The 57671-nt window shown below is 71.3% G+C and carries 43 protein-coding genes and 1 pseudogene (2 of these 44 running past the window's edge); 19 read left to right on the forward strand and 25 right to left on the reverse strand.

Going from position 1 to position 57671, the window contains the following annotated elements; genetic code table 11:
* From AS857_RS00950 to AS857_RS00960, 3 genes are all read right to left on the reverse strand, one after another.
* On the reverse strand, positions 1 to 443 hold the 5' end (the start) of the coding sequence (locus tag AS857_RS00950) for a M14 family metallopeptidase (protein WP_107105476.1). It extends 940 nt beyond the left edge of the window; the window shows 443 of its 1383 coding nt (coding positions 1-443); it begins with the start codon at positions 441 to 443; the stop codon falls past the left edge of the window.
* A 140-nt stretch (positions 444 to 583) separates the two neighbouring features.
* Positions 584 to 2740 carry an RNA polymerase recycling motor ATPase HelR gene (gene helR / locus AS857_RS00955; protein WP_058041151.1) on the reverse strand — a complete coding sequence of 719 codons (2157 nt, stop codon included), beginning with the start codon at positions 2738 to 2740 and terminating at the stop codon, positions 584 to 586.
* Between the two features lie 328 nt (positions 2741 to 3068).
* On the reverse strand, positions 3069 to 3773 hold the full coding sequence (locus AS857_RS00960) for a maleylpyruvate isomerase family mycothiol-dependent enzyme (RefSeq protein ID WP_058041152.1): 705 nt from the start codon (positions 3771 to 3773) through the stop codon (positions 3069 to 3071).
* A gap of 71 nt (positions 3774 to 3844) precedes the next feature.
* Between AS857_RS00960 and AS857_RS00965 the strand changes: the two genes are divergently transcribed.
* Positions 3845 to 4762, forward strand: a complete 918-nt coding sequence (locus tag AS857_RS00965) for a LysR family transcriptional regulator (protein ID WP_058041153.1) — start codon at positions 3845 to 3847, stop codon at positions 4760 to 4762.
* A 24-nt stretch (positions 4763 to 4786) separates the two neighbouring features.
* Here the strand turns inward: AS857_RS00965 and AS857_RS00970 are convergent, their stop codons facing one another.
* A complete protein-coding gene (locus tag AS857_RS00970) occupies positions 4787 to 5842 on the reverse strand; it encodes a ligand-gated ion channel (protein WP_058041154.1) in 1056 nt (351 codons plus the stop codon).
* A 283-nt stretch (positions 5843 to 6125) separates the two neighbouring features.
* Between AS857_RS00970 and AS857_RS00975 the strand changes: the two genes are divergently transcribed.
* Positions 6126 to 6599: a carboxymuconolactone decarboxylase family protein gene (locus AS857_RS00975; RefSeq protein ID WP_058041155.1), complete on the forward strand. Its 474-nt coding sequence runs from the start codon at positions 6126 to 6128 to the stop codon at positions 6597 to 6599.
* Positions 6600 to 6757: 158 nt separating this feature from the next.
* The gene (locus tag AS857_RS00980) at positions 6758 to 7681 is read left to right on the forward strand and encodes an RNA polymerase sigma-70 factor (protein ID WP_058041156.1); all 924 of its coding nucleotides are present in this window, start codon (positions 6758 to 6760) and stop codon (positions 7679 to 7681) included.
* Between the two features lie 184 nt (positions 7682 to 7865).
* Here the strand turns inward: AS857_RS00980 and katG are convergent, their stop codons facing one another.
* From katG to AS857_RS01035, 11 genes are all read right to left on the reverse strand, one after another.
* Positions 7866 to 10055 carry a catalase/peroxidase HPI gene (gene katG / locus AS857_RS00985; protein WP_058041157.1) on the reverse strand — a complete coding sequence of 730 codons (2190 nt, stop codon included), beginning with the start codon at positions 10053 to 10055 and terminating at the stop codon, positions 7866 to 7868.
* Between the two features lie 201 nt (positions 10056 to 10256).
* Entirely contained in the window at positions 10257 to 13952 is a 3696-nt protein-coding gene (locus tag AS857_RS00990) for a hypothetical protein (RefSeq protein WP_058041158.1), read from the reverse strand.
* A gap of 6 nt (positions 13953 to 13958) precedes the next feature.
* On the reverse strand, positions 13959 to 15710 hold the full coding sequence (locus AS857_RS00995; protein ID WP_245699524.1) for a hypothetical protein: 1752 nt from the start codon (positions 15708 to 15710) through the stop codon (positions 13959 to 13961).
* 64 nt (positions 15711 to 15774) lie between these two features.
* Positions 15775 to 16803, reverse strand: coding sequence for a polyprenyl synthetase family protein (locus tag AS857_RS01000; protein WP_058041159.1), 1029 nt, complete (start codon positions 16801 to 16803; stop codon positions 15775 to 15777).
* A gap of 3 nt (positions 16804 to 16806) precedes the next feature.
* Positions 16807 to 18237, reverse strand: a complete 1431-nt coding sequence (locus AS857_RS01005) for a hypothetical protein (RefSeq protein ID WP_058041160.1) — start codon at positions 18235 to 18237, stop codon at positions 16807 to 16809.
* A gap of 79 nt (positions 18238 to 18316) precedes the next feature.
* Positions 18317 to 18688 carry a hypothetical protein gene (locus AS857_RS01010; RefSeq protein WP_058041161.1) on the reverse strand — a complete coding sequence of 124 codons (372 nt, stop codon included), beginning with the start codon at positions 18686 to 18688 and terminating at the stop codon, positions 18317 to 18319.
* Between the two features lie 47 nt (positions 18689 to 18735).
* Complete coding sequence (locus AS857_RS40825) at positions 18736 to 19674, reverse strand: hypothetical protein (RefSeq protein ID WP_245699525.1); 939 nt, start codon at positions 19672 to 19674, stop codon at positions 18736 to 18738.
* 326 nt (positions 19675 to 20000) lie between these two features.
* Positions 20001 to 21293, reverse strand: coding sequence for a hypothetical protein (locus tag AS857_RS01020; RefSeq protein WP_144440676.1), 1293 nt, complete (start codon positions 21291 to 21293; stop codon positions 20001 to 20003).
* A gap of 309 nt (positions 21294 to 21602) precedes the next feature.
* Positions 21603 to 23162, reverse strand: coding sequence for a mucoidy inhibitor MuiA family protein (locus tag AS857_RS01025; RefSeq protein WP_058041163.1), 1560 nt, complete (start codon positions 23160 to 23162; stop codon positions 21603 to 21605).
* An 8-nt stretch (positions 23163 to 23170) separates the two neighbouring features.
* Positions 23171 to 25264, reverse strand: a complete 2094-nt coding sequence (locus AS857_RS01030) for a DUF4139 domain-containing protein (protein ID WP_058041164.1) — start codon at positions 25262 to 25264, stop codon at positions 23171 to 23173.
* Positions 25265 to 25416: 152 nt separating this feature from the next.
* Positions 25417 to 25944 carry a nucleoside-triphosphatase gene (locus tag AS857_RS01035; protein ID WP_063804128.1) on the reverse strand — a complete coding sequence of 176 codons (528 nt, stop codon included), beginning with the start codon at positions 25942 to 25944 and terminating at the stop codon, positions 25417 to 25419.
* Positions 25945 to 26120: 176 nt separating this feature from the next.
* Between AS857_RS01035 and tsaD the strand changes: the two genes are divergently transcribed.
* The 11 genes from tsaD (at position 26121) to AS857_RS01090 (ending at position 42441) form a co-directional block, all read left to right on the forward strand.
* Entirely contained in the window at positions 26121 to 27191 is a 1071-nt protein-coding gene (gene tsaD / locus AS857_RS01040) for a tRNA (adenosine(37)-N6)-threonylcarbamoyltransferase complex transferase subunit TsaD (protein ID WP_173864714.1), read from the forward strand.
* Entirely contained in the window at positions 27191 to 27589 is a 399-nt protein-coding gene (locus AS857_RS01045; protein WP_058041165.1) for a hypothetical protein, read from the forward strand. Before tsaD ends, AS857_RS01045 begins: the two co-directional genes overlap by 1 nt.
* 47 nt (positions 27590 to 27636) lie before the next feature.
* Positions 27637 to 30282: an alanine--tRNA ligase gene (gene alaS, locus AS857_RS01050; RefSeq protein ID WP_058041166.1), complete on the forward strand. Its 2646-nt coding sequence runs from the start codon at positions 27637 to 27639 to the stop codon at positions 30280 to 30282.
* Between the two features lie 166 nt (positions 30283 to 30448).
* Positions 30449 to 31294, forward strand: a complete 846-nt coding sequence (locus tag AS857_RS01055; RefSeq protein ID WP_058041167.1) for a dienelactone hydrolase family protein — start codon at positions 30449 to 30451, stop codon at positions 31292 to 31294.
* 84 nt (positions 31295 to 31378) lie between these two features.
* Positions 31379 to 32035, forward strand: coding sequence for a hypothetical protein (locus AS857_RS01060; protein ID WP_058041168.1), 657 nt, complete (start codon positions 31379 to 31381; stop codon positions 32033 to 32035).
* A gap of 313 nt (positions 32036 to 32348) precedes the next feature.
* Complete coding sequence (gene aceE / locus AS857_RS01065) at positions 32349 to 35039, forward strand: pyruvate dehydrogenase (acetyl-transferring), homodimeric type (protein WP_058041169.1); 2691 nt, start codon at positions 32349 to 32351, stop codon at positions 35037 to 35039.
* A 427-nt stretch (positions 35040 to 35466) separates the two neighbouring features.
* Positions 35467 to 37017 carry an FAD/NAD(P)-binding protein gene (locus AS857_RS01070; protein WP_160330162.1) on the forward strand — a complete coding sequence of 517 codons (1551 nt, stop codon included), beginning with the start codon at positions 35467 to 35469 and terminating at the stop codon, positions 37015 to 37017.
* Entirely contained in the window at positions 37014 to 38291 is a 1278-nt protein-coding gene (locus AS857_RS01075; protein ID WP_058041171.1) for an MFS transporter, read from the forward strand. Before AS857_RS01070 ends, AS857_RS01075 begins: the two co-directional genes overlap by 4 nt.
* 235 nt (positions 38292 to 38526) lie before the next feature.
* Positions 38527 to 39387: an ABC transporter ATP-binding protein gene (locus AS857_RS01080; RefSeq protein WP_058041172.1), complete on the forward strand. Its 861-nt coding sequence runs from the start codon at positions 38527 to 38529 to the stop codon at positions 39385 to 39387.
* Positions 39384 to 40370 (forward strand): ABC transporter substrate-binding protein, encoded by a 987-nt coding sequence (locus AS857_RS01085; RefSeq protein ID WP_058041173.1) that lies wholly within the window; start codon positions 39384 to 39386, stop codon positions 40368 to 40370. Before AS857_RS01080 ends, AS857_RS01085 begins: the two co-directional genes overlap by 4 nt.
* Positions 40371 to 40374: 4 nt before the next feature.
* Positions 40375 to 42441, forward strand: coding sequence for an iron ABC transporter permease (locus tag AS857_RS01090; RefSeq protein ID WP_058041174.1), 2067 nt, complete (start codon positions 40375 to 40377; stop codon positions 42439 to 42441).
* Positions 42442 to 42533: 92 nt separating this feature from the next.
* Here the strand turns inward: AS857_RS01090 and AS857_RS01095 are convergent, their stop codons facing one another.
* The 4 genes from AS857_RS01095 to AS857_RS01110 form a co-directional block, all read right to left on the reverse strand.
* The gene (locus tag AS857_RS01095) at positions 42534 to 43220 is read right to left on the reverse strand and encodes a class I SAM-dependent methyltransferase (protein ID WP_058041175.1); all 687 of its coding nucleotides are present in this window, start codon (positions 43218 to 43220) and stop codon (positions 42534 to 42536) included.
* Positions 43221 to 43320: 100 nt separating this feature from the next.
* Complete coding sequence (locus AS857_RS01100; protein WP_058041176.1) at positions 43321 to 43926, reverse strand: HdeD family acid-resistance protein; 606 nt, start codon at positions 43924 to 43926, stop codon at positions 43321 to 43323.
* A 192-nt stretch (positions 43927 to 44118) separates the two neighbouring features.
* Positions 44119 to 44682, reverse strand: coding sequence for a YbaK/EbsC family protein (locus AS857_RS01105; RefSeq protein ID WP_058041323.1), 564 nt, complete (start codon positions 44680 to 44682; stop codon positions 44119 to 44121).
* 29 nt (positions 44683 to 44711) lie between these two features.
* On the reverse strand, positions 44712 to 45062 hold the full coding sequence (locus AS857_RS01110) for an ArsR/SmtB family transcription factor (RefSeq protein ID WP_058041177.1): 351 nt from the start codon (positions 45060 to 45062) through the stop codon (positions 44712 to 44714).
* 188 nt (positions 45063 to 45250) lie between these two features.
* Between AS857_RS01110 and AS857_RS01115 the strand changes: the two genes are divergently transcribed.
* The gene (locus AS857_RS01115) at positions 45251 to 46249 is read left to right on the forward strand and encodes a zinc-dependent alcohol dehydrogenase family protein (RefSeq protein WP_058041178.1); all 999 of its coding nucleotides are present in this window, start codon (positions 45251 to 45253) and stop codon (positions 46247 to 46249) included.
* A gap of 56 nt (positions 46250 to 46305) precedes the next feature.
* Here the strand turns inward: AS857_RS01115 and AS857_RS01120 are convergent, their stop codons facing one another.
* Both AS857_RS01120 and AS857_RS40830 read right to left on the reverse strand, forming a co-directional pair.
* The gene (locus AS857_RS01120; protein WP_058041179.1) at positions 46306 to 46869 is read right to left on the reverse strand and encodes a PadR family transcriptional regulator; all 564 of its coding nucleotides are present in this window, start codon (positions 46867 to 46869) and stop codon (positions 46306 to 46308) included.
* A 110-nt stretch (positions 46870 to 46979) separates the two neighbouring features.
* Positions 46980 to 47129: pseudogene (locus tag AS857_RS40830) on the reverse strand (LysR family transcriptional regulator); the annotation flags it as partial.
* 145 nt (positions 47130 to 47274) lie between these two features.
* Here AS857_RS40830 and AS857_RS01125 point away from each other — a divergent pair.
* Positions 47275 to 47970, forward strand: coding sequence for a type 1 glutamine amidotransferase domain-containing protein (locus tag AS857_RS01125; protein ID WP_058041180.1), 696 nt, complete (start codon positions 47275 to 47277; stop codon positions 47968 to 47970).
* Between the two features lie 171 nt (positions 47971 to 48141).
* Here the strand turns inward: AS857_RS01125 and AS857_RS01130 are convergent, their stop codons facing one another.
* Entirely contained in the window at positions 48142 to 48915 is a 774-nt protein-coding gene (locus AS857_RS01130; protein WP_058041181.1) for a hypothetical protein, read from the reverse strand.
* 269 nt (positions 48916 to 49184) lie between these two features.
* Entirely contained in the window at positions 49185 to 49586 is a 402-nt protein-coding gene (locus AS857_RS01135) for a hypothetical protein (protein ID WP_058041182.1), read from the reverse strand.
* Positions 49587 to 50083: 497 nt separating this feature from the next.
* Here AS857_RS01135 and AS857_RS01140 point away from each other — a divergent pair, with 497 nt between their 5' ends.
* The 3 genes from AS857_RS01140 to AS857_RS01150 all read left to right on the forward strand — a co-directional run bounded on the left by AS857_RS01140 (position 50084) and on the right by AS857_RS01150 (position 55039).
* Entirely contained in the window at positions 50084 to 51199 is a 1116-nt protein-coding gene (locus AS857_RS01140) for a sensor histidine kinase (RefSeq protein ID WP_216823927.1), read from the forward strand.
* On the forward strand, positions 51187 to 51915 hold the full coding sequence (locus tag AS857_RS01145; RefSeq protein WP_058041184.1) for a transcriptional regulator: 729 nt from the start codon (positions 51187 to 51189) through the stop codon (positions 51913 to 51915). Before AS857_RS01140 ends, AS857_RS01145 begins: the two co-directional genes overlap by 13 nt.
* Positions 51916 to 52033: 118 nt before the next feature.
* Positions 52034 to 55039: a LuxR family transcriptional regulator gene (locus AS857_RS01150; RefSeq protein WP_275477337.1), complete on the forward strand. Its 3006-nt coding sequence runs from the start codon at positions 52034 to 52036 to the stop codon at positions 55037 to 55039.
* 48 nt (positions 55040 to 55087) lie between these two features.
* Here AS857_RS01150 and AS857_RS01155 read toward each other — a convergent pair whose 3' ends face one another.
* A complete protein-coding gene (locus AS857_RS01155; protein WP_216823928.1) occupies positions 55088 to 56608 on the reverse strand; it encodes an ATP-binding cassette domain-containing protein in 1521 nt (506 codons plus the stop codon).
* Positions 56605 to 57671 carry the 3' end of a class III lanthionine synthetase LanKC gene (gene lanKC / locus AS857_RS01160; RefSeq protein ID WP_058041186.1) on the reverse strand. The gene runs 1657 nt beyond the window's last position, so 1067 of the gene's 2724 nt are visible here — the last part of the coding sequence; the start codon falls outside the window, past its right edge; its stop codon occupies positions 56605 to 56607. The genes AS857_RS01155 and lanKC overlap by 4 nt, the downstream gene beginning before the upstream one ends.

The raw sequence follows: 57671 nt of genomic DNA on the forward strand, positions 1-57671 counted from the left end.
CGGATGCGGGTGAGGCAGGCTTCCCGGCCGGCGGGTTCGTCGCCGTGCTGGCTGCAGACGAGCAGGAGGGTTTCGGCCGTGTGGTGGGCCGGACCGATGCGGACCAGCTGGAGCGGTCGGCCCTGGCGGGTGGTGCCGATGCGGCGGACGGCGACGCGGTCGCTCGACCGGTCGAGGGCGGCCAGGAGGCGCTGTTCCTCGGCCTGGCCGGTCCAGTGAGCTCCGTTGCTGCGTTCGAAGCCGGTTTCGAGGCCGGTACGCGGCGGGGTGCGAGCGGCTTGCGCGGGCGTCTGGACGAGAGTCAGGGCGAGCGCGGCGGTGGCGAAGCCGATGGCGAGGGTGCGGATACGGGCCGTCCTCGGTGGGCGCCTTCGGGGCCGGGAACGGCTTGCCGGCCGAAGGGGGCGGCGTACGGCCGCCGTCACGAGCGATCTGTACGTCATGCGGGTGCTCCGCGCGCGTCTCCCCATGGGGCGCAAAGTACTCCGGTCCACTCCTGCGCAACAGAGCGCCGAGCCTGTCGTCCCGCCCCCGTGAGCTCCTGTGCCCTGGCCGCAGGGGCGGCCAGGGCACAGGGCCGACGTCAGGAGCTCGTGAGGATGACGAGCTGCTGGGTCGCGCGGGTCATCGCGACGTAGCGGTCGACGGCTCCTTCGATGCCCTCGCCGAACGTCTCCGGGTCGATGAGGACGACCAGGTCGAACTCGAGCCCCTTCGACAGCGACGGCGTCAGCGACCGGACGCGGGAGGTCGCCCGGAACGTGGGGTCGCCGATGACGCAGGCGATTCCGTCGGCATGCGCAGCGAGCCAGGCATCGAGGACCTCGTCCAGATCCGTAACGGATCCGTGGACGACGGGGATGCCGCTGCTGCGGATGGAGGTCGGCACGTTGGCGTCCGGGAGCGCAGCGCGGATGGCCGGCTCGGCCTCCGTCATGACCTCTTCCGGCGTGCGGTAGTTGATGCTCAGGGAGGTCACGTTGATCCGGTCGAGCCCGACCCGCTCGAGCCGCTCCTGCCACGACTCCGTGAACCCGTGCCTTGCCTGGGCGCGGTCACCGACGATGGTGAAGCTCCGGGACGGGCAGCGGAGCAGCAGCATCTGCCACTCGGCGTCGGTCAGTTCCTGGGCCTCGTCCACGACGATGTGCGCGAACGGGCCGGCGAGCAGGTCCGGTGTGGTGCCGGGCAGCGCGCTCTCGTCGATCAGGGTGTCCTGCAGGTCCTGTCCGTGCAGCATCCCCATCGCGCCTTCGCTCTCGTCGATGACGACGTTCTGCAGCAGGCTGTCGATGGCGGCGGACCTGCGCGCACGTTCGGCGGCGACAGAGGCGTCGTGCCGGCGCTTGCGTACGGACGCCCTCGGGTCGCCGAGCCGCTGCCGTGCCGCATCCAGGAGGGGCAGGTCGGACACCGTCCAGGCCTGGGCGTCCTCGCGCTGCAGTTGGCGAACGTCGTCGGGGCCGAGCCAGGGAGCGCACTTGCGCAGGTAGGCGGGCACCGACCACAGATCTCCGACGAGGTCGCTCGCCTCGATCATCGGCCACGCACGGTCGAGGGTCCCGGTCAGCTCGCGGTCCTGCAGCAGCGACCTCCGGAGCAGCTCGGGCGGGGCGTCGCTGTCGTCCTCGTCCATCAGTATGGTGATCAGCTCCTCCCGTATCTGCTCGCGCGCCTCGTTGTGCGGAGTGCCGGGTTCCACCGCTTCGAACGCCGCCGCCCAGTCGGCGGCGCTCAGCCGGAGGTCGGACCCCCAGGGGGTGGTGATCGTCATTCCCTTGGTGGGCGGCTCCTCGTAGAACCTGACGGCCGCCTCGATCGCCTTCACCATGTCCGCGGACGACTTGAGAAGGGCCACGCCCGGGTCGGTCTCGACCGCTGCTCCGGCTCCTTCGGTGACGAGGTCGCGCAGGGTGCAGGTCTGCACGCCCTCCTCGCCGAGGCTGGGCAGGACATCGGCGACGTAGGCCAGGTAGGGCTGGTGCGGACCGACGAACAGCACGCCACCCCGGCGGTGACCGAGGCGGGGGTCGGAGTAGAGGAGGTGGGCGGCGCGGTGCAGGGCGACGACGGTCTTGCCCGTACCCGGACCGCCGTCGACGACCAGAGCGCCGCGGGATCCCGCCCGGATGATGGCGTCCTGGTCGGCCTGGATGGTGGAGAGCACGTCGCGCATCCGGGCCGAGCGGTTGCTGCCCAGGCTGGCGATGAACGCGGACTGGTCGTCGAGCGCGGCGTGCCCCTCGAGCCCGTCGGCGGTGAACACCTCGTCCCAGTAGTCGCCGATCCGGCCGCGGGTCCAGCGGTACCTGCGGCGGCTCGCCAGACCCATCGGGTTGGCGTGGGTCGCCGCGAAGAACGGCTCGGCCGCGGGGGAACGCCAGTCGAGCAGCAGCCGGCGCCCCGTGCTGTCGGTGAGGCCGAGGCGTCCGATGTACACGGGCTCGGGGCTGTCCGCGGGGACGATGTGTCCCAGGCACAGGTCCAGGCCGAAGCGGCGCAGGGTGCGCAGGCGACTGGTCAGGCGGTGGATCTCCGCGTCCCGGTCCATCGCCTCCCGGCCGATGCCGCCGGGCGCCTTGCGCGCGACTTCGAGGCGGTCGGTCAGCTCGGCGATCGCCTGCTCGAGGCTCGCGGAGATGGCCGCGAAGTGCTGCTCGTCGCCTGCGATCAGAGCCGGGTCGGCCTTGGGGGAGAGGTGGTCGGGAAGGGCGAACGCGCTGGTGGTCAGCGAGTTCATGTCATCAGCCACACGCACTTAGTGGATCTCCGATTTCGGCAGGTTCTGAGCTGGGTCCGTGATTGTGCCCCACTGCCGGGGCCTTGCCGCAAGGCCCCCTGTGCGCTATAAGTTAAGAGTGGCAAGGAGTGGGTACACCTCCTTGCCTTCGTCGTCCGCTCCGGACGGCCAATCCCTCCGCGCATCGGCGGCGATGCCGGGGTCGGTTTCCGAGACTGACTCGGTGTCGGCATCCACCGAGTCCGGGTGCACGGACAAGTAATCGCACGCCGTCATGGCGTCATGGCGTCCCAGCTCCGGCCGATGGCACTGTCGAGGTTTCCGAATATCAGGCGCCAGCTGTCGCGCCTTCTCGCCCGCACCCTTGGCGCAGCGCCTCCTTCACGGGTCGGGTGAAACGGCTGCTCGGCTCGCCTCGGAGCCGGCCTTCCGGAAGCCTGCGGCCGTAGGCCAGCAGCAGGAGGTCCTGGGCGATGCCGTACACGGGCGAGCCGGAGCCGTACGACCAGTCGAGATCCTCGGCGCACAGCCGCACTCCGTCGAGGTCGGCGCCGAAGAACTTCAGGCTGCTGGGCCGGATCTCGTCGAGCAGGATGTGCAGCCGGTCCTCGGGGATGCGCCGGTCGAGGCCGAGGGCGACGGTGATGTCCAGCCCGTGAACCACGTCGTGGCCGAGCGCCGCCGCGAACCCGCCGACCGGGGGCGTCCAGGGATGGTCGGCGTTGTCCCGTAGGAAGGCGGCGAGCGCGGTGGTGGAATGGGCGGCCGCATCCCTGCGCGCGACCCGGTCGGTCATACGGTGAAGGTTCCCGCGCGCCTTGACCAACTCGCCGAGTGTCACGGGCAGGGAGAGCCGGAACCCCATCGACATGTGCGCCGCGACCTCGCGAACGCGCCACCCTGCGCACAGGCTCTGCTCGTTCCACTGGTCGGTTCGCAGAGTGTCGAGCAGGCCGGCCAGTTCTCGGCGTTCCGCCGCGATCGCGGCCCTGACCTCGGTGCTCTTCCTTTTGCGGGCTGTCGCGTTCTCCATGTGATCAAGCCTGCGGCCGTCGGATCGATAGCGCCAGTAGATAGTTCTGCTGCCACCTAGAATCATTGCTTATGGAGCTTCGCCAGCTGCGCTACTTCGTCTGCGTCGTCGAGGAGGGCGGTTTCACCCGAGCCGCCGCCCGGCTGCACCTGGCCCAGCCGGGCCTGAGCGCACAGATCCGCCAGCTGGAGAAGGAGCTGGGGCAGCCCCTGCTCGACCGCTCCGGCCGGTCGGTGACTCTGACCGAGGTGGGCCGGGCGGTCCTGCCGTACGCCCGCGCCGCACTGGCCGCTGCGGAGTCGGTGCAGCAGACGGTGGATGCGTACACGGGGCTGCTGCGCGGCCGGGTCACGCTCGGGCTGGTCTCCGGAGCCACCGGCCATGTCTTCGATATCGCCGCTTTACTCGCGGACTTCCACGACGTGCACCCCTCGGTGGAGGTGGCACTCACCGAGGACACCACGGAGCGGATGCAGGCCGCGCTCCTGGCCGGCGAGCTCGACATCGCCGTTCTCGGGACGGCAGAGGAGGTGCCTCCGCCCGGAGCGGTCTTCCAGACGGTGATCGACGTCCCGCTGGTTGCCGCTGTTGCGCCCGGCGATCCGCTTCTCGACGGCTTCGACGGCGCGAGTGTCCCGCTTGCCGGTCTCCGCGACCGGCCGCTGATCTGCCTGCCGCGCGGCACCGGGGTGCGCGCGGCGCTCGAACGCGGTTGTGTGCAGGCGGGATTCCGGCCCCGGGTCACCTTCGAGGCGGCAGCGCCCCATGTGCTTGCACAGCTCGCCGCGCGGGGCTTGGGCATCGCCGTGCTCCCTGCCGGCGAGGACGAATCCTCCCTCAACGGACAGCTCCGCACCCTGCGGATCGTCCGGCCCGAGATGCGTGCCCGCATCGCGCTCGCCTGGCAGGCCAACGGTCCTTCGAGCCCCGCGGCCCGGGTACTCCTCGACCGCCTGCGCGAAGCCGTCCCCAAGCCACCCGAGACCTAGACGGCGAGTTTGTCGGTTGAGCGCTCATCTGCAGGCGGCGAGGAGTACCAGCGTCCCGCAGGTGAGTGCGTAGGTGGCGAGCCCGGCCCAGGCGCCATGGTGGCTCGCTCGCTCCGCCTGGGCGACGCTGCCTCCCCGGCTGGTCCAGCGCCAGGCGAGGACGGTGCCCGCCACGGCGAGGAGGAGGCAGGCGAGGGTGATGAGGTGGAGCCAGTCGATGAGGGTCAGCCCGTTGAAGCTGGTGATCACGTCGTCGGCCTGCTGCATGTTGAGCACCACGACGAACAGCCCGCCGCCCAGGACGCCGAGCCGGCTGTGGACGCCTTCCAGCCTCTCCGAGGTCGCCGGTTCTTCGTGGCGGGAGGAGACGAGGAAAGTGGAGACGGCGATGAGCAGGGCGAGGTAGAGGGGAGTGGTGAGCTTCCAGAAGGTAGTGAGGCTGGAGCGTTCCAGGTCGATCTGGATGCGTACACGGTTGTAGGTGCTGCCGTGCTTGAGGCTGCGGTCGCCGTAGGTGGTGGTGTAGTGCTTGTCGGCGGTGACCAGCCGGAACCCGGAGATCCGCCAGCCCCGCGGGCGGATCTCCGGATTGAGCTGTGAATCGGCGTTGTTCACGGTGAAGCGGAAATGGCCGGTGTCCTGCGGTGCGGTGAGGAGCACCTCGATGCGGTGGCGGTCGAAGGGGAAGTCGCGGACGTCCCAGTCCTGCCGGAAACTGGACTGCACCCGCACCTGGTCCAGCACTTGGCCGTCCTGGTCGATCAGGTTGGGCTCGGAGGTGTCGGGGTCGTCGGCATTGGAGAAGGACACCTGCGGCAGGGGATCGGCACGGCGGTCGGGGCAGATGGTCCACAGCCACAGCCGCGCGGAGAACCTTCCTTTGGCCGGGTCGATGTCGTACAGGTCGCTGATGTAGGTGCTCAGTTCACACCGGACGACGCCGGCTCGGTTGGGTATACCGGTGGCCGCAGCCGGGGTGGTGGGCAGCCAGAACGCACAGGCGGCGAAGACTGTGAGCAGCAGGACCGATGCGGGGGACGGCCGGACAAGGTGCTTTCGGGCGAGGGTCATCGCAGCCATATGGCCCTATTGTTGCCCGGCCCGGGATCGCTGGGGTGACCTCACCGGGCGAAGGCGCCGGTGTGAGGGACACACCTTCTGAACTGTTCGACGAACGCACGGAAGGAGTCGGCCCAGAGGGTGGCCGCGGGGCCGGGGGCGCGTGAGGCGTTCGCACAGGGTGGCGGCGAGTTCCTCGGCCCCGGCCGGGTGGGGAGACCCAGGTCACATCAGCCCATGTCACAGGGGGCCGAGCTACCTCGTCTCAGGGGTGTAACCACGAACGACCACCGAGGAGCACACCATGGACGCGCGACTGAACTTCCTCACCGACCCGGCCACCGGCAAGGCCATCAAGCACTTCATGGCGGTGGGCAAGATCCTCAAGGACTCGCCGCTGCCGACCGCAACGCAGGAACTGGTGTCGCTGCGCGTGAGCCAGATCAACGGCTGCGCCGTCTGCATCGACATGCACACCAAGGAGGCCGCCGCTGCCAGCGAGTCCTCGGTGCGGCTGAACCTGGTGGCGGCGTGGCGGGAGGCGACGGTCTTCACCGAGGCCGAGCGTGCCGCGCTGGAGCTGGCGGAGGAGGGGACCCGGGTCGCGGACGCGGCCGGCGGGGTGAGTGACGAGGTGTGGGCGCACGCCGCCAAGCACTACGACGAGGAGCAGCTCAACGCCCTGGTCATCCTGATCTCCTTCATGAACATGGCGAACCGGTTCAATGTCATCACCCGGCAGCCGGCCGGCGACTACAAGGCCGGGCAGTTCCACTGAGAGCGGCATCAGCAACCGGCTCGGGGCCCGGCTGCGGGCTCCGGGCCCTCGGGCCAGGGGCGTTACTCTGGCCCGCCGGTGGTCCGGATGATCATCAGAGGACGCCTGCGCCGAAGCACACGGCCAGGTGAGAGGGCTTCAGGGGGAGAGGATTCGGCGTGAGCAAGGTTGAGGAGTTCGAGGAGCTGCGGCCGCTGCTGTTTTCGATCGCCTATCGGATTCTGGGCAGCGTGAGCGAGGCCGAGGACGCGGTGCAGGAGACATGGCTGCGCTTCGACGGCTCGTCGACCCGGCCCACGTCGACCAAGGCGTTTCTGTCGGCGGCGGTGACACGGATCTCGATCGATGTGCTGCGTTCCGCGCGGGTGCGGCGGGAGGAGTACGTCGGGCCGTGGTTTCCCGAGCCGCTGCTGAGCGATCCGTATCAGGATCCGGCGCGGTCGGTGGAGTTGGCCGACTCGGTGTCGATGGCGGCGCTGCTGTTGCTGGAGCGGCTCAGCCCGCTGGAGCGGGCGGTCTTCCTGCTGCGGGAGGTGTTCGCCTTCGGGTTCGACGAGGTCGCCGTGGCGGTGGGCCGTTCGGAGGCGGCATGCCGGCAGCTGCTGGTGCGGGCGCGGCGGCACATGGAGGACGGGCGGCCGCGCTTCGCAGCGGACCGTGAGGAGCGCCAGGAGCTGGCGACGCGGTTCTTCGACGCGCTGAAGAACGGTGATGTGGGCGGGCTGCAGAATCTGCTGGCCGCCGACGTGCAGATGGTCGGGGACGGCGGCGGCAAGGCCCCGCAGCTGGCCAGGGCCATCGTGGGTGCGGAGAACGTGGCCCGGTTGCTGGGCACGGTCTACCCCTGGCTGGTCCGGATCGACGTGTCGTTGGAGCCGCACGAGGTCAACGGCCAGCCCGGCGCGATCTTCCGGGACCGGGACGGCAAGGTGCTCCACACCATGGTCCTCGACGTGCTCGACGGGCAGATCCAGACGATCCGCTCGGTGATCAACCCCGACAAGCTCGGCCACATCGGGCCGGTCGCCGACGCCTGGGCCGTCGACCGCGAGGTGAAGCAGGTCCGCCGGCAGTCGAACTGACCCCGGGAGTGGCGGCGGGCGTCCGGGTGAACGGCGTGAAGGCGATGCCGTGGGCGCTGAAGGGGTGCGTACGACCAAAGGTCTTGCATGCGGCCGGGCCCCGCACCGATACGTGCGGGGCCCGGCGGTGGCAGCCAAGGCGCCAGTCAAGGCGGCTGACGGGACGGCTGACGGGGCATCGCGCTCAGGCGAGGTCGAACCGGTCGAGGTTCATCACCTTGTCCCACGCCGCCACGAAATCACGCGCGAACTTCTCTCCCGCGTCCTCGGACGCGTAGACCTCCGAGACGGCCCGGAGCTGGGAATGCGAACCGAAGATGAGGTCGACGGCGGTGGCCGTCCACTTGACCTCGCCCGTGGCACGATCCCGGCCCTCGAATACGTTCTCGGCCGAGGTCGACGCCTTCCACTCCGTGCCCATGTCGAGCAGGTTGACGAAGAAGTCATTGGTCAACGTCTCCGGCCGGTGGGTGAAGGCGCCGTGCGGAGACTGCTTGTAGCCGGTGTTCAGGGCCCGCATGCCGCCGATCAGAACCGTCATCTCGGGGGCGGTCAGGTTCAGCAGGTTTGCGCGGTCCAGCAGGAGGGTTTCCGGCGACAGTTTCTCTCCCGCCCGGAGGTAGTTGCGGAACCCGTCCGCCTTGGGTTCGAGCACGGAGAACGACTCCACGTCGGTCTGCTCCTGCGAGGCGTCCGTGCGCCCCGGTGCGAACGGGACCGTGAGGTCGTGCCCGGCGTTCTTCACGGCCCGCTCGACGGCCGCGCACCCGCCCAGGACGATGAGGTCGGCGAGGGAAACCTTCTTCCCGCCGGCCTGTGAGCGGTTGAAGTCCTGGCGGAGCTGCTCGAGGGTCTGCAGCGCCTCGGTCACCTCGGGCAGGTCGTTGAGCTCCCAGTCCTTTTGCGGCGCGAGTCGGATGCGTGCCCCGTTGGCCCCGCCGCGCTTGTCGGTGCCGCGGAAGCTCGCCGCCGACGCCCAGGCGGTGGTGACCAGCTGGGGGACGGACAGGCCCGAGGCGAGGATCCTGCGCTTGAGGTCCGCGATGTCCTCGTCCGCGACCAGCTCGTGATCGACGTCGGGGACGGGGTCCTGCCACAGCTGCGGCTCGGGAATCCACGGGCCGAGGTAGCGCGGGAGGGGCCCCATGTCGCGGTGCAGCAGTTTGTACCACGCCTTGGCGAACGCATCCGCCAGCTTGTCCGGGTTCTCGTGGAAGCTCTTCGCGATCGGCGCGTAGACCGGATCCAGCTTCAGCGCGAGGTCCGTCGTCAGCATCATGGGAGCGTGCCTCTTCGACGGGTCGTGAGCGTCGGGCACGGTGTCCTTGGCCGAGGGATCCGTGGGGGTCCACTGGTTCGCGCCGGCCGGGCTCGTCGTCAGCTCCCAGTCGTACCTGAAGAGGTTGTCCAGGTACCCGTTGTCCCACGTCGTCGGCTCGGAGGTCCATGCGCCCTCGAGCCCGCTGGTGAGTGCGTCGGCGCCCTTGCCGCTGCCGCAGGTGTTCCTCCAGCCGAGGCCCTGCTGCTCGATGGGGCCGGCCTCGGGTTCCGGGCCGATGTACGAGGGATCGACGGCACCGTGGCACTTGCCGAACGTGTGGCCGCCGACGATGAGCGCAACCGTCTCCTCGTCGTTCATCGCCATGCGCCCGAACGTCTCGCGGATGTCCCGGGCGGCGGCGATCGGATCGGGGTTTCCGTTGGGCCCCTCCGGATTGACGTAGATCAGTCCCATCTGCACGGCACCGAAAGGACCGGTCAGTTCCCTGTCGCCGCGGTAGCGCTCGTCTCCGAGCCAGGTGTCCTCGGGTCCCCAGAAGATTTCCTCGGGTTCCCAGATGTCCTCCCGCCCGAAGCCGAATCCGAATGTCTTGAGGCCCATCGATTCGATGGCGCAGTTACCGGCGAAGATCAGAAGATCGGCCCAGGAGATTTTCCGGCCGTACTTCTGCTTGACCGGCCAGAGCAGGCGGCGCGCCTTGTCGAGGCTCGCATTGTCCGGCCAGCTGTTGAGCGGGGCGAAGCGCTGAGCGCCGGAGCCGCCGCCGCCCCGGCCGTCGGCGATGCGGTACGTTCCCGCGGCGTGCCAGCTCATCCGGATGAAGAGCGGCCCGTAGTGGCCGTAGTCGGCAGGCCACCAGTCCTGTGACGTCGTCATCACCTCGAAGACGTCCTGCTTCAGCTCGTCCACGTTCAGAGTTGCGAACTCTTCCGCGTAGCTGAATTCCGCACCCAGCGGATTGGACCGAGGTGAGTGCTGGTGGAGAACCTGAAGGTCCAGCTGGTTCGGCCACCAGTCCCGGTTCGTCCGGGGATGGGACGGCGTTGGGGTGGGGGAGGGGATTACCGGGTTCTCGCTCTCGCTGCCGGACACGTCCGTCCTTCTTCCTGTCTCGGTGTTTCCGCCGGAATCCGATGGTCGCGCACCGCAGGCCGCACCGCTGCGAGAACACGCGAGCACCCCCGAGTGACAAGAGTGGCAAGCAGGGCGGCCGTCCGCTCCGCCCGGCACAGGCTCGTGCCGGGCGGGCAGGACGCGGCGCGCTCCGCAGGACGTGTCAGGTGACAGGACGTGTCAGGTGAGCTGCGCGGCGGACGTCGTGGCGCAGTTCTTGAGTGCGTCCCAGATGCCCTCGCCGAGAGACTCGAAGAGCTTCTCCGGGTTGTCCTTGAGCCAGGAGACGATGCCGTCCCACTTGTCGATCGTGAACTGCTGGTCGAAGTGGAACTGGACCAGGTGCACGTCGAGCAGATAGGCGTCGCAGCTCGCCGTCAAGTGCAGATTGACACCGTTTCCGTCGACAGTGAGGTCGAAGCCGCCCTCAGCGTGGATGCCGACCAGGTTTCCGGCCGGGATCGGGATGCCACCGAGCACCACACCCCGGGGAATCTTGACATCGAAGCCCAGCTTGACGTTGGCCGAGGCGTGCAGCCCCGTGCTGCTGAGGCTGCAGCTCATGTCGCCGTGGAGGATGTCGAGCAGGTCCGCGGCGATCGTGAAGGCGAAGCCCTCGTTGCCGAGCTGCGCCTCGATCGAGGCCGACAGGCCGAGGAGGTCGAGGTTGCCGGAGAGGGAGAAGATCACCGGCGGAAGCTTGCCGGTCCGGATGCCCCGGGTGTCGAGGAGGTACTGGGGGCCCTTGTTTTTGCTCGCGTCCGAGAAGGTGAGGACGTTGCCCAACTTCATCGGCTGGGCGATGGCGCTGTACGCGTAGAGGCCCTCGTCGCTGACGTTGACTTCGAAGCGCCAGTTGTTGCCGAAGAAGTCGATGTCGCCCTTGGCGTAGAAGCCCTGCTTCCACTCCTCGCCGGTCTCCCGGTTGGTCCAGCCGTTGGGATCGATGACCACGCAGATCGCCAGCTTGTGGAGCACGATCTGCTGCAGGAAGGAGAGCCAGTCCGGTGGGGCGACGAGGACGGCGAGCATCTCCCAGACCGAGATGCCGGTGTCCTTGTGGACGGTCCCCAGATCGAAGTGGAAGACGGTGACGAAGGGCTCCGGATTGAACCCGCCTTCGATGTCCAGGTCGAGGGTGGCCTCTCCGATGATCACCGACCCGCCCGCGCCCAGGGTGAGCCCGGTTTCCGCCCCGTAGCCGATCTGCATGTAGAAGTAGTGGACGTCGAACCCTTCGACGCCGAAAGCGTTCTTCCACGTGGGGCGATCGTCACCGGAGGGCGGCGCGGAGAGCCCGGCGAGGCGGCTCGCGGTGTCGCGCACGAGGCTGTACGCGGTCCCGCCCGTCCGGTGGGGCGTGGCGTCATGGACGAGGCGGCCGTCGGCTCCAAGGATCGGATCCGCGGTGAGCAGGGTGTGCCCGGGTTCCCGGAGCGCGTAGGCCAACTGGTGCGGGGCGGGCCGTCCGGCGGCTTCCTCAGCCCCGGAGCCGGCGGCGGGCTTGAGCACCAGGAAGAGGTGGAACTCCGTGCCCTTGAGGGACCCTCCGGCCACGAACTGCAGCAGGGTCGCGGGCGCGGAGCCGACGGCCGGGACGGTGAAGTTCCACGAGGTCTGGAGGGACACTTCCCGCTGTGCCGGGCGGAACGCGAGGGTCAGGCCGCCGAAGCCGTCCCGGGTCTTCTGCTCCGCGATGGACGCAGTGAACTCGGACTCCTGGACCGGCGTGGTGAGCCGGGCCGTCAGGTGTATGCCACTGGCGTCCTGGAACAGCTCTTTCAGGGGCGCCAGCGGGCCCGTCAGGCCCAGTTCGGTGAAGAACGTGAGGCCCTTGCCGAGTGTGGACGGCAGGGTTTCGGGCGGGCTGGCGCCGGCATCGACGGTGACACCGTCGGCGGAGCTGACGGCGAGCCCGGATTTGGCGAAGGTGATGCCGTCGAGGAAGCCGAGCACCGGGGCCCAGTCCGACACCTTTCCCGGGGACCAGACCCAGTCCTTCTGCCAGAACGCGGCGGCGAACAGCGTGCCGCCCTCCGCCTTCTTGGCCGCCTTGCCGAAGAACGTCAGCTGCGCCTCGGCGAACGTCGCCGTGGTGCTGACCGTCAGCTCGTAGCTCTTGCCCGAGGCCGGCTGCCCCGACAGCGCGTTCCCCAGGCGTACGGTCACGGCCGGCTGGAGCAGGGAGACCCGAGGCAGGCCGTCGGGCAGCGCCACGTCGGCCTGGCAGGCCAGGGACTTCAGGAGTGCGGTCAGGTCGACGTCGGGGAAGTTCCCGTCGAGCTCGAAGGCACCGGGGATGGTCCATGCGGCGGAGAACTTCACGGAGTCGTCGCCGTTGCCGCCCTGGGCGGGGCCGAGCTCGGCATTGGCCGACAAGGTGCCGGTGGTCCGCGAGCCGCCGTTCGGGGCGTCGGCTGTCCCCTCCAGTTGCTGCACCGTGCTGCCGCCGGCGCCCTCACCGCCCTCGCGCGCCAGCTTCAGCCCGGCCTCGGTGAGGCTGATGCGGGCGGCGCCGATGTCGATGTGCCAGTCGGAGGAGACGGACGCTTCGACCTCGTACGTGCCTTTCTTGGGTGTCGCCGTGCCGGAGAATTTTTTCAGCGTCAGCTCGGGCACGCCGGTGAGGTCGGCGCGCGGCAGGAAGTGATGGAGCACGCCCCGCAGTTCGGCGGGTGTGCTCTCGTCGAGAGCGAGCTCGAACGTGCCGGGCGGTATCTTCGCTGTGGTGTGGAGGCTGAAGTCGCCCGCGACGGTGAAGTCGCCGCGCCCGGTGACCTCCGCCGTGCGGGATGGCTGGAGCGGATTCGTGACGGTCAGGGTGGCGCCGACGCCGGTCAGGGCCAGGTCGTCGCCCATGATCGGCCATGTGGTGCCGGGCGTGGTCTCGACGGTGGCCTTGACCTGGGTCAGGGCCGCTGCCAGCCCGCCCTTGCCGAACGCTGCGGGGTCGATGGTGGCGGTGATCTCGGTGAGGCGGACGGAGTCGCCGAGTGCGAAGCCCTCCTGGTCGACGAGCTGGTGGACCGCCGCGCCAGTGCCGTTCCAGGCGGCGAGGTCGACCGGGGTGAGCCGCTCGGGGAACCGGTCGGCGGTGAGGGCGAGGACGCCGCCGCCGGACGGAAGCGGAGCACTGATCGTCGCCCCGACCGCCTTGCCCATGACCAGGTCCGCGGCCAGCCGTAAGCCGTAGGTGACCGGTGAGCCGTTCCCGCCGTCACTACGCGACCCGGCCCAAAGGTAGAAGGACGCGGAGAACGCCCCGTCCGGCTGCGGCGTCGAGCGCAGTGCGATGTCGGTGCGGACCTCGCCGCCCTGCTCATTGACGGGGCGGCGCACGACCGGCCCGGTCAGCGACAGGGTCCCGGGCCTGGGCCTGAGCAGCGCGGCGAGTGCGCCGAGCTGCTCCGGGTCGGTCACTTGAGGGGCATGGAAGGTGAGGCCGGGGTCCAGCGCGGGGTACCCGTCGCGGGGAGGCCGTCCCACCGACGTGAGCAGCAGGGCGGGTGGTGCGGGGAAGGCGAGGGCGGCCAGGTCGCTGCCGGCGGTGGCGGGGAAGGAGGTGGCGAAGGTCCAGTCCGTGAGCAGGGCGAGCGGGACGTAGAGGGTGGGGTCCTGGTCGACGGGGTCGAGGCCGAAGGTGATGCCGCGGACCAGCATGCCGGTGAGGCCCAGACCGTCCACGGTGAGCGTGCCGTGCACGACCACGGAGTCGTTGTCGTCCTCGCGGTGCAGGTCGGTGATGGCGAGCGTGCCGTCGAGCCAGGTGCCTATCAGTCCGGCGGCGGGACCGGTGCCGAGGTCGGCGGCCGGGAGCGTGAGGGTGGTGCCCTGGGTGTGCCGGCCGATCAGGGCCCGGAGTTCTTCGATCGTCATGAAAGGTCAGCCTTCGAGCTTGGAGTGGATGACCGCGCGGGCGTTGTCGGTGAGCTCCTTGGCGATGTCGGCACGGTGCGCGTCGACCGCGTCCTGCACCCCCTTGATGATCTTCTGCTTGACCTCGTCCTTGTTCAGCACCTGCTGGATGATCTTCTCCAGGGGGCTGGGTTCCTTGAGATGGATCGTGACCTGCAGGTTCTGCGTGGGGACGGCGAGGGCGAGCGCGTCCAGGCCGATGGTCAGCTCGTCGGCGTCGCGGCCGGTGAAGGACAGGGCGGCCGTCGCCGAGGGCTGGTCGATGGTGACGGTGATGTCGCCCTGGATCGTGTCGTCATCGCGCGCCGAGGTGTGTTCCGGCGCAGCGGCAGCGGCCGTGCCATCCGGGAAGGACACGACACCCGTGCCGGTGAGGGTGAGCGGGGGCGGGGGAACCTTCGCGTCGCCGGGGAGCCGGCCGAGCCTCAGGGTCGCCCCGATGCCCCCGTCGGTGAGGGCGGCGTCCTCGACGGGGATCAGGACGTTGGAGATGCCCTTGATCGTGCCTCCCTTGAAGCCGAGGTCGGCCGTCGCGACGCCGATCTTGTACGAGCCGAGGTCCATGTCCCCGAGGCCGTACGGTTCGAGCCTGGGGTCGGTCGCCCCGAGGACGACGGTCGGGGGATAGAAGCCGGAGCCCGTGTCGTTCACGGAGGCCCGCAGCCGGTCGAAGAGGTAGACCTCCAGCGGGCCGTACTTCGCCGGGAAGCCCGTGTCGTCCGACGGCAGGGTGCCCGTCGGCACCGCGCCGAGCACCCCGTCGAGGGCCTTGGCCAGCTGGGTGGTGACCGTGGCGGAGAACTGGTTACGGAAGGAGAGGTCGGCCAGCGTGGCGACCAGCTTCGCGGTGAGGGCCTGGCCGGCCTCGGCGCTGTTGAAGGCGTCGGCCGCCGCCTGCTTCCAGATCTGAAGGGTGGCCTCGTCGATCGTGCTGCCTTCGATGGTGAGGGACTTCTCGTCGAGGTGGAACTCCGGCTGAGACGCGACGGAGATCGACTCGACGGTCAGCTGCGGGACGCGGTCCGCTCCGGTGCCCGTGGCCTCGGCCCGGAGCGTGACGTCGAAGGCGAGGTCCTGGGCCGTGACGGTGAACCGGCCATGGCCCTCGATCTCCTGGCGCGGCCACTCCACGCCCTCCAGGCCCTTGACCACGACCTTCGTGGGCGGCTTCAGGCCGTCCCCGCCCCCGTTCCCGGGATCGTCGATCACCACGACGTGCTGCACGAGGCTGTACGTGCCCTGGACGGTGATCTGCTTCTGCCATCCGTGCGTGTCGTACGCCGCGGTGGTGACCCGGACCGTGCCCCGGTAGCCGCTGGCGGTGGGAGTGAGGTTCTGCAGCTCCCCGACCGAGGCGTTCGGCAGCCCGTCGACGGTGACGGTGGTCAGGGACAGCGAGGGGTAGGGGTGGTCGGCGTCGCGCTGGCTGTTGAAGGGGTCGAGGTTGTCCGGGAGATCGGGCACGCCGCGGTCCTTCGCGTCGTCGAAGGCGGCGCCCACGAAGATCCACCACGCGGAACCGATCGTGTCCCCGATCGTCTTCCCTTCGTCGCCGTCGACCTGCCCGATGTCCCACGTGTCGACGGTCAAGGGATTCAGCGTGTGGCCGTCGGGCGTGCGGACGTCCTTGAGGACGGTAGGCAGCCAGTACGGGCTGTCCGGGTCGTTGATGCGCTTGTACATGGTGGCGTAGATGAAGTCGAGCAGCTTGGTGGCCACGGGACTCTCCTTCACGTTCCAGGGTCTTGGTGTGCTCGGTCGGGGCGGGCTGCCGTGCCGCTGCTCAGACCCCGCGGTCCACGACGTGCAGGGCCAGGTCCTCCAGGGCGTAGCGGTACCGCCCGGCCGCGAACGGGCGCAGCAGCTCGACCGCCTCCAGCGCCTGGGCGCGGGCATCGGTGTACGCGCGCGAGAACCCCGTGCCGCTGCGGACCTCGGCGAGCGTGCGCTCCAGGGCGCCGGGGCCGGTGGCTTCGCCGCGCATGATGCGGCTGACCGCATGCTCCGGGCCCCACTCCTGCATGGCGTAGATCAGGGGCAGTGAGGCGCGGCGCCGCAACAGGTCCATGCCGCGCGGCTTGCCGGAGCCGGCCTCGTCCTGGGCGAGGTCGAACAGGTCGTCCATGACCTGCAGGGCGCGGCCGAGCCGGCGGCCGTAGAACCCGGCCCGGCGGGCGTCGCCGCTGCGCCCGTCGGCCAGCGTCACCCCGGCCTCGGCCGCGAGCCCGAACAGGGCTGCGGTCTTGCGGTCGGCGGTGCGCCAGTAGGTCTCGGCCAGCAGCCCCGGGTCCTGGGAGAGGTCCGTGCGCAGTTCGTCGAGTTCCCCGCAGCCGATCTGGAAGGCGGTGTCGAGGACGAGCTCGATCAGGCCCATGTCGCTGTCGCGGTCGATCGTCCGCACGAAGCCGCGGATGGCCTGGACGAACTGCAGGTCGCCGACGAGCACCGCGGTCTCCGTGCCGCGCGCGGCGTTGACCGAGGGCAGGCCGCGGCGCAGGGCGGCGCCGTCCACGATGTCGTCGTGGATCAGCGTCGCCACGTGCAGCATCTCCAGGGAGACGGCGCCCTGGAGCACCTTGTCCGGAAGCGGCGCGGGGCCGTGCACCATGCGGGCGGCAAGCAGCAGGACCGCCGGGCGCAGCCGCTTGCCGTGCCGGTACAGGGCCCGTTCACCGTCGGTGAGGTACTCCTGCTGCGGGGCCAGGGCCTGGTCGAGGAACGCCTCGAAGCGGGGCAGGTCATCGGCGAGCAGGTGCGTCCACACCCCGCCGAGGACGTCCTCGGCGGGGGCGGTCGTGTCGAGGATGAGCACGGGTCAGGACCGTCCGTCCTGCGGGTGGGCGTAGCCGGCGATGCCGGTGAACGCGGCGTGCCGGACGGTCTCGGCGATGGCGTCCTGCAGCAGCGTGTGCACGAACCGCATGGCGGAGAGGCGCTCGCGGGCCACATCGGCGGCGGTCCCCTGCCACTCCTCGTCGTCGATGCTCAGAGCGAGGTCCGGCAACTCGACCGTCACGTCCGCCGGTGCGCCGTCCGGCGTGAGGCGGGTGGTGATGCGGACGTCCTCCAGCCGTGCCGTGCACTCCCCGGTGTGGAGGGTGTCCGTCGCCTGCGGCCCCTGCTGCGCCTCGTCGTGGTAGGCGGCGGCGCCGAATCCCTGGATGACCGCGCGGTCCTCGTCGGACAGCGCGATCCAGTTCTCCGGCTCCTCCGGCCGGTCCTCCTGCTCTGCCCGGGGCGCTTGAACCTCTCCGTCGGCGAACGCGACGAGTCCGTTGTAGCGCGCCATTTCCTCGGGGGAGACCGCCGGAGCCTCCCCGGAGTGCCGGTCGATGGCGGTGTAGACGTTGTCCTGGGTCATCAGGATGATGTGCGAGCCGTCGTTGCCGGTCTGCTGGACCGACTTGGAGAAGCTCTCGGCGGCCGTGGCCGCAGCCTGGAGGCGCTCGGCCTTGGCGGGGTCCTTCCGCTTGATCCGGGCGGCTTCGGTGGTGAGCGCGGTTTGCACCGTGGTCCGCTGCTGCCAGGCGTGCCCGTTGTACGTGACGCCTTCTTGCGGGTCGTGCCAGTCGTTGACCGGCGGCTGGTCACCGGCGGACGGCCGGGCGTCGACGGGCGCTTCCGGGTCCGTGCTGTCGTAGGTGTGCTGCGACATGCGCTGGGTGACGCCCTTTTCGGCCCATTTCTTCCGGAGGTTGGAGGAGACCGAGGAGTTGCCGTTGAAGATGTCGTAGTAGCTCTCGTTGTGCGTGCCGTACTGGACGAGGACCTGGCGGCCGTTCTCGGTCTTCATCAGTTTGGTGCGGTGGGAATCGGCGCGCTTCGTCCACTTGCGGATGGTCGTGTCGTCCGGGTGGTCGGGCGCGACGGCCCGGGCTCCGGCGGGCAGGGTGGGCTGTCGCGCTTCCGCCGAGAGCGGGCGCAGGTTTCCGGCGGTGTCGATCTCGTGGATCTCGTCGGGCCCGGCGTCGAGGGCGTAGCGTCCCGTGAGGACGACGGCCGGAATGCGGTGGGTGATGCGGCGGATGCCGCCGCGGGCCTCCTCGGCGAGGGCTTCCGGCTGCCCCTCGGCGCGCAGTTGCAGCGCACCGAGCCGGAAGCTCAGCGAGCCGGTGGCGTAGTCGAGGGCGCCGGGCATCTCCACGCTGCGGGCGAGGGGGTAGCCGGGGGTGTCGGCCAGGTGGAGCGTCTCGGCCTCGGGGCCGGTCCGGCGGTCGCCGGACTGCGGGGGCTGGGGCGTACTCAACGGGTCTCCTGCGGTGGTCGGACGGACATGAGAGGGGGCGGGCGGCGGAGACGGGCCCGCCGGAGGGTGCGGGGACGGCTCAGGAGACGACGAATGTGCCGCTGACCATGAGCATCCCGTCGTGGGAGCCCAGTTCCGGCGACGTCAGCTTCACGGACACGGTCTGGCCCTGCACGGTGATGTCGGTGCCCAGCGGCGTTTTGAGCGGGATGTCGGCGCTCTTCTTGCCCTCCAGCGCGCCCTTCAGGACGGCGGGGGCCGCGAGAGCGAGCGCATTGGCGGGTGCGGCGACCAGCTTGGCGGCGTCGGACTTCGGGTACAGCGACACGGAGTTGAGGCCGATCTTCTCCAGCGTCGCGGAGAGGGCCGTGTCCGTCAGGCCGGTGGCCTTGAAGGTGACGCTGGGTTCGGCCGGGTCGAGGACGACCTCGAAGTCGATCAGTGCATCCACGGTTTTCGGGACCTCCTGGAGTGAGGGGACGACGATGCGGGACGGTCTCAGGACTCCTGGGAGGCCTTGAACAGGGCGCAACCCTTGCCGGGAGCGACGGGGAACAGGTCGACCCCCACGGACCAGGGGATGTCGAAGTCGGCCGAGATCGTGGTCGGGTCGTTCTCGTCGACCTTCACGTTCTCGGCCTTCCGGAACGTGGCTTTCCACCAGACCGAGGCGACCCCGGTCACGGTCTTGTCGTCATCGGCCAGCTTCGTGTTCTGCCACTGGTCGAGGGCGCCCTGCAGCAGGCGGGCCATCAGGTCCCGGCCGACGAGCAGGAAGACCTGCTTGTCCGACGGCCAGTCGGTGGCCGCGCCGGCGGGGGAGCCGGCGGCGGGGGCGTGGCCGGTTCCTGCGGTCGCCGTGAGGACCAGGTGGGTCCCGGTGACGTCCAGGAGCGCCGGAGTGAGGGAGACCTGCTGTCCGAAGAGGTCCTGGACGGGCAGCTTCAGCCCGCTGACCAGGCTCTTCGCCTGGTCGAGGACGTTCGGCACGATCACCTTCTCGACCATGATCCGCGTGTAGGGGTCCGGGATCTCGGACAGCCGCACACCGAGCGGGACGATGGTGATGGCGCCGGTGTCGACCTTGGCCTGGACCGCGACTTTGACCTCGCTGACGCCTTGGGGGAGGGCGTCGCCGGCGATGGTGCCGTTCACTTGCAGCTGCGGGGCGTGGATCTGCAGGACTCCCGAGTCGGGCAGGTCGGTGATGCCCTGCGCCTTGATCATCTGATTCCAGAGCTCGGTGTCCGGTTTCTCGAGGACGAGCTCGGGCGGCTCCAGGAAGTCCCAGGAGAAGGTGTACTCGATGCCTTCGATGGTCTCGGGGCCGTAGGCACCCTGGAACACGGCCCGGTGCAGGCTGTGCAGGGACTTGAGGCCCGAGTTGAGCGCGTCGGCGTGGATTCCGAGTGCGAGGTCATATGGCGTTTCGGTCACGGGAGCCGATTTAAGGGGCTGAACGGCCGGGGAAACAATCGGTTCCCGGCCATTTGGGAATCGGAATCTGCATCAACCTTGCCTCACTTGTGCAAGGTTGAATTATGGAAGTGCGCGCGGCGAAGGAAGGTGCGGCGAAGGAACGCACGGCGTGACGCGACGGATTGTTATCGAGTATCGGGCAACCCTGAAGGAACGCCCGTCCAGAAATCCGTTCGATATTCGCCCGGATTCGGTGTGCGGGAAAACGGCCCTCTGTCGCCGGTGCCGGGCCCCGGGGAGAGGGAAAGGTGAACCAGGGCCCGGCACCGGCTCCGCGGCCGCCCCTACCGCTTGGTGACGGTCACATCGCCCTGGAGCGCGAGGGCGTCGCCGAAGCGCGAGAGGGTCAGGTCCGCCGGCGTCGCGTCGAGGTGGACGGGCTCGACGTCGATGGGGATGGCCGGGAACGCACCCACCGGGAACTCGACGCCGCGCAGCGCGCTCCCGACGATGCCGCCGAAGGTCGACGACAGGGCGTCGACGACCCACGAGAAGATCATGCTGACGATGTCGCCGCGCGTGGGCACGAGCTTCAAGTCGAAGGAACTCACCTCCGTGGCAGTGGCCTTGAGTGTCGTCCCCGACATGGCCAGGGTGAGCGTGACGGTGGGGTCGGGCTCCAGGTGCAGGTCGTAGAACGCATCGGTCGACCCGCCCCAGAACCAGTTGATCCCGGCGCTGCCGCTGCCGGAGACGGCCATGTGGACGCGCACGGTCGGCACGTCGTCCCACACCACCTCGCACCGGACGTTGTGGATGGAGATGTCGGCCTTGTAGTACGCGCTGCTGCCCGCGAAGTCCTTGTGGTCACCGGCAGGGAAGGTCTTGCCCTCCAGGTACGAGGTCGCCACCTGCGCGATCCGCTCGACCGCGTCCCGCCCGAGCAGGGCGAAGAAGGGGCTCTGCGGCCAGTCGTCGGGGAAGGGGGGCTTCGGTGTGCCGTGCTCCGCCAGGTTCAGGGCGGCCACGGCCCGCTGCGGCCGGAGGACGGGGACGGGCGCCGACAGCGACAGGCCCGGGATCTGAGGTGTGGGCAGCGTGATGCCCGACAGTACCTTCCGGGACTCTTCCAGGACGTTGGGGAGCACCACCTTGTCCAGGAAGATCTTGTCGACCCTGCTGGGCGCGTCGGCGGTGGCGCCGAGGGGGTTGAGGCTGAAGAGGCCCTTGTCCGAGGTCGTGGCCTGGACCTGGACGGTCACCGCGATGTCTTCCTCCACAGGGTTCCCGTCCCCGGAGTCGACCTTCACGTGGACGAGGTTCAGCCGCACCTGGAACGTGCTCCCGTCCAGCGAGGCGCGCAGGGCGGCGACGTGCTCGGCCAGCTCGGCCTCGGTGACCTGGCCGGCGGCCCACCCCGACGTGAGACGGTCCCGTAACTCGGCCTCGGAGTGCGCCTGCGGGGTCAGGTCGAAGACCGGTGCCTCCTTGACGTCCCAGGAGACCGTGAACGTGACGCCTTCCACGTCGAAGGGCTGCGAGCCGGTGAAGTACTGCGGATAGAGCTGCCCGTAGACCTCCTTGGACGTCGAGTTCACGACGTCGGCATTGACGCCCACCATGAGGTCGCAATTCATGCGTGCTCCTTTTTCCATTTTTTACCGGCGGTCGCGTCGGCCCATGGAAAAGAGCCCGGGAGGCAGCCTCGACGGGCGACTCCGGGCACGACGAAGCGACCAGGGCGACGGCATAAATCATGGGACGGGTCCACGGCCCGTTCAAGACCGCCGGAGAAATCCCGACACACCACCGGCGCTTTGTTCCTCACGGAAACATCCGGCCGGTGCGCGTTGGCCTCCTGCTTTCCCTCCGGTGCGCGGTCCTGGACGGGCGATGATGTTTGGCGCGATCCCGGCACACTTCCTGACCAGTTGCCGCCCGCCTGCTCAGAGCCCCGCGACTTTGGAACTCGCCGACAGCTCGTAGACCAGGGTGACCGTGCGGCGGCCGCCGGGCGGGAGGGCGACGTCCCAGCGGGCGATGCCTTCGGCGTCGACCGCGGCGGGCGCCGGGGAGCAGGCTTCCTTGCGCAGGCGTACCTCCACCGCCGAGACCTCGGAGACCGGGATCCTCTCCCGCAGGACGACCACCCGTTCGTCCTGCTCCGCGGGGGCGGAGAACCGGGACAGGTACAGCCGGACCGTGCGGGTGACCACGGTCCGCTGCATGATTCCGGCGGAGTCACGGGACTCCTCGGCCTCCCGGACCACCCGGTGGTCGTCGCAGCTGCCGAAGGCGAGCTCGACGGAGGCGCCGGGGGCGGTGAAGTCCAGCGTGCCGCGGCCGCTGAATCCGTTGCCGCGGACCAGGTCCACGGGCCCGGCGAGCAGCGCATGGCCGGACCGGTTGTCGAACCGCACCACCTGGGTGACCAGCGGAGAAAGCTCGGGTGAGCAGGCGTACTCGCTGCTCGCGGCCGTGGTGAAGACGGAGAGCGGCACCCGGTGGGCGCGGCCGTCTGCGGGTACGGAGACCGGAGCGGGGGAGCGCAGCACCCGCGTCTCGCCGCCGTCGTCCACCCCGGGCAGGCCGAGCACCGGGACCGGGCCGAGGTCCCCGATCTCCTCCTCGCGCAGTTCGACGTCGACCGTGCGGCGCTCCGCGGCGGAGCGGTCCTTGAGCGTCAGCCGGTCCTCGCCCAGCCACGGTGGGTCGGTGGCCAGCGCCGACCGCGCCGTCGACAACGTCAGCCGTACGTCCGACCAGTCCTCGCCGGTGCGCTGCCAGACCATCGCGTCGGTCTCCAGCGTCAGGGAGCCCCCGTCGAGCACGGCCCGGTAGGCGGGCCGCCACAGCGCACACGCGGTGAGGTGGCTCAATCGCAGCCCGACCGGCCCGGCGGCCGCGGCCTCCACGGTCAGCTCGACATGACCGACCAGCTCGGCCGGCTCCTCCTCGGAGAGGCCCATGGCCTGCCAGACCTCCCTGAGTTCGGAGGCGATGGCGGCCAGCCGGGCCTCTACGGCGCGGAGTTGCTCGCCGTACGAGTCGCGCTCGTCGTCCACCCGGTCCAGTTCGCGGGCCCAGCGGGGCCCTTCGGACTCGCCGGAGCCGGCGCCTTCGCCGATCTCCCGCAGCACATCGGCGGCGAGGCGGCCGAGCAGGTCGAGGCGGGCGTGCAGCCGGTCGCGTCGCTGCCCCAGAGAGAGCTGCTCCTCTTCGAGGAGGTGCACGCGCCGGCGCAGGGCTGAGTCGTCGGCGGACGGCAGCGGCTCGCGCGGCGTCCAGGTGCGGACGATCCGCACGTCCAGCACGGTCGTGGGGTGATCGGCGGTCAGTTCGGCGTGGAGGGTGCGGTCGACGGCCAGGGCACTGACCGGCCCGAGACGCAGCCGCTGGACCCCGGCCTCCAGGTCGAGCACGGCGGTGCGCTCGATGTGGGCGCGATCCTCCATGCAGGTGACGGCGGTGACGGGGAGGGCGATCGGCTTCGGCGACGTGGACATGGTGGGTGTCAGCTCCTGCGGTTGCCGCCGACCAGGGCCTTGCCGGCCGGGATGCGGATCTCGTAACGGCCGTCGAGGGCGGCGGTGTCGCCGGCGGGCAGCTCCACCCGCCAGACGCGGGTGCCCGGGGCGTGGTGTTCGGGGCCCGTGCCGGGCTCGGGTGCCGTCCAGTCGGCCCGCTCCTCGATGCGGACGTCCGGTTCGGAGGTGACCGGCACCCGCTCGCGGACCTCGACGGTGACGGGCCTCGCGAGCCGGTTGGCCAGTTCCACGTGGACGCGGTGGTCGAGCACGGTGGTGTTGTTGCGCAGGCCCGAGGTCGACTCGTGCAGGTTCGTACGACGGGTGACCCGGATTCCCTCGGCCGGCCCGAGCCCCACCCGGCGGACGCCGCCGGGGGCGAGCGTGGGCAGTGCGGCGGTCAGCAGGAACTCGTCGTCGACCGTGACCTCCACCGGGCCGGCCAGCAGAGCCTGGCCGGTGGCGTTGGAGAGCACCGACGTCGCGTACACGGTCTGCTCCACGGACGGCACACAGAGGTACTCGGTGCGCAGACCGACCGGGATCTCGGCGACGGTGATGGTGTGCCAGGTGCCGTCCGACGGGACGTCGGCGCGGGCGGTGGCGTCGAAGCGGTGGTCGAAGGAGCCCGCCGACTCGCGGGGCCGCACGGCGTGCCCGGGCAGTGGCAGCGCGGCCACCGCTTCGGCGCGGCGGCGGTACTCGGCCGCCACCGCGTCGAAGGGAGCGTCAGGAAACAGCCTGCCCCGGCGACCTCCCTGCTCGTCCGGGCCGCACAGGACGAGGGCGGCGTAGTCGAGCTCGGTACTGCTCGGCTGCGGCGGACCGGGCGCCGGAGGCGGTGGTGGTGGCGCAGCCCGGCCGGGAGCCGCCGGCGCCATGGGGGCGGCGGCCCTCGCGAAGGGGCTGCCGCCGGGATGCGGCATGCCTCCGGGTTGCGAGGGGGCGGGCTGCGACCGCTCGGGCATCTCGCCCTCGAAGTCCTCCGGGTAGTGGCCGCCTGCGCCGCCGGGCGCCGGGGGCGGTGCGCCGTAGCCCTGCGGTGCCGCTGCCGCCATTGCTGCCGGCGGTGGCGGAACGGGACCGGGCGCGGAGCCGCCCGTGGCACCACCGGGCGCGGAACCGGCCCACACGGCACCGGTCGTATCAGGGCGAGGGCCTGCCGCCTCGTACCCGGCGAACAGGTCGGAGAGCCCGGCCGGGGGCTCGCGCCAGCCCGAAGGCGCGGGCGCGGGCTGACGGCGTCCGATCCGGATCGAGCGGAGCCTCGGCAGGTCGGTGCGGCGCCGCAGGTCGGCGGTGGCCAGGGCGATGCGCACGCCGGTCCAGTCCTCGCCGGTGCGCTGCGCGACCGAGGCACGCAGCACCAGATCGCCGGTGCCGTCGCCCTGACGGTAGGCGAGGCGGTAGGCCGGCACCCAGACGGCGCCCGGCACCCCGTACTCCAGCTCCAGGTCCAGCCCCGTCTCCGCGTCAGCGGTGCCGTCGAGCGTAAGGACCGCGGAGACCGTGGCCTCCACGTGCGCTGACGGTGCGTCGGTGGAGGCGCGGTCGAGCCTGTCCGTGGCGACGCCGAGTTCGTGTTCGGCGCGGCGCAGCGCCTCCTCCAGCTCGACGAGGCGGGCGTGCAGCCCCGTCAGCCGCTCCTCGACGAAGTCGGCCAGCCCCAGCCACGCGTCGACCGGGGTACGGCGGTGCGATTCCTCGCGCCTGCGGGCCGGTGGGACCGGGCGCAGGCCCCTGACCTCCTCGATCAGGCTCAGTTGCCGGTCCCGGCGGCCCTGCGCGGCCGCGCACTCGTCGTACAGCCGCTCGACCTCGCGCTGCAACCCCTCGGGCGTGCCGGTGCCGAGCGGCTCGGCCTCGACCTCCACCCGCGCCTCGGTGACACGCACCCCCGGCGCGCCCAGGATCCGGGCCCGCAGCGAACCCGGGTCCAGCGAGCGGGGCAGCCCCGTCACCCGCACCCGGCCGTCCGGCGGCACGCTGCCCCGGGCCAGTCGGCGGCAGACCGCGCCCTGCGCGTACACCACGACCGAATCGAGGGTCGACCCCCACCTCTGTGCCGTCTCAGCCGTCATGTGCTGCGCCCCCCGCCGCGTCCGTGTTGGGCGCAGCCTACGCCCGAGCGGTCCGTGCTTCCGCGCCGGTCCCGATGTCGGTGACCCTTCGTACGGGCGGGGGCATGAGCACCTCCGGCGAAGTCCGCGAGTTCGCCTCGGGCCGGGGCCCCTTACGTCTCCAGCCGTGCCGCCAGTTCCCCGGGCAGCGCATCCCGGTTCTGCGCGGTCACGTGGACCAGTTCGATGCCGGCGCGCTGCTTGAGGGCGTCGGTGAACGGGTCGTGGCGCGCGTGCACGGTGGCGACGACGTCGATGTCGGCCGTGAGCAGTTCCCCCACGGCCTTCCGGAACGCGGAGCTTGCCAGCTCCATCCCGCCCAGCTCGTCGATGAGCGCGAGATCCCCCGGCGCCGGGCCCGGTGACAGCGGGGCGAGGGCCGACAGGGCCAGTTCGTCCATGACGCGCAGGTCGACACCGTACCGGCCGACGCGCGGCGGCCCGGGGAAGGCGACGTGCGCGAGCACGGCCCGCCTGCCGTCCAGCGTCTCCAGCGCGAAACCCACGCGGGCGGTGCCCTCCCGGATCTCCTCCGTCGTGAAACCGACGGGCGTACGGGTGCGCAGCAGGGAGGCCAGCCGTCGCACGGCGGTCGTCTTGCCCACGCCCGGCCGTCCTTCGAGCAGGATCCTGGTCGGCATCGCGTCCTCCGAGGGTGCGTGCAGGGCGTCGTCCCTGTGATCCTCGCGCGGGCGAGGCCGCAGGAGTGAGACGGCGCTCCGGCAAGCGCGGCCCCCCGTGGGCAGGGGCCGTGCCCACCTCCCCCCTTATTGCACATATATTGCAGTTGCGAGCAAGAAGCAGAGGGAGACGTGCTGTGGGTGCACCGGTGGTGCTGGGGATCGAGTCGTCGTGCGATGAGACGGGCGCGGGCATCGTGCGGGACGGGAAACTGCTCGCGCACGTGGTGGCGTCGAGCATGGACGAGCACGCGCGGTTCGGCGGGGTGGTGCCCGAGATCGCCGCCCGGGCGCACCTGCACTCCTTCAACCCGGTCGTGCGCCAGGCCCTGGACCAGGCCGGGATGCGGCTCACCCAGATCGACGCGGTCGCCGTCACCACCGGCCCCGGCCTGTCCGGCGCGCTCCAGGTGGGCCTGTCCGGCGCCAAGACCCTCGCCTACGCGGCCGGGGTTCCGCTGTACGGCGTCCACCACCTGGCCGGGCACGTCGCCGCCGACACCCTCGAGCACGGCCCGCTGCCCGAACCGTGCGTGGTGCTGATCGTCTCCGGCGGCCACACCTCCCTGCTGCTCGTACGGGACCTGGTCCGCGAGCCGATCCTGCACCTGGGCGACACCCTGGACGATGCGGCGGGGGAGTGCTTCGACAAGGTGGCCCGCATCCTGGGCCTGCCGTACCCGGGCGGACCCGCCATCGACCGGGCGGCACGGGAGGGCGACCGGCGGGCCGTGGCCTTCCCGCGCCCGCTGACCCGGCCCGGCGACGACCCGTACGCGTTCTCCTTCTCCGGCCTCAAGACGGCGGCGGCCCGCTGGGTCGAGGGCCACCGGCTGCGCGGGGAGGAGGTCCCGGTCGCCGACGGGGCCGCCGCCCTTCAGGAGGCCGTGGCCGACGTGCTGACCCGCAAGGCGCTCGCCGCCTGCCGCGCGTACGACGTCAGGACGCTGATCGTCGTCGGGGGAGTGGCCGCCAACTCCCGGGTCCGCGCCCTGGCGGAGAAGCGCTGCGCCTCGGCCGGGATCGAACTGCGCGTCCCGCCCATGACCCTGTGCACCGACAACGGCGCGATGATCGCCGCCGTCGGCGACCTCCTCGTCCGCTCCGGCGCCGAACCGGCGCCCCTAGACGTGTCGATCGACCCGTCGGCACCGCTCGAGTACGCGGCTCTGACCCCGCTCGCCCGCCCGGCCGTTCGAACAGCGTGATGCCCGCCCGCGTCCGGCGCGTCTCCGGCGCCGACCTGCACGGGTACACGGACGCACTGCGCGCCGTGTACGCCGACGCCTTCGGCGGGCCGCCCTGGGCGGAGGGACCGGAGCATGCCGACGCCTACGCGCGGCGGCTCGCCGACGACGTACGGCGGCCGGGCTTCACCGCCGCCCTGGCGCTGGACGGGGACACCGTCCTCGGCTGGGCGACGGCCTGGACGACCCCGCACCCCTTCCCCGCCGACCGCTGCTACCCGCGCATATCGGCGGCCCTGGGCGGGCGGCGCACCGGCGACTGGCTGTGCGGGGCCCGCGAAGGAACCGGATGCGCGGCCTTCCTCGGCCCCCGGCACCCGGCCCGCACGGCCGTCCCCCGTCCCATCCGAGACCTCTGAGACCTCTGAGACCCGAGCCCGAGACCCGATCAACGGAGCAGCACACCTTGCGTACCGCCGACATCCGCCGCAGATTCCTGGACTTCTTCGCCGAACGCGGTCACACCATCGTCCCCAGCGCACCGCTGCCGACGCCGGACCCGACCCTGCTGTTCGTCAACGCCGGCATGGTCCCCTTCAAGCCCTACCTGACCGGGGAGCAGGCGGCGCCCTGGCCGCGCGCCACCAGCGTGCAGAAGTGCATCCGCACCCTCGACATCGAGGAGGTCGGCAAGACCACCCGGCACGGCTCCTTCTTCCAGATGAACGGCAACTTCTCCCTCGGGGACTACTTCAAGGAGGAGGCCATCGGCTTCGCCTGGGAGCTGTCGACGAAGGCGCAGGCCGACGGCGGCTACGGGCTCGATCCCGACCGCATCTGGGTCACCGTCCACCACTCCGACACCGACGCCCGCGGCATCTGGCGCGAGGTCGCCGGACTGCCCGACGAGCGGATCGTCGCCCGCGGCGACGAGGACAACTTCTGGTCCATGGGCGTCCCCGGCCCGTGCGGGCCCTGCTCCGAGCTGTACTACGACCGCGGCCCGGCGCTCGGTCGCGAGGGCGGCCCGGCGGTCGACGAGGACCGCTACATGGAGTTCTGGAACCTGGTCTTCATGCAGTACGAGCGCGGCGAGGGCGCGGGCAAGTCCGGCTACCCGATCCTCGGCGAATTGCCCCGCCGCAACATCGACACCGGCATGGGCCTGGAGCGGATGGCCACCCTCCTCCAGGGCAAGGACAACCTGTACGAGATCGACGAGACCCGCCCGGTCCTCGACCGCGCCGCCGAGCTCGCCGGGGTCCGCTACGGCTCCGACGCGCAGGCCGACGTCCGCCTGCGGGTGGTCGCCGACCACGTCCGCACCGCCCTGATGCTGCTCGCCGACGGTACCGCCCCCGGCAACGAGGGCCGCGGCTACGTGCTGCGCCGCATCCTGCGCCGCTCGGTCCGCTCCATGCGCCAGCTCGGCTTCCACGACCCGGCCCTGCCCGAGCTGATGACCGTGGCCCGCGACTGCATGGCCCCCAGCTACCCCGAGGTCACCGAGGCCTTCGCCCGGATCGCGGACCAGGCGTACGGCGAGGAGGACGCCTTCCGCGCCACCCTCAAGCAGGGCACCACCGTGCTCGACACCGCCGTCGCCAGGGTCAAGGCGGACGGCGGCCGCTCGCTGCCCGGCAAGCAGGCCTTCCTGCTGCACGACACCTACGGGTTCCCGATCGACCTCACCCTGGAGATGGCCTCCGAACAGGGCGTCGAGGTCGACCGGGAGGGCTTCACCGCGCTGATGAACGAGCAGCGCGAACGGGCCCGCGCCGACGCCCGCGCCCGCAAGTCCGGCGGGGCCACCGACACCGGCGCGCTGCGCACCGTCCTGGACGCCCACGGCCCGACCGAATGGCGCGCCTGGGAGACCCTGACCACCGAGTCGAAGGTGCTCGCCGTCCTCGGCGCGAACGGCCCGGTGCCGGCCGCCCGCGAGGGCGAGATCGTCTCGGTCGTCCTGGACCGCTCCCCGTTCTACGCCGAATCCGGAGGCCAGGACAGCGACGCCGGCCGTATCTCCGGCAGTTCGGCCGAGGCCGAGGTCCTCGACGTCCAGCGCCCGCTGCCCGGCCTGGTCGTGCACCAGGTGCGCATCACCGCCGGAGAGCTCGCCGCCGGTGACCCGGTGGTCGCGGCCGTCGACCCCGAGTGGCGCCTCGGGGCACGCCAGGCCCACTCCGGCACCCACGTCCTGCACGCCGCGCTCCGCGAGATCCTCGGCCCCACCGCCCTGCAGTCCGGCTCGTACAACCGGCCCGGCTACCTGCGCCTGGACTTCCCCTGGCGCGGAGCCCTCTCGCAGACGGTCCGCAGCGAGGTCGAGGAGGCCGCCAACCGCGCCCTGCGCCGCGACCTTCCGGTCGGCGTGCGCTGGATGACCCTGCCGGAGGCCAAGGAGCTCGGCGCGCTCGCCCTGTTCGACGAGACGTACGGGGAGCAGGTCCGGGTCGTCGAGATCGGCGGGGCCTGGTCCCGGGAGCTCTGCGGCGGCACCCACGTCGACCACGCCTCCCAGGTCGGCACGGTCGCCCTGACCGCGGAGTCCTCGGTCGGCGCCGGCATGCGCCGCCTGGAGGCCGCGGTCGGCGTCGAGGGCTTCGGCTACCTCGCCCGGGAGCGTGACCTGGTCTCCCGCATCGCCGAGCAGCTGAACGCGCCCCGCGCCGAGCTCCCCGAGAAGATCGCCGGCCTCCTGGACCGGCTCAAGGCCGCGGACCGGGAGAACGCCCGCCTCAAGGCAGGGGCCACCGCGGCCCAGGCCGCCGAACTGGCCGGCCGGGCCGTGGACGCGGGCGGCACGCTCGTCGTCACCACGACCGTCGACGGCACCACGGACGAGGCCCGCGCCCTGGCCCTCGCCGTCCGCGACCGCCTCCCGCAGGGACGGCCCGGCGCGGCCGCCGTCGCCACGGCGTCCGGCGGACTGGTCCTGGCCCTCACGACCCCGGCCCGTGAAGCCGGACTGAACGCCGCCGCGCTGGTCAAGCAGCTTCTGGGCGGCCGGGGCGGGGGCTCGCCGGAGATCGCCCAGGGCGGCGGCATCCCCGCCGAGCGCCTGAACGACGTCCTGGCGGAACTTCCCCGCCTCGTCGGCGGTCGCTGATCCGCCGACGGCTGAGCCGAGGGGAGCGCGCGCCGACCGGCCACGTGCTCCCCACGGCACCGGCACCGCGCAGCACGGGGCGGGCGCGCTTCTTGGCGAGATTTCCCCCATGCATGGCGACTTGGCCTCTCACCGTGTGCGGAGCATCAGGCCACGCTTGTCAGCCATGAGCGCTGCCGACAGACACCTTGACGACGCCATAACGGACTTCTCCCACCGGCTCGTGGACGTGGACGGGGTCGTGAAGACCGTATACGTCGCGGGTTCCGGGCCGGCCGTCGTGCTGATGCCCGAGATGCCCGGCATCAGCCCCGACGTCCTTCGGCTGGCACGGTGGGTGCGGGATACGGGTTTCACCGTATACGTCCCCTCCCTCTTCGGAGTTGACGGTGCCTACCCCACGGCCGAGGCCGGCGAGAAGATCGTCCGTCGCGCGTGCGTCAGTGCCGAGTTCCACGCGTTCGCCGGGCGCGGCACCAGCCCCGTCACCGCGTGGCTGCGCGGCCTGGCGCGCCAGGCTCACGCCGAATGCGGCGGTCCGGGCGTCGGCGTGATCGGCCTGTGCTTCACCGGCAACTTCGCCCTCACCATGGCGATGGAACCGGCCGTCATCGCACCGGTGGTCAACCACCCGTCACTTCCGTTCGACGACCCCGCCGGGCTGGAGATCAGCGACGAGGACGCGCGCGCGGTCCGCGACCGCATCGCACGCGATGGACTGAAGGTCCTCGCCTACCGCTTCGACGACGACCGCTGGTGCACGGGCCGGCGCTTCGCCGCCTACCGGGCACTCCTCGGCGACGCCTTCGACGGCCGCGTCCTTCCCGGAAGCTCCGCCAACACCGAGCCGCCCCCGTTCTTCCGCGACGTGGTCGGAACCCCTCACAGCGTCGTCACCGCCCACCTCGTCGACGAGGACGGACATCCCACGCTGCAGGCCAGGGACGAGATCCTCGCCTTTCTGACGGAGCGTTTGAGCCCGCCCGGCGGTTCCGAGACGACAGCGGGTTGAGCGGCGCGACCTTCCCCGGCGCGCGTCCTGTCGCGCTGCGGTATTGAGAGGCGCAGTAGGAGAGGTGTGCGGCAGACTGCCCGGATGTTCGAGATGCACCCTGTCCTAGAGGTCTTCCCCGCCGAGGATTTCACCCTGTGGCCGGTCGCCGAGTTCGATGGCTACGGCTTCCTGCCGCTCAGCGGAGCACTCGCTCCGGCCGAGGTCGGAGCGGCGGTGATGCGCATCGCCGCCTGCAACGACACCGACCCGGAGGGGGACGGCCACCCGCCGAGGCCCGGTGACCCCGTCGGCGCCCTCCTGCACGGGCTCCTCACCGTGGACAGGGTGTTCGCCGCCGGCGGCCTGCGGGTCACCGACACCGCGACCGGTCTCACCGTGCTGCCCGGCTGCTGCTGCGGACTGGAGGACTGGCGCGACTGGCTGCAGGTCGTCGACGGCGGCAGCCCGCCCGACCTCGGCCATGACCCCAGCCCCCTTGCCGAGCGCCGCGGCGACCTGGTCCGGCTGACCGCCGACATCGAAGAGGCCGACAGCCCGGTCATTGAGCTGCCCGTCACCGAATGGCGTCGCATGCTCGTCGACGTGGAACGCGACCTCGCCGACTTCCTTCAGCTGGCTGCCGGATGGGCCGAGCGGCATCTGCCGGGTCATGCCGGCGCGGTTGCTGCCGCTCTTGCCCGAGCACTGGACATGCCGGCACTGGCCGTATCGCAACCGGTCGTGTCGCCGGAACGGTAGGGGCCTCTTCAGCGGCCAAGCGCTGCGGCGCCCAGCAGCGTTGCGTCTCCTGGGGCTAGCGCGGAGCCATTTGATCGATCATCGATCATTACTCGTCGGTAGGTGTTGACTGCATCAACTTGCCGCTCCTAGCGTGGTCTGACGGAAACGAGGTTCCGTCACACGGAATCCGCGGTTCTCGCGGGGTACCCCTGCCGGGCCCCGGCGGCCGGCCCAACCCGCATGCCCGGCCGCGCGTCACCACCGCCGGGGGCGCCGCGGCAGAACGCGGCACCCCCGTCCCCCACCCCGGGATCGTGAAAGAGGATCACCCGTGTCCCAGCTTGACCAACTGCCCGACAAGGACCCGTCGGAGGTCGCCGAGTGGTGCGAGTCCCTGGACTCCGCCGCCCGGTTCGGGGGAGCAGACCGGGCGGCGTACCTGCTGCGCCGTACGCTCGAACACGCCGAGCGGTCCGGGCTGGGCCTCCCTCCGCTCCTGGAGACCCCTTACCTCAACACCATTCCGACCTCCGCCGAGCCCGACTACCCGGGCGACGAGGAGCTGGAGGCCCGGATCACCGCCTGGAACCGCTGGAACGCGGCCGCCATGGTCACCCGTGGCAACCAGCGCGCGGGCCTGGGCGGCCACATGGCGACGTTCGCCTCGGCGGCCTGGCTCTACGAGACGGGATTCCAGCACTTCTTCCGCGGCAAAGGAAGCCTGGGGGCACCCCCAGCGGTAGCTGGGGGAGGCTCCGGCGACCAGCTCTACATCCAGGGCCACGCCTCCCCGGGCATCTACGCACGTGCCTTCCTGGAAGGCCGCCTGACGGAGGGGCAGCTGGACCGCTTCCGGCAGGAGGCCGGGGGCGACGGGCTGCCCTCCTACCCGCACCCGCGCCGGCTGCCCTGGCTGTGGGAGTTCCCGACCGTCTCCATGGGCCTGGGCCCGCTCTCCGCGATCTACCAGGCGCGGTTCAACCGCTATCTGCAGCACCGCGGCATCAAGGACACCTCGCAGTCGCGCGTCTGGGCCTTCCTCGGCGACGGCGAGATGGACGAGCCGGAGTCGACCGCCGCCCTCGCCCTCGCGGGCCGGGAGCGGCTGGACAACCTGACCTTCGTCATCAACTGCAACCTCCAGCGCCTGGACGGCCCGGTCCGCCCCAACTTCAAGATCGTGCAAGAGCTGGAGGCCCAGTTCCGCGCCGCCGGGTGGAACGTCGTCAAGGCGCTGTGGGGCACGGCCTGGGACGGGCTGTTCGCGCAGGACGCCGAGGGTGCGCTGGTGCGCCGGCTGCACGAGGTGCCGGACGCGCAGTTCCAGACGTACGCCACCGCGGACCCGTCCTATCTCCGCGAGCACTTCTTCGGCGCCGAGGGCCCCGGCTCCCCGCTGCACACCATCGGCGCGGGCCTCGGCGACGCCCGGCTCCTGGAGCTCTTCCGGACCTCCCGCGCCGGCCACGAGCCGCGCAAGGTCCACGCCGCCTACCGCGCCGCCGTCGAGCACGAGGGCGCGCCGACCGTCGTCCTCGTGCAGACCGTCAAGGGCTACACGCTCGGCCCGGGCTTCGAGTCGCGCAACGCCAACCACCAGATGAAGAAGCTCACGGGCAAGGAGTTCCGGGCGATGCGGGACCTGCTCGGCCTCCCGATCCCCGACAGCGCACTGGCCGGCGAGATGGTCCCGTACGCCCACCCCGGCGAGAACTCCCCGGAGGTGCGCTACCTGCGCGAGCGCCGCGCGGCGCTCGGCGGCCCGGCCCCGGCCCGCAAGGTCGTCGCCAGGCCTCTGCCGGAGCCGTCCGCCAAGCCCTTCGAGGCCCTGCACAAGGGCTCGGGCCGCCAGGAGATCGCCACGACCATGGCGTTCGTCCGGCTGGTCAAGGAGCTGATGCGGGACGAGGAGACCGGCCGGCGCTGGGTGCCGATCGTCCCCGACGAGGCCCGCACCTTCGGCATGGAGTCGCTCTTCCCCTCGGCCGGCCTGTATTCCCCGGCCGGCCAGACCTACGACCCCGTCGACCGCGACCAGCTCCTGTACTACAAGGAGGCCAAGGACGGTCAGATCTTCAACGAGGGCATCACCGAGGCGGGCTCGCTGGCCGACTTCACGGCGGCCGCCACGTCGTACGCCACGCACGGCGAGCCGATGATCCCGTTCTACATCTTCTACTCCATGTTCGGCTGGCAGCGGACGGCCGACCAGTTCTGGGCGCTGGCCGACCAGCTCGGCCGGGGCTTCGTCATCGGCGCCACCGCGGGCCGCACCACCATGACGGGCGAGGGCCTCCAGCACGCCGACGGTCACTCGCACCTGATCGCCTCCACCAACCCGGCGGCTGTTTCCTACGACCCGGCGTTCGCGTACGAGATCGCGGTCATCGTCCGGGAGGGCCTGCGGCGGATGTACGGCCCCGACGCCGAGGACGTCTTCTACTACCTCACGGTCTACAACGAGACCAAGGTCCAGCCGCCCATGCCCGAGGGCGCGGAGGAGGGCATCCTCAAGGGCCTCTACCGCTTCAAGGAGGCCGCCGATGCCCCGGACGGCGCCCCGCGCCTCCAGCTGCTGTCCTCCGGCACGGCCGTCCACTGGGCCCTGGACGCCCAGCGGCTGCTGGCCGGTGACTGGGGCGTGGCCGCCGACGTGTGGTCCGCGCCCTCCTGGACCGAGCTGCGCCGCGACGCCCTGTCCTGTGACGCGGCGCAGCTCAAGGGCGAGGACCGGGTCCCGTACGTGACCCGGGCGCTGCACGGTGCGCCGGGTCCGGTCGTCGCCGTCAGCGACTGGATGCGGGCGGTCCCCGATCAGATCGCTCCCTGGGTCGAGCAGGACTGGACGTCCATCGGCACGGACGGCTTCGGCCTCTCCGACACGCGGGAGGCGGTGCGGCGCCACTTCGGCGTCGACGCCGAGTCGGTGACGGTGGCGGCGCTCGCGGCGCTGGCCCGGAGGGGCGATATCAAGCCGGAGACGGTACGGGAGGCCGCACGGCGGTACGGCCTGGAGGACTGATCCTCACCCCACGCGAGACGCGGTGAAGGCCCGGCGGAAGCCGGGCCTTCACGTGCGATCAGCGGGAATTGTTCCCGCCGTGCGACCGGAGGTAAGTGCCGTGCGCAGGAAGGGAGATCTGCTTCTCGAGCTCCGCGGAAAACCGGCTCCGGGATCTGTTTAACCCGGTGGGGGAATTATGGCCTCCGTCACTGTGGACCTCGTCCCGAACTGGTGAGGTGATCCTTACCCGCCCGGGTACGACATCGCTTCTCACCAGGTGAGTTGAGGGGGCACGGCTCAATACGCATAGCGGAACTCCTGTGGAGCCGACTGCCGTAGCCCCGCCGCCGGAAAGACCACCGCGGTCTCTTGCGCACACCCCCCATCGATGTCGAACGGTCGCCCGAAGAGCGGGTTTTGTCCACCACACACCGGAGCAGCAGTGTTGAAGAAACGAACCATCGCCGTGGTCGGCGGCGGTGCCGCCTGCACGGCATTCCTCGCCGCGTACGCCCGGCGGCTTTCGGGCGACGTGGCCGGCGCGGCGGCGGATGTCATCGTCTTCGAACCAGGGAAAAGTTTCGGCCCCGGCATCGCCTATGCCGAGGATGCCGACACCGCCTTGCTCAACCGGCCCTATTCCGCCATGTCCGTGGACTACGGAGACCCCGGACAGTTCCGCCGCTGGCTCTACCGGCAGACCTCCGCCGGCGAGGGCGGCGAGGGCGGCGAGCCGCAGGCGCGGCGGACGCCGCGTTCGCACTTCGTCTCCCGCTCGCTGTTCGGCCAGTATCTGGAGAACGTCTTCTGCCAGTCCCGGGAGGACCTGCGGCTGCTCGGGGCGCAGGTGACGCTCGTGCCGTCCGCTGTCGTCGACCTGGCCGTGGAGGCCGGTGGGGCCGGGGGGAGTGACGGGCACGTCCTGACCACCGCCGACGGGGAGCGTTTCGTCGCCGACGAGGTGGTCATTGCGATCGGCGCCATCGCCCCGTCCGATGTCTACGGGCTCGCCGGGACCGCCGGATTCGTCGCCCAGCCGTACCCTCTCGTCGGCTCGCTGAACGAGGTCGACCCGAGTGCGGAGGTGCTCGTACTGGGGGCAGGGCTGACGGCGATCGACGTGGCCGTCGTCCTGGCGGAGGCCGGGCAGGAGCGCCGGATCACCCTCGCCTCGCGGTCCGGCAGGATCCCGGACGTACGCACCGACCTCGGTACCGGCGAACTGCCGGAACTGCTTGCCGGGGCGCGCCGGCTGCTCGCTCGTGGCGATGTCAGCATGCGCAGCATCCATGGACTCGTCGACTCCACCTTGCGGTTGAGCGGAACGAGCATGCGCGAGGCACTGCTCCCGTACACCGATTCCTGGTCCGCGCCCGAGCTGATGCGCCACCGGCTGGAGAACCCGCTGCCCGGCGGCCTCGCGCAACGCTGCGTCGGCGCTCTCACCCCGTTCTACTCGGAGCTGTGGCGGGCCCTTCCGGAGGCGAGCCGGCGCCTGTTCCTGCGGGACCACTACCGGACGTACAACTGCCTGCGCAATCCGATGCCGGTGACCAACGCACACCGGCTGCTCGGTCTCCACGAGGAGGGCCGGCTCGGCTTCGCCAGGGGCATCACCCACGTCACGGCGGCTGCGGGCGGCGGCTTCACCGCGACCTACGCCGACGGGCGCACCGGGCACTACGACGCGGTCGTCAACGCGGTGGGGCGTACGAACAACACGGCCGCCGCGTCCGCTTCCTCGCTGACGTCCCGGATGGTGCGCAACGGCACCTTCGTCTCCCATCCCCTGGGCGGCATCCGGGTCGATCCCGAGACCAACCAGGTGCGGGGTTCCGCGGGAGCGGCGTTCCCCCGCCTCTATGTGCTCGGCGACCTGGCGTCGGGGGAGCACTTCCACGTGAGTTCCATGGAGCTGGTCGCGCGGCAGGCCGGCAAGGTGGCGGCGCAGCTCGTGCCGGCCTCGGACCGCCTCCTGGTGGGGGCCGTCGCGTGAAGCAGGCCGGACTGCCGCGGGGGCTGGCCGTCTGCCTGATGTCACTGGTGTTCGTGCCTCAGCTGGCGCTCGCCGCCTACGTTCCCGCGCTGCCCGCCATCGGCAGGTCGTTCGGGGTCGGGCCGGGCAGCACCAGCAGCTCGCTCGTCGGCTACATGGCCGCGTACGCCGTGTGCATGATCCTCACCGGCAACCTGGCGGACCGCTACGGCTCCAGGCGCATCCAGCTGACCGGGCTCGTCGTGTTCACCGGTGCATCGCTGCTCTGCCTGCTGGCCCCCGGGTACGGGGTCTTCGTGGCCGGCCGGGTGCTGCAGGCGCTCGGTGCCGGTACGGGCACGGTGATCTCCCGGCTGTGGGTGCAGCGGGCGCTGCCCAAGGAGCAGCGACTGCCCATGCTCACCGCGCTGTCCACCGTGATCGCGGTGACCCCGGCCGCGTCGCCGCCGCTGGCGGGCCTGGTCGTGGAACACACCTCCTGGCGTGCGCTGTTCGCCTTCATGGCCGTGCTCGGCGCGGTCACGGTCGGTGCGGTCGCCAAGCTCCTGCCGGCGGACGGCGGCGCCGCAGCCGAGGCCGCGGGCACCTCGGCCGGTTCCGTGCGGCCGCCGGGGGGCCTCGCCGGGCTGGCCAGGGCGTACCGGACGGTCCTCGCCAACCGTGACTTCACGGTGTTCGCCGGTGCCATCAGCCTCGCCTGGTGCACCTACTTCACCTTCACCACCTACTCCAGCGATCTCCTCCAGTTGCAGTTGGGCGCCTCGCCCACCGTCTACGGAGCGCTGTACACGCTGGTGATCACGGGCTACGTGGCCGGCAGCACCACGGCGAAGCGGCTGGGCAGGACGCGCTCGCTGGAGTTCATCGCGCGTACCGCCGCCGCGGTGGCGGCGGGCACCGTCCTGCTGATGCCGGTCACGGTGCACCTGTGGCCGGACAGCACGCTGAGCATCGTCCTGCCGATGGCCGTGTGCATGCTCGGCGTGGGCGCGCTCTTCCCCACCTGTCAGGCCGGGATGATGCGGTACGAGGGCGAGTACGCCGGAGCCGCTTCGGGGCTGTTCTTCTTCCTGCAGATGGCGTCGGGGGCGTGCTACACCGCCCTGACCGGCATCCCGGGATCCCCCGACGCCCCGATGCTCGCTCTGGCGATCGCCCTGCCTGCCCTGGCGCTGTTCCTGCTCTGCGTGTTCGCCCTGCGGAGCCGGACGCGGGCCGGGCAGGAGGCTCCGGCCGTCCGGACCGCAGGCGCTGTGAAATCTGGCAGATCATGACCAGGTGAAGGATTGAGGATGGATCGGGTGGCTTGTTCGAGCTTGCCCGAACCGTGACCGAGTCTCCGGAAGCCGACCGGTCGCCGCCTCATGCGAGGTGGTGGCCGGTCTTCTTCGGGTGGAGGGTCTGGCATGCCGTGACCACGGCCTCCCCGAATATGGCGAATTTTCGCCTTGTGTCCGACTGCTGGGGGCGCCTATCGGCACGCCCTAAGGTTAGGCTAACCTTCGCGGCGTGAATGTCGGTAAAGAGACCTCCGCGGCCGGACGCCCCCGCGGTCATGAACTGTCGGCCACGGGTGTCACTGTGGCCTACGAGGGCGCCGACGTCGTGCACGACGCGTCCTTGACGCTGCGCCCCGGCGAGGTGACCGTCCTGGTCGGCCCGAACGGCAGCGGGAAGTCGACGCTGCTGCGCACCATCGCGCGGCTGCAGCGACCCCGCACCGCCACGCTCGTCATCGACGCCGACACCGACGGCCTCGCGCTGTCCCCGCGCGAGTTCTCGCGCCGCGTGGCCCTGCTGACCCAAGGGCGCCCCGCCCCCAGCGGGCTGACCGTACGGGACGTCGTCGAATTCGGCCGCTACCCGTACCGGGGCCGCTGGGGCAGGACGGACCCGGACGGCCGGGACGCCGTGGACCGCGCGCTCGCCATGACGGGCGTCGCGGAACTCGCCGAGCGCGGCGCCGAACACCTCTCCGGAGGACAGCTCCAGCGCGTCTGGCTGGCAGGCTGCCTCGCCCAGGAGACCGGCGTGCTGCTCCTCGACGAGCCCACCACCTACCTCGACCTGCGCTACCAGATCGAACTCCTCGACCTCATGCGCGACCTGGCCGACGACCACGGGATAGCCGTCGGCGCCGTCCTGCACGACCTCGACCAGGCCGCGGCCGTCGCCGACCGGATCGTGCTGCTCCGCGCAGGGCGGGTCATCGCCGACGGCGAACCCGAAGACGTCCTGACCCCCGAGCGCCTGACCGACACCTACGGCATCCGCATCGAGGTCGACACCGACCCCCTCACAGGCCGCCTCCGCACCCGCGCGATCGGCCGGCACCACACCAGAAGCGAAAGGCTCAGCACCACCTCATGAGACGCCTCCTCATCACCGCAGCGGCCGCCACCGTCGCAGCCCTCACCCTCACCGCCTGCGGAACGACCGAGCCCGCCGCCGACGACGAGAAGAAGAACACCGCCGAGCGCATCACCCTCACCGACGCCACCGGCGCGAAGGTGGAGCTCGAGGGCCCGGCCAAGAAGGTCGTCGGAACCGAGTGGAACGTCGTCGAGAACCTGGTCTCGCTGGGCGTCGACCCCGCCGGCATCGCCGACGTCAAGGGTTACAAGACCTGGAACACCGCCGTTCCGCTCAAGAACGACCCCAAGGACATCGGCACGCGTGGCGAGCCCAGCACGGACACCATCGCCGCCCTGAAGCCGGACCTCATCGTCGCCACCAACGACCTGCCGGCCGCTGCCCTGAAGCAGCTGCGCAAGGTCGCCCCGGTCCTGGAGCTGCGGGCCGCCGCCGCGTCCGACCCGATCGGGCAGATGACCAAGAACCTGGACCTCATAGCCCAGGCCACCGGCACCACCAAGAAGGCCGACGAGCTCAAGAAGCAGTTCCGGACGAAGCTCGACGAGGGGAAGAAGGCCCTCGCCGACGCCGGTCGCGCCGGGGCGGAGTACGCCTTCGCCGACGGTTACGTCGTCTCCAACCAGGTCACGATCCGGCCGTACACCAGCGGCTCGCTCATCGGGGCGGTCAACGAGAAGCTCGGCCTGAAGAACGCCTGGTCGGTCAAGGGCGACGAGAGCTACGGCCTCGGCTCCACCGACGTCGAGGGCCTCACCAAGCTCGGCGAGGACGTGCAGTTCGCCTACATCGGCAGCGACGGCGACAAGAACAGCACGCCGTTCACCGGCGCCCTGGCCAAGGACTCCGCCTGGACCTCCCTGCCGTTCGTGGAGAAGGGCAACGTCCACCGGCTGCCCGACGGCATCTGGATGTTCGGCGGCCCCGAGTCGATGAACAAGTACGTCGACGCCGTCGTCGAGGCGCTGAAGAAGAAGTAGCACCATGGCCGTCACCGCATCCTCTTCCGCCACCCGTCCGTCGGCGGCCGCCTCCCGGACGGGCGCGGCCGCGGTGACGGCCGCTCTGGTCCTCCTCGTCGCGGCCCTCGCGCTCGTCGACATCACCCAAGGCACCGCCGCCGTCGGCGCGCCCGAAGTCTGGAAGGCGCTCACCGGCCGGGCCGACCCCGCCGATGCCTCCGTCGTCGTCTCCTCCCGGCTGCCCAGAATGACCGCCGGACTGCTCGTCGGGGCCGTGCTCGGCATGGCGGGCGCCGCCCTGCAGGCGGTCAGCCGCAACGTCCTCGCCTCGCCCGACACCCTCGCCGTCAACGCCGGCTCCTACCTGGCCCTCGGCCTGGCAGCGGCCACCGGCGTCTCGCTCCCGCTGTTCGCCTCGTCCGCCGTCGCCTTCGCCGGCGGCCTCGTCGCAGCGGCCGTCGTGCTCAGCCTGTCCGGCCTGGGCGCGGGCAGCGTCCGGCTCGTCCTCGCCGGCAGCTCCCTCACCCTGGGGCTCACCGCCGTCACCGAGGGACTGCTCCTGCTGTTCCCCCACCAGACGGAGGGCCTCTTCCAGTGGAACCAGGGCAGCATCTCCCAGAACGGGTTCGACGGCGTCCTGCAGATGGCACCGGTCGCCCTCGCCGGTCTCGTCGGGCTGCTCCTCGTCGCCCGCCGGGTCGACGCCCTGGCCCTCGGTGACGACGCCGCCCGCGGCGTCGGCGTCCCCGTCCGCGCCACCCGGATCACCGTGGTCGTGCTCGCGGCGCTGCTCTCCACGGCGGCCGTCACGCTCGCCGGACCCATCGGCTTCGTCGGCCTGTGCGCCCCCGCCCTCATCCGTCCCCTCGCCCGCAGGGCCCGCGCGTTCACCCGGGCGCGCGCGAGCCTTCCGGTCACCGGCCTGGCCGGTGCCGTGCTCGTCCTCGGCTCGGACGTGCTCCTGCGCACCATCGTGCCGGCGGACGTCGCGGTCGCCGTGCCGACGGGCGTCGCCACCAACCTCGTCGGCGCCGTGTTCCTCATCGTGATGGCCACCCGGGTCCGGGACACCGCGGGAGCCACCGCCTCCGAACGGCTGCGCCTCAGGAGCAGGGCCGTCTTCCTCACCACCACGGCCGCCCTGGTGGTCGTACTCGTCGGCGTGACCGTCGCCGCCGTGCTGCTGGGCGACAGCAAGCTGTTGCTCGGCGACGTGGTGAACTGGGCCCAGGGCAATGCAGGCCGCACCGTCGGCTTCATCCTCGACACCCGCGTGCCCCGGGTCCTCGCGGCGCTCCTCGCAGGCGCGGCCCTCGCCCTGTCCGGGACGCTCGTCCAGGCCGTCACCCGCAACCCGCTCGCGGAGCCCGGCACCCTGGGCGTCTCCAACGCGGCCGCGCTCGGCGCCGTCCTCCTCGTGACGACGGTGCCGTCGGCCGGCTCGTGGAGCCTCGCCGGCGCCGCCTTCGCGGGCTCCGCGATCGGTGCCGTCGTCGTCTTCGGGCTCGCCGCGCGAGGCGGGTTCCGGCAGAACCGGCTCGTCCTCGTCGGCTTCGGCATGGCCACCGGGACCTCCGCACTGATCAGCATGCTCATCGTCCTCACCGACCCGTTCAACGCGACGAAGGCGCTCACCTGGCTCTCGGGCTCCACCTACGGGCGGACCCTGCCGGACGTCGCGCCGCTCGCGGCCGTGCTCACCGTGGGCGTGATCGTCGCGGTGCTGCGCCGCACCGAACTCGACCTCGTCTCGCTCGACGAGGACACCCCCAGGCTCCTGGGACTCGATCCGGCACGGGGCCGCCTGGGCTTCCTCGCGCTGAGCGTCCTGCTCAGCGCCACCGCCGTGGCCGCCGCGGGCACGATCGGCTTCGTCGGCCTCGTGGCACCGCACGCGGCCCGGGCCCTGGTGGGCCGCCGGCACGCCCGGGTCGTACCGGTCGCGGTACTCCTGGGCGCTCTGCTCGTCTGCACCGCAGACATGCTGGGCCGCACCGTCATCGCACCGGCCCAACTGGGCGCCGGCCTGATGACCGCGGTGATCGGCACGCCGTACTTCCTCCACCTGCTCATGCGGGGCCGCCGCTAGGACACGTACGCCACGACCAACCGAATGGCGCCGGGGAACCCGAAGAGGGTTCCCCGGCGCCTGCTTGTCCGGAAGAACGCAGGGCGCCCGGCCTAGACCGGGAGGGCGCGGACCCAGGTGTGGTCTTCGGTGAGGTAGCCGTCGACCACGAGCCCTGCCTGCGCCAAGGCGTGCTCGAACTCCTCGTCGGTCAGGGGACAGGACAGGAACGTCTGGGTCCACCGTGCGTCCGGGAAGACGCACTCGACGTGGACGGACCGTACGCCCGGGCGCACAGGCTCGGAGGACACCACCCGGATCAACCCGCCTTCGATCTCCCGCTCCTGCGGCAGGTTCTCGTGCCGGTCCGCGGCCTCCCGCTGGATCAGCACGCAGCCGTCGTCCGCGACATGCCGCCGACAGGCCCGCAGCAGTCCGTCACGTACCCCGGGGCCGGCCAGGTGGACGAGGAACGAGGCCAGCAGCACGACGTCGAAGCGCTCGCCGAGATCCAGGGTCTCGATCGGACTGCAGACGGTGCGAGCACCGTGGATGTGCTCCAGCATCTCGGGTGATTCGTCGACGGCGGTCACCGTGAAACCTCTGCGGAGCAGAGGACGCGTGATGCGGCCCGGCCCGCAGCCAAGCTCCAGGACGCCGGCCCCGGCCGGGGCGGCACGTTCGACGACGCCGGGCTCGTCGCCCACCGGAAGCCGCAGGTACAGCTCGACGGGGCACCCGTCCGGAGTGATGGACCCCGGGCCGCTCCCCGTATATCCCTCGCGCGCTGTGTGAGTCATGAACCCATCGGAACACGAGGGAAAAGGCGGCGGAAGACCACGTCGACATCGACGATCCCGAACTCGACCGGGCTTCACGCTCCCCGGCTGTCGGATCCCCCTAGCCCGATGCCTTCTTGAGGTGGCTGCGCAGCTGGACGGCGTGGAACACCTCGAACACGCCCATGACCAAGAGGAAGATCCCCGTCACGAGAGTGAGCGCGGCGATCGACCCGAAGGGCAGGTCGATCATCAGGACGCCGGCGGCGACGTTGAGGAGGCCGACGAACACTTGCCAGCCCCGGGCCGGCAGGTCCTTCGTCGACAGCGCCACCCCCGCCAGCACCACGCCGCGCAGCAACCAGCCGAAACCGATCCACAGGGCGAGCAGCAGGATCGACTGCGCGGGGCCCCGGAAGGACACCAGCCCGAGCAGTACGCACAGGCCGCCGCTGACGAAGCCCAGGGCGCGCAGTGCGCCGGGAATGTGGGCGGCGAAGGCTCCGACGAGCTGCAGAATGCCGATCGCCAGCAGATACAGGCCGAAGAGGACGCCGACGACCATGAGCGAGGCTTCGGGCCACGCGAGCACGATGGCTCCCAGAGCCATCGCGGCGATGCCCGCGCCCAGCAGCACTTGCCAGCCGGCGTACGCCAAGAGACTGAGGCCACCGTGGAGGCCATGGGGTTCGTGGAGCCCGTGGAATTCGCGAGATGAGGAAGTCATGGCATCGCATCCCTCTTGATCTTCCTCCGTCCAGGTTCGCACACGGTCCCCGTGGCGACAACGCGAGGAGACGGCGGCCCGGCCCGCAGGCGTACGGCGTACGAGCGGCGCGGGTCACGGTCCTGGAAGGCGACCGGGGCCCGGCCCACCGGTCAGAGACCTTCGCAAGCCGGCCAGGCCGGCCGGCCGTCCTCAGCGGGCCAGCCCGGCGGCGACCTCGGCGTTCGGGAGCCGGGCCAGGAGCGCACCGGGGAGGATCAGCTTGCTCCGGCGCACGCCGCTGCCGACGAGGACGTACGGAGCGGAGGCGACGGCTTCGTCGACGAGCAGGGGCCAGTCCTCCGGCAGCCCGACGGGGGTGATCCCGCCGTACTCCATGCCGGTCTCCGCAACGGCCGTGTCCATCGGGGCGAAGGACGCTTTGCGGGCGCCGAGGCGCTTGCGTACCGCCGAGTTGACGTCGACGCGGGTGTTCGCGAGGGCGACGCACGCCGCGTGGGTCACCGCCTGGCCGCGTTTGGCGGCGACGACGACACAGTTCGCCGAGAGCTCCAGCGGGACGTCGTACGCCGCACTGAAGGCCGCCGTGTCGGCCACCTCCGGGTCGGTGTCGACGACCAGCACGGACTCGACGAGCCCGGCGTCGCCGCACTTCTCGAGTGCTGTGGCCACGGGCTTCGCGAGGAGGTCGGGTCGGCTGACGGCCTGCCAGCACTCGTCGAAGCGGCCGAAGGGAGCGGTCGGCGAAGAACGGATCACGAGGTCATGGTAGGCCGTGAGCCGGACTACTCCTGATCGCGCTGCGCCATCAGCGTGCTCAGGAGGCCCGGGAAGGCCTCGTCGAATTCGTCGCTGCGCAGTGCGTTCATGCGGGAAGTGCCGACGTAGTACTGGCGGATGAGGCCGGCCTCGCGCAGCACGTGGAAATGGTGGGTGGCAGTGGACTTGCTGACCGGCAGGTCGATCGCGCCGCAGGTGAGGTCCTGGTGGGCCGCGTGCAACTCGCGGACGATGCGGCGCCGTACGGGGTCGGCGAGGGCTTCGAGCACCTGCTGAAGGCTGATCGTCCGGATGTCGGGGTGGGGTGGGACGCGCTCCTGCTTGCTTCCCTGCCCGCTTCGACGCGCAACTGCCATTGTGTGCCGACCTCCTGTCCGCGTCCTGCTGTTCGTGTCCTGGTGTCCTGGTGTCCTGCAGGTCGTGTCTTACGACATGCGTCAAAGTATGACACCCATCAAAGTTTGACAGGCGTCGTACTTTCGGTTTGAGTGAGGCATGACGGCGCGTATCCGCGTCGCCGTCATCGATCCGAGGGGGATGCGTGATGGCCAGAACAGTGCGGTTCCACGAGCACGGCGGGCCCGAGGTGCTGCGGCTGGAGGACGTGGAGGTCGGTGACCCCGGTCCCGGCGAGCTGCTGATCCGCGTCGACGCGATCGGCCTCAACCGCGCCGAGGTGCTCTTCCGCAGCGGCCACTACATCGAGTCGGCCAAGGAGTTCCCCGCCCGGCTCGGGGCCGAGGCCGCCGGAGTGGTCGAGGCCGTAGGGGCGGGAGTGACGGGGTTCGCGGTCGGCCAGCCGGTCAGCGTGGTCCCTGCGTTCTCGATGAACGACTACGCCGTCTACGCCGACCGCGCGATCGTCCCCGCGGCCGCGGTCGTGCACCGCCCCGACGGGCTCGGTGCGGTCGAGGGCGCCGCGGTGTGGATGCCGTACCTGACGGCCTACGGGGCACTGGTCGAGGTCGGCGGAATGCGTCCCGGGGACACGGTCGTGCTGACTGCCGCGTCCAGCAGCGTGGGCCTGGCCGCGATCCAGATCGCCCGGCGCGTCGGCGCGGTGCCCGTCGCCACCACGCGCACCACCGCCAAGAGGGACGCCCTCCTCGAGGCGGGCGCGGCCGAGGTGATCGTCACCGAGGAGGAGAGCGTCGTCGAGCGAGTGCTGGACCTGACCCGGGGGCGGGGTGCCGAGTTCGTCTTCGACGCCGTCGCCGGCCGCGGTGTCGTGGACCTGGCCAAGACCGTCGCCCCCGGCGGCACGCTCTTCCTGTACGGCGCGTTGAGCGGCGAGCCGACGCCCTACCCCGGGTTCGAACTCGGCATGCCCGCGCTCAACATGCGCACCTTCACCCTCTTCGAGACGACCGCCGATCCGCAGCGGCTGCGCCGGGCCGAGGCCTTCGTCGCCTCCGGCCTGCAGACGGGTGCCTTCCGGCCCGTCGTGGACCGCACCTTCGGCCTGGACGACATCGTCGAGGCGCATCGCTACATGGAAGCGGGAGCCCAGGTGGGGAAGATCGTCGTCACTGTCGACCGCTGACGGCCTCGCCGGCCCTCCTCACCGCATGCCCGGGCCCGGGCGGTGTCGTCAGCCGGTCACCTCGTTGCTTGCTGCCGTTCCCGGAGGACTGCGATCGTGTGCAGGCACCAGTCGCGGTTGCCTTCCTCGAAGGCCAGGCCGCGCCGGCAGGTCAGATAGGGGCCGATGCGGTCACCGTGGCGCAGGAAGTCCTCCTCCGTCCGGTCGCCGCGCATGTCGCACAGCAGTTTCGTGAACAGATCGACCTTGGCCCGGGCGAAGGCGGCGCGTTCGGTGAGCTGTGCGATCAGGGGCCCGGCGTCGACGTGGTCGGCGGCCTGGACCTTGACGAGCAGGTCGTCGCGGATGAGGGAGGGCTTGGCGCCGGCGGCGGCGAACCGGGTCAGTTCCGCCCGGCCGGCTTCGGTGACGTGGAACAGGCGCTTGTTGGGGCGGCTCTCCTGGACCACTTCCCTGCCGGTGATGAGCCCGTCCTTCTCCAGACGGCTCAGCTCGGCGTAGAGCTGCTGTGGCTGGGCGTGCCAGAAGTTCGCCACGCCGAGGTCGAAGGACTTGGCCAGCTGGTAGCCGCTGAGCTCGCCGTCGAGCAGGGCGGCCAGCACGGCGTGCCGTAGTGCCATCGAGTGGCCTCCTCCATGCGCTTCTGCCGTTCGCCGCCGGATGCCGTCCATTGTATTCATGAAGATGACTACTCTTATTCATGACTATGGCGGGTCGGTTCGGGTTGCCGTCACCAGCTACGTGCCGCCTTCAGAAGGTGGTCGCGGAGCAGGGCCACATGAGGGTTGCCGGAGGAGCCGGGGCGCTGTACGAGGAACCCGGTGTTGATGGGCGGGTCGTCCGGCTGGTGGAGCAGAACCAGGGCGCCCGAGGCCAGCTCCGCGACGCCTATTGGATTCCCATGAGTGGCGAGCCTACGGTCGAGGCATCGCCGCCCCCACGATCCGGACTCGGAGCGTCGGGGAGTGCGGCCGGAACCACCCGGTGCCCGGCACCGGGCCCGCAGCTTGGGAGAGCACACCACCATGTCGAAAATCCTCTTCGTGATGACCGGCGCCGACCACTGGACGCTGGCCGACGGCACCAAGCACCCCACCGGCTTCTGGGCCGAGGAGGCCGTCGTCCCGTACGCGGCGTTCAAGGCGGCCGGCCACGAGATCGTCGTCGCCACCCCCGGCGGCGTCGTGCCCACCGTGGACCGGGCCAGCCTCGCGCCGGAGGCCAACGGCGGCCCGGAGGCCGCCGACGCGATCGCCGGCAAGCTCGCCGCGATGAGCGAGCTGCGGCAGCCCGTCCGGCTGGAGGACGTGAACATCGGCGACTATGCCGCCGTCTTCTACCCCGGCGGCCACGGCCCCATGGAGGACCTGTCCGTCGACGCTGCTTCCGGCAGGCTGCTCACCCTGGCCCTGGAGGCGAACAAGCCCATCGGCGTCCTCTGCCACGCCCCGGCCGCGCTCCTGGCAGCCACTCGTGCCGACGGCTCCAACGTCTTCGCCGGCTACCGGGCGACCGGGTTCACCAATGCCGAGGAGGCCCAGGCCGGCTTCGCCGAGAGGGCCGAGTGGCTGCTGCAGGACCGCCTCACCGCGGCCGGCGTGCAGGTCCAGGAGGGCGAGCCGTGGGCGCCGAACGTCGTGGTCGACCGGAACCTGGTCACCGGCCAGAACCCGGCGTCTTCCGCCCGGCTCGCAGCCGAACTCCTCAAGAAGCTGGTCTGACCCGGTGCCGTGACGCGCGTCGGCCAGGACCCTTCAGTACACAGGAGCTCGCCACCGGTGGCACTGCGCGTACAGCCGTACCGCACCCGGCTCGGCGCGTCGAGGGTGCCGAAGGCGTCGAGCCGGGTGGGGGAGGAGCGATCGCGGATCGCGAAAGGTGTCAGCAGGTGGCTACGGCTGGACCTCGGTCGGCTTCTCGGCGCGCAGGTCGCTGACGAAGCCGTCCTTGGCCACGCGCATCCAGTAGGCGTGCGCCCGGACCGAAGCGGGGATGTCGGAGCTGCGCTCCAGCTTGCGGTCCATCGAGGTGGTGCCGCTCTGGGCGTCCCGCTGGAAGGTGTAGGGGTGCCATATGCCGATCTCGCTGCTGTAGAAGGGCTTGCGCTCCATCAGCATGACCTGGTCGGGGCTGCCCTGTGCAGGGGTCCAGTTGACGCGGACGGTGGCGGCGTCGAGGCGGTTGACCGACGTCACCGCCGGCGCCTTCGGGATCACCGAGGCCGCGGCGGGCTTGATGTCGTTGCTGCGGATCGTGCGCGGCACGGACGGGTCGTAACCATCGGGGTTGTCCAGCTTCCCCGTGATGCGGAGCGCGGTGGGGGCCTGGCTCTGTCCGCCTGCGCACGCATCGACCTGGGCGACCTTGCGCCACTGGCCGGCGAACCTCACGAAGTCCTCCTTCTGGAGCGGCAGCTCGCGGACTGCGCCGCCGAAGACCCCGCTCACGGAGTAGACGTAGCGGGAGTCGTCGTCGCGGACCACCTGGTAGCTGCAGCGGTCCACGGCCGCGGCGCGCGCGGTGATCGCCGCCTGGAGCGACGGCGCCTTGCCGGCGGCTCCGGCGGCGGGGGCCGACGAAGCCGCTGTTGCGACGCCTGCACCCGAGGCGAGGGCCCCGAGGCTCAGCGCGCACGTGGCGACGGCTGCGGCGATACGAGAAGGCATTGCATCCTCCGGTGACGTCCAACGGCTCCTGGGAGCCGACGATTGGATGACGTGCTGGGCCGCCCGCGGACGCCCGAGTGACCTGGGCACGGATACGTCTCCGCGCGGGACCTCCGGACGCGGGTCGGCCTTGATCGGCATGACCGACCAGGACGGGACGCTACCGGCAACCGATGGTCAAAAAGAAGTCAAAGAACTGTAATGCTCGTAACATGGCCGGGTTCGGGGCCGGTTGAGCCGTCGGTGGCCGGGACCGCGGCGTTCGCGCGTCAGCCCCAGCGTAGCCACACCCAGACGAGCAGCATCCCGCAGACCGCGGTGAGGAGCTGGTTGGTCAGCTTGGGCTGCGGGCTCGGCTTTCCGAACAACTTCTCGTCCTCGAACGCCTTCCTCACTTCTTTGCCGCGTCCGGCGAGGCCGAGAGGAAACGCGAGCGTTGCCGTGGAATACATGGACAGCGCTGTTTCGAGGTCATGTTCCCTCAATTCGGCGGCTGCTCCCAGGAAAACCACTCCGAGGAGAGGGATGCAGGCCACTTTGACTTTGGAGTCCCGCGTGGGCGCGAGAGGCACGCAGACGGCCAGGAGCAGCACTGTCACGATAGAGGCGATGATCCACCACGTGCCTATCGGGATGTGCGGAGGGTGCAACGTAATCTCCTTGACCGCCATCGCGGCGGATTGATCGTTCGGGCCGGTTGAAGGCCTGTTTTGCCTGCTTTCCTCCGACTGTACTATCCCGGTGGTCACCGATGACTGGCGCACTGGCGGGCCTCGGTTGCGCCTGCGGGAATCGGCGGGGGACCGGCCGCCGTACGAGGCCGACCGTACGAAGTCGCCGTCGATCGGGTGCAGTCGGGGGAACGCGCCCGTGCCGTGCTCATGGAGTGCCACTCCGATATAGAGCGCTTTCCGGCCAGCAGAGGTAATGACTCGGCCAAGCCCGTGAGCAGTCATGCCGGCGCCTTCTTGGTGTGCACCTGCTGCGGCAAAATGCGCGATGTCACTGGCAATTGCGGGCTGTGTGGCCCCACCTCGTTCCGCGCGGGACGGCTCCGGGGTCCCGCGGTGCCACCGCTACGGGGGGTGTGGTCTTGGCAGTGCTGTCCTTACCGATACGGCGCATGCGAGTACTGCGGCGGCAGGGGACGACCGAGGTGGGGTCGGGGTTGCAGCGGGCCCAATCCTTCATGATCGTGGCCACCCTGCTCTACCGGGGGAGCCATCTGACCGTCGGCGTCCTCGCCGTCGTCCAACGCCGGTCGCACCTTCCCCTGCAGTACGTGGGATTCGCCGTGGCCCTGGGCGTCAGCGTGCTCGTCTACGGCACGGCTCTGCGGCGCGGTTGGTTCGACCGGCGGCACATCTGGGCGGACGTCCTCGTGACCGGGTGCGTGCTGCCCCTGGCCCTGTGCGCCTGGGGCGGGGTGCGCGAGCCCGCCACGATCGGCTGGGCGATGCTGCTCGGTGGGTCGGCGAGCGCCGTCGCGGCCATCGCCCTCGAACGGCTCCAGGCCCTCGCCGTGGTCGCGCTCCTCGTGGCGACCCACCTCATCGGCTACCAGGCGGTGGACGCGAGCCCCGCCGTGATCGTCGGCCATCTCAACTCGCTGGTGTCGTCGGCCGTGCTGACCTGGGCCTTCAGGTGGTACCTGCTGCGCCAGGGACGCCTCCTCGACACGGCCAACGCCCGGGCGCTGGCCGCCGAGGCGCACAAGGCGCGCTACGCCGAGCGGCTGGAACACCACCGGGCCCTGCATGACACCGTCCTCGCCACGCTCACCACCCTGGCGGCCGGCGGCATCGACGCCAACGCCCCCGAGGTGAGGGAACGTTGCGCCCGCGAGGCCGCGTACCTGCGCCGGCTGATCCAGCAGACCGCCGACGAGGTCCACCACCGGGAGATCGGAACGGCCCTGGAGGAGGCGGTCGGCTCCGTCGAAGGCCTTCAGCTGCGGGTCACCGCCCAGTACCACGACCTGCCGCAGGTGCCGCCCGAGGTCGCCGCCGCTCTCGGCGCCGCCGTGCGGGAGGCGCTCAACAACGTACGACGGCACGCGGGCACCGGACACGCGTACCTCACCGCGACCGGGGACCCGGACGGGGGCGGGGGAGCCGTCGTCACCGTGGTCGACCGGGGGCCCGGATTCGACCTCGAGCGGTACGAGCCCGGCCTCGGACTGAGCGGTTCGGTCCACGGCCGGATGGCGGAGGTGGGGGGCCGGGCCGTCGTGGACACCGCCCCCGGCGAGGGCGTACGCGTGGAGCTGAGATGGCCCGGGTGATCACGGTCGCGGTGGTCGACGACGACCGGATGCTCCTGGACGGCCTGCGGGCCTGGCTGGGCCGGGTACCGGAGCTGCGGCTCGTGGCGACCGCTGCCACCGTCGGGGAACTCCTCGGCGGGCCGGACGCCTACCTTCCACCCAATGGTCTTTGTGCACACGAAGGTCACCGTCCCGGCGACGCGCACCCTCCGTACGGCTCCGGCCGGCCGGAGTACACCCCGGCCGACGTCGTCCTCCTCGACCTCCTGCTGCGGGACGGTTCCGCCCCCGCCGACAACATCCGGCGGCTGCTGCACACCGGGAGCCGCGTCCTGATGATCAGCACGGTGCCGGACCGCTCCGCGATCATCGAGTCGATCCGTGCCGGTGCCGACGGCTACCTGACCAAGGACCACGACCTGCCGACGCTCGTCGCCGCCGTCAAGGACCTCGCGGAGGGCCGCAGCGCCCACTCCGCGGAACTCGCCTTCGCCTGCGCCTACGACAACAGCCCCGCCCGCCCCCGGCTCTCGCCCCGCGAGCGGCAGATCCTGCTCGACTACGCCTCCGGAATGACCCTCAAGTCCGCAGCCCGGCGCGCGGGCATCACGGTCCACACGGCCAAGGACTACCTGGACCGGGTCAAGGCCAAGTACCAGCAGGCGGGCCGTCCCACGTACACGAAGCTCGACCTGGCCCGGCGGGTGCGGGAGGACAGCCTCGAGGGGGGCTGACCCCCCGGCACCCCCCGGCGCAAGCCCCCCAAACAGACGGCTTCAGAGGCGCTCGCGCCCTCCATAACCTCATCCCCGGGCGGCGCCTCGGACGGCCCGCCGGGAGGGGGACGAGCCGGTGTCCGAATACTGGCCGGCGTTGCCGGACGACGCCTGTACGGCCTGTACTGCCCGCACTGCCTGTACCGCCGCGGAACCGGGAGGCGGCCCTCACACGGGGCGAGGGGAACTCATCGGCCGCCGAACCGAGATGGGAAGGGTCCTGGCCCTGCTGGCCGCCGCCCGGTCCGGGCGGGGCGGCGCACTCGTCGTCACCGGCGAGCCCGGCGTCGGCAAGACCCGGCTCGCTGCCGAGGCCCTCGCCTCGGCAGCCGAGGCGGACATGATCACGGTACGGGGGCGGGCCGGCGCGGTGGGCTCGCCCGTCCCGTACCGGCCCCTGGTCGAAGCGCTGCTCCTGCTGGCCCGCGCCGGCCTGCTGCCGGACCCGGAGGAGCTCGGCGGCTACGGGCCGGTCCTGGCCCGCTTGCTGGGCGACACCCGGGACGACACGGGCCCCGGCACGGCGTCGCCCATCGTGGTCGCCGAAACGATGCTGCGCCTGCTCGCCGTCGTCGGAGGGCGGCGGGGCTGCCTGCTCGTCCTCGACGACCTGCACGACGCCGACGCCGGGACGCTGGCGGTCGTCGAATACCTCCTGGACCACGTCGGCCACCAGCCGGCCGCACTCCTGCTCATCGCGGGGCGCGGACCCTGTGCGGCGGCCGACCTGGTCGCGCGGGCGCACCGGCGCGGGGCCGCGGAGGTTCTCGACCTGCGTCCCCTCAGCCGTCGCGACGTGCACCTGCTCGTCGCGACCGAGCTGGGCATCGCCCCGGCAGAGGTCTGCCCCGAACTCGTCGAGCGCGCCGTGGCAGGCAGCGGCGGGATCCCGTTCGTGGCCAAGGAACTCGTCCACGACCTCGCCGGCGGCCCTGCCGTCCACGACACCCGTACACCGCCCGTCCCCTCCGCCGTCCCCGCCATCGTCGCGGACGACGTCAGACGCCGGGCCGAGAAGCTCGGCCCGCTCGGCGTGGAGTTCCTCAGCATGGCCGCCCTGTTCGGTCAGCGCTTCCCGCTGCCGGTGGTGGAGCACGCGACCGGCCGCGACCACGGGGAGCTGTCCGCGCTCCTGCGCGCCGCGGTCGCCTCGTGCCTGATCACGCCCGACGGCGCGGGTACCCAGTGGTACGCCTTCCGCTACCAGCTGGCGGCCGTGGCCCTGCTGGACGGCCTCGGGCCGGGTGAGCGTGCCGGGTACGCGCGGCGGGCGGTGCACGCCCTGACCGCTCTCCACCCGGGACTCCCCGGAGCCTGGTGCGCACACGCCGCCCGGCTGCACGAGCACGCCGGCGACACCCGCGAGGCCGTCCGCCTGTACTGCGAGGCGGCGGGGCGGGCGATGCGCGAGGGAACGGTGGAACGGGCGGCGGTGCTGCTGGCCCGGGCCCACCGCCGTCTCGGGCCCGATACCGCGCCCGAGGTGCGCGCCACGGTGCTGGAGCGGCTTCTCGACGCCGTCGCCTGCTCGGGACGGGTCGACCTGCTGCCCGCTCCTGCCGCCGTCCTGGACACCCTGCAGGCCGACGGCTTCGCCAGTGGGGAGCACGGCATGCCCACTCCGCGACGTGCCGTGCTCCACGCCCGCCTGAGCGACATCGCCACCCTCATGGGCCGCCCCGCGGAAGCCCTTCGCCACCTGGAAACCGCCCGCCGGCTGCTCGGCAGCCACCCGACCGATGACCACGCCACCCTCGTGGACATCACCGCGGCCCGAGTGGAGCTCGGCCGGCCCGCCCCCGGCCGGCTGCGCACCGCCGCCCGGTTCGCCCGCCGGGCCCTGGACACCGCCCAGCACGTAGGACTGCCGGACGCGGCCTGCAGGGCGCTGCTGTTGCTCGGGCAGCTGACCCGTGAACAGGACGAGCTGATGGCGACGGCCCACTTCATACAGGCCCGCGCGATCGCCCTCGCCCACCGGCTCCCCGTGCACCGCATGTCCGCCGAGGTGTACCTGGCCGCTGCCACGGCGAGCCTCGACGGCCGGCCGGCCCGTGTCGAGCAGACCCGCCAGGAGGCCCTGCGGATGGGCCTGCGGCCGCTGGCGCACGAAGCCGGCTACGTGCTGGCGCTGGAGCGGATCCGGCGCTGTGAGTTCAACGCGGCCCGGGACCGGATCCGCGAGGGGGCGGCGGATGCGGAACGGCTGGGCCTGGGCCGGCCCCTGGCCATGATGCGGCTCGTCGAGGCCGTACGGTGCGCCCACCAGGGTCGGCGCGCCGAGATGGAGGAGGCGCTGGAGCGACTGGCTCCGCTCGTCGACGCCGGGCCCGGCCTGCGAGCGATGGCCTACGGGGCGGCCCGGGCGTTCTGCTCGCTGCTGGAGGAACGGCGCGAAGCCGCCGGGCAGGAGTTCGCGCAGGCGCTCGCCTACGACGCGGAGAACCCCGCGACCGGCGACTTCGGGAAACACGGCATCGTCCTGCTCCTCGGCGTCCTGGCAGGACGGATGGGCCGGGGGCACCACACCGACGCCGTGGAGGCAACCGTCGGCGGGACCCGCTGGAACCAGCAGTTCACGGGCCTGGCCCACGCCGTGCTGCTCGGCCGGGAGGGCCGCTCCGACGAGGCGACGGCCGCCGCGGGCAAGGCGCTGGAGGCGGCCGGACCCTACCCGATGGCGCGCCGCCTGGGTCTGCGTCTGGTCGCGCAGGCGGCCCACAAGGACGGCTGGGGCGCGCCGGTCGAGTGGTTGCGCGAGGCGGAGGAGTACTTTCACGGAGCCGGCCTCCCGGCGGTCGCCGGTGCGAGCCGGGCCCTGCTGCGCGGGATGGGCGCCTCGGTCCGGCAACGGCGCACGGGTACGGAGCAGGTGCCGCCGGAACTGCGCCGCTGCGGCATCACCGTCCGCGAGTTCGAGGTGGCCCGGCTGGTCGCCGAACGGATCGCCAACAAGGACATCGCCGGCCGTCTGCACATCTCGCCGCGCACCGTCGAGAAGCACGTGTCGAGCCTCCTCCAGAAGACCGGCCACCCGAACCGGAGGGCGTTCGCCACCGCCACCCGCGATCTGGTTCCGTAAGGCCTGCCGTCCGGCGCGGTGCGTTTCCGCGCCCCCGGCCGGACGGACCTAGGGGAGCGCGGCGGCCCCGGCCAAGGTCACCACCCGGTCGAAGCGGTCGTCGAGCTCCTCGTCCCCGTGGTGCACGACGAGCAGGGCGCGTCCCCCGGTCCGCTCGCGCAGCATCCGGAACACCAGCTCCTTGCCGTGCTCGTCGAGGTTCGCGAACGGCTCGTCGGCGAGGTACGCGTCCGCGTCCTCGCACAGGAGCGCGGCGATCCCGACCCGCTGGCGCTGGCCGGACGACAGCTCAGAGGGCAGCTGGTCGGCCTGCCCGGCCAGGTCCATCGCGGCGCGGAGCCGCTCGTCGGGGACCAGGTCGCGCACCGGCAGCGGGGGAAGGCTCACCGGCGCGGTCAGGCTCGCGACTCGGGGCGGCAGCGTGACCGACCCGGCGTCGGGGGCGAGCGTCCCGGAGACGATGTGCAGGAGCGTGGTCTTCCCGCAGCCGTTGGGACCGCGGAGCAGCACGTGCTCGCCGGCGCGCAGCTCGAACCCGTCGATCGACACCTCGGCCCCGTCTCCGTAGCCGACCCGGGCCCCGCGGATCTGCACCAGGGCACCTTCGTCGTGGTACGGATGCTCCCGGGAGTCCCGCAGCGACTCGATCCGCTGGAGGACGGCGGTGCTCCGGCGGGCCTGCGGGATCATGTTGATGAGGTCGAACATCCCGGTCACCGCCCGCCACAGCGAGTTCACGAAGGCGAGGAAGCTGCCGAACGACATCCGCCCGGAGAAGACGAAGAAGGCTCCGATGACCATCGAAGCGGTGTCCGACAGGTTCATCACCAGGTCGCTGAGGGTGCGCTGGCTCTGGGACAGACGGAAGTTGACGAAGGTGATGCCGAGGAATCCGCGCAAAGCGTCCTGGTTCGCCGCGCGGGTGCCCGGCACCAGCGACGGCAGACCGCGCAGCGCGGGGAAGGCCTCCAGCGTCCGGGTCAGCACGTTGACGTAGCGCGCCTCCGCCTCGCGTTCGGGCCCGGTGTTCTTCTCGATCCGCTTGCCCAGCCGGTTGCTGACGAGCACCAGCGGCGGCACGATCACCAGCAGAATGAGGCCGGCCTGCCAGGACAGGTACACCAGCACACCCAGGAAGACGACCGATGTGACCGCCTGGCGCGCGATGCGGAGGGAGACGTCGACGGCCGGCAGGACGCCCTGGGAGACGTCGTTGTGGATGCGGCTGACGTACGAGGCGTTGCCCGCCTCCGACACCTTCCGGCCGTCCAGGCCCAGCGTGCGGCCCAGCAGCTCCGTCTCCAGCACCAGCATGAACGCGTTCTCGAACCGCTTGCGGCGGCAGGCGATCCAGTACCCCGTGCCGTTGAGGGCCAGCCCCAGCAGGAGGTAACCGAAACCGAGGACGAGGAACCGCCCGAAGTCGGCGGTCAGGATCGCCTGGTCGAACAGGGCCTTCAGCAGCAGCGGGTGCAGCAGGGCCTCGAGCCCGCTCATGCCCGCCTCGGCGACGAGGATCACCGCGTACGGAGCGCGGCGACCCCGCAGGGTGTGCCACAGCTGCTTCACCGCCCGACCTCGTCCAGCAGGAAGTCGGCCGTGCCACCGGTGTTCACGCGATGGAGCACCCGCAGCACGCCCGCCGAGCCGGTCAGGTAGTCGGTGGAGCAGCGCAGCAGCCCCTCACCGGGAAGGCCCAGAAGGGTCCGGCCGTCCTCGCGCGGCAGCGCGAAGCGTTCGGCGGGCTCGAAGAGGAAGACCCTCCGGACGAAGTTGAGCTGGCGCAGCGCCGTATCGCGGTACGAACGGTCGCCGGTGAACTCCGCCGCGTCCAGCAGGGCGTCCGCGACCCCGCTCATGCCGAAGCCGTACCCCGGCAGCACCGCGTACCTGACGTCCAGGCCGCGCAGGACGGTGCGTGCCGCGTCGTGGTCCCCGTAGCGCAGCAGCACCTGCGCCACGCCCGCGGATCCCACCTCGACGTACGGCTCCATGGTCCCTTCGTGCTCGAACATGATCGGGCCGTTGCCGTTGCCGTTGCCGTTGCCGTTGCCATTGCCGTCGATGGGCTTGGCGTGGGCCATCTCCCAGGCGAGAGCCTCCCGCCCGAGTCGCAGGTAGTGCTCCTCTCCCATGATCTGGTGCATGCGCAGCAGGAACATCGCGACACCGGCCTGCCCGAAGCCCAGGCCGGTCAGCGGCCCCTTGGCGGAGAATTCGTTCAGCCAGTGGGCGCGCCCGCCGTCACGCAGCGCCGTGTCGCAGAGCACGCGCGCGCACTCCCGGGCCGCGGCCAGATCGCGCGGGTCCTGGCCGCGCAGGAAGAAGCGGAGGTTCGTCATCCCCACTCCGGCGAGGCCGTAGTAGAAGGTGTGGTCGCCCTTCTCCACCGCGCGCCGGTTGGCCTGGGCCAGCAGCTCCCTGGCCTGCGTCCCGAGACCGAGCGAGCCGGCGGCCCAGGCGATGCCGGACAGGCCGTTCATGAGGCCGTCCGGGTACCGCGCCACGTCGATGCCCGCCAGTCTGTCGATCAGCCAGTCGCGCCATTCGGGCCGGATCGTGATGCCGGAGGCGTTCAGCGCCCACAGGACGCCACTCGCCCCGAAGCCCAGGCTCAGCGGGTTGGTGACGT

Origin of the sequence: Streptomyces roseifaciens, assembly GCF_001445655.1 — a bacterium.
GTDB classification, from domain to species: Bacteria; Actinomycetota; Actinomycetes; order Streptomycetales; family Streptomycetaceae; genus Streptomyces; species Streptomyces aureoversilis.

Excerpts from the sequence above, each read along its gene's own strand:
- AS857_RS01145 (WP_058041184.1), top strand. The coding sequence starts at position 51,187 with ATGGCCCGGGTGATCACGGTCGCGGTGGTCGACGACGACCGGATGCTC.
- AS857_RS01100 (WP_058041176.1), bottom strand. The coding sequence starts at position 43,926 with ATGACTTCCTCATCTCGCGAATTCCACGGGCTCCACGAACCCCATGGC.
- AS857_RS01090 (WP_058041174.1), top strand. The coding sequence starts at position 40,375 with ATGGCCGTCACCGCATCCTCTTCCGCCACCCGTCCGTCGGCGGCCGCC.
- AS857_RS01055 (WP_058041167.1), top strand. The coding sequence starts at position 30,449 with ATGAGCGCTGCCGACAGACACCTTGACGACGCCATAACGGACTTCTCC.
- AS857_RS01045 (WP_058041165.1), top strand. The coding sequence starts at position 27,191 with ATGCCCGCCCGCGTCCGGCGCGTCTCCGGCGCCGACCTGCACGGGTAC.
- AS857_RS01085 (WP_058041173.1), top strand. The coding sequence starts at position 39,384 with ATGAGACGCCTCCTCATCACCGCAGCGGCCGCCACCGTCGCAGCCCTC.
- AS857_RS00990 (WP_058041158.1), bottom strand. The coding sequence starts at position 13,952 with ATGACGATCGAAGAACTCCGGGCCCTGATCGGCCGGCACACCCAGGGC.
- AS857_RS01125 (WP_058041180.1), top strand. The coding sequence starts at position 47,275 with ATGTCGAAAATCCTCTTCGTGATGACCGGCGCCGACCACTGGACGCTG.
- AS857_RS01020 (WP_144440676.1), bottom strand. The coding sequence starts at position 21,293 with ATGAATTGCGACCTCATGGTGGGCGTCAATGCCGACGTCGTGAACTCG.
- helR (WP_058041151.1), bottom strand. The coding sequence starts at position 2,740 with ATGAACTCGCTGACCACCAGCGCGTTCGCCCTTCCCGACCACCTCTCC.
- AS857_RS01135 (WP_058041182.1), bottom strand. The coding sequence starts at position 49,586 with ATGGCGGTCAAGGAGATTACGTTGCACCCTCCGCACATCCCGATAGGC.
- AS857_RS01115 (WP_058041178.1), top strand. The coding sequence starts at position 45,251 with ATGGCCAGAACAGTGCGGTTCCACGAGCACGGCGGGCCCGAGGTGCTG.
- AS857_RS00975 (WP_058041155.1), top strand. The coding sequence starts at position 6,126 with ATGGACGCGCGACTGAACTTCCTCACCGACCCGGCCACCGGCAAGGCC.
- AS857_RS01110 (WP_058041177.1), bottom strand. The coding sequence starts at position 45,062 with ATGGCAGTTGCGCGTCGAAGCGGGCAGGGAAGCAAGCAGGAGCGCGTC.
- AS857_RS01030 (WP_058041164.1), bottom strand. The coding sequence starts at position 25,264 with ATGACGGCTGAGACGGCACAGAGGTGGGGGTCGACCCTCGATTCGGTC.
- AS857_RS01130 (WP_058041181.1), bottom strand. The coding sequence starts at position 48,915 with ATGCCTTCTCGTATCGCCGCAGCCGTCGCCACGTGCGCGCTGAGCCTC.
- AS857_RS00960 (WP_058041152.1), bottom strand. The coding sequence starts at position 3,773 with ATGGAGAACGCGACAGCCCGCAAAAGGAAGAGCACCGAGGTCAGGGCC.
- AS857_RS01025 (WP_058041163.1), bottom strand. The coding sequence starts at position 23,162 with ATGTCCACGTCGCCGAAGCCGATCGCCCTCCCCGTCACCGCCGTCACC.
- AS857_RS00970 (WP_058041154.1), bottom strand. The coding sequence starts at position 5,842 with ATGGCTGCGATGACCCTCGCCCGAAAGCACCTTGTCCGGCCGTCCCCC.
- AS857_RS01120 (WP_058041179.1), bottom strand. The coding sequence starts at position 46,869 with ATGGCACTACGGCACGCCGTGCTGGCCGCCCTGCTCGACGGCGAGCTC.
- AS857_RS01060 (WP_058041168.1), top strand. The coding sequence starts at position 31,379 with ATGTTCGAGATGCACCCTGTCCTAGAGGTCTTCCCCGCCGAGGATTTC.
- AS857_RS00965 (WP_058041153.1), top strand. The coding sequence starts at position 3,845 with ATGGAGCTTCGCCAGCTGCGCTACTTCGTCTGCGTCGTCGAGGAGGGC.
- AS857_RS01035 (WP_063804128.1), bottom strand. The coding sequence starts at position 25,944 with ATGCCGACCAGGATCCTGCTCGAAGGACGGCCGGGCGTGGGCAAGACG.
- AS857_RS01095 (WP_058041175.1), bottom strand. The coding sequence starts at position 43,220 with ATGACTCACACAGCGCGCGAGGGATATACGGGGAGCGGCCCGGGGTCC.